This is a genomic window from Thalassotalea castellviae, assembly GCF_031846185.1.
Taxonomy (GTDB): domain Bacteria; phylum Pseudomonadota; class Gammaproteobacteria; order Enterobacterales; family Alteromonadaceae; genus Thalassotalea_H; species Thalassotalea_H castellviae.
On record NZ_JAVRIF010000003.1, the window covers coordinates 115,344 to 173,014 of the forward strand.

A 57,671-nucleotide genomic window follows, 5' to 3' on the forward strand; every position below is an offset into this window, starting at 1 on the left:
TAAGCCTGAGGCACTGCATGTCACTTCGTCAGATATTCAAATAACGTCAAATGAACTCAAATGGTCACCTTTAAGATTCGAGATTAAACGGGTCAATAATGAAACCCAAGGTTATATTTCAACACTTGATATAGCCGGTCTTGCTGATTTACTCCCTTTGATTATTGAAGAGCATACTTCTCGTCAGTTGATTGAAGAATTACATCCTATCGGTCAGCTTGATAACATTTTCTTAAAATTTGCGGATGATAAGATCTCGACCATCGCAGAATTTTCAAACTATACCAGTCAATATAGTGGCGGTATCCCTGGTATTGAAAATGTGAAGGGTGAACTCATTTATTCAGACCAGCTTTTACAAGTGGCTATCAATGCCAATGATGGGGCGTTAAATTTCGATAAGCATTTCAAAACTCCGATAATTTATGACCAATTATCATCAACATTAGCGATAAAATTTGCGGAAAATTCATGGCAACTGACGAGTGAAAATCTAACCTTCGAGTCGGATGAAATTAAACTAAATGCTGAACTAGGTGTGTTTGCAGAGCCAAATAAAGACATAGAATTATCGTTATTAGCCACCGCTTTTGACGGTAATGCAATATATGCACAATCATTTTATCCTCATTTATTAATGGGGGATGATTTAGTGAATTATTTAAATGGCGCTCTACAACAAGGTAAGCTTGAACAAGCGCTAGTTTTGATCCAAGGACCACTGAAAAACTTTCCTTACCCTGATAAAAAAGGCACTTTTGTTGTTGATGCTGAATTAGTTGGTGCGACTTTTAAATTTGCCTCAGAATGGCCGGCGATTAATCATTTCAATGCCAATTTAAATTTTACCAACAACAGTATGATGATCACTGGCCGTGAAGGTTTATTAAGTGGTATTGACGTAAAAGGGGTAAAAGCAGAAATAGCCGACTTAAATAATGATCGTTTATTAGCGGTTGAAGCCGAATTTGCAGAAACTTCGCCAGGACTTATCACCAATTTAATGATCACTAGCCCTCTCAATGATAGCGTTGGCGCAGTGCTTGAAAAAGTAGTGATCAGTGAAAATATTGCTGGCAAGTTTTCATTGTCTTTACCTTTAGATGAGCCAGAATCTACCGTCGCGAAAGGCGAAATTGCGTTTAATCAAAATAAAATAGCGTTACAAGCACCTGAAATGAATTTTACTCAAGTGAACGGTATTTTGACTTTTGAAAATGAAAAAATAGCGACTAATAAGCTCAATTTATTGTGGCGAGATATGCCTTTAACACTTGAAGTTGACGCTGATGATAAAGACGATTTCTATCAAACGGATATAAGTATTACCGCTTCATGGCTAGAAGAGCAATGGCAAGTTCAATTACCCGAATTATTGAAATCATACGGCAGTGGCTCTGTTGATTGGCAAGGTGCACTTGCCATTAAAAACTTCCACGATGGTCAGTTTTCTTATCAACTTAATCTGCAATCTGATTTAGCGGCAACTCAGTTAAACCTGCCATCTCCTTATAATAAAAATTTGAACGATGAAATGCTCGCTAGCGCTAAGGTGTATGGTAACCAAGATCAATCAAGAATTGATGTGAAACTAGGAGATGATCTAAATTTTTATGGTAATTTAAATCATCAAAGGGTTTCATTTACCCAATCTCACCTCATTTTAGGTGACGAAGAAATGTATTTACCTATGAGTGGCTTTCATATTACCACCCAACTAGCTGAAGCGAGTTTTGAACAATGGCAACCGTTCGTGACCTCCATCATTGACAGCCTACCTGCTACTAATGAAACCGATACATCGCCTCCTTTATTAGAAAAACCTCAGCGTATTCGAGGTAATGTTGGCAAATTAACGTTTTTAAATGAAAGTATACAAGGTGTGTCATTTAATTTGGAAGATGAATTAAGTTGGTGGTTATTAGAATTAACCAGTAAAGAAGCTCGAGCGAAAGTAAAGTTTTATCCTGATTGGCATACACAAGGGATTGATATACAAGCTGATTTTATCCATCTTGCTCCAGAAAAATTGCTCTTTGCTAAGTCTGAGCCGACGAATGTCAATAATGAATTCAGCGCTGAAATTATCAAGGAAAATCAGCAAGAAGCACCATTTGATCTTCATGCGAACGACGAGTTTTTTAAAAATGTTCCTCCGCTACAAGTGAGATGTGCAAGTTGCTCTTATGGTAATTTAAACCTTGGAAGTGTTAATTTTACCCTTGAGAGACAAAGTGAAGATTTACTTATTGTGAATAACTTTGTTTCGCAAAGAAAAGATAATAAATTATCCTTTGACGCTCAATGGCAGCACAATCAAGAGTCATCTAAAACAACCTTGGTAGGTGATTTAAACTCAAAAGATATTGAACGAGAACTCGAACGTTTGGGGATTTCTTCAACCGTAAAAGATAGTGGTTTAAAATCATCCTTTAAGTTGAATTGGCTTGGCGGCCCACATGATTTTTCATTAGCAAATGTTAATGGTGATATTCGTGGTGAGCTCGATGAAGGCTACTTAGCAGAGGTCCCTGATCAAGCCCGAGCGTTTTCAATTTTAAGCTTACAATCATTAGTTAGAAAGCTGAAATTTGATTTTAGAGATATTTTTAGTGACGGTATGTTTTACAGCAAAGTGACCGGTGATTTTCATCTTCAAGACGGTATTATTTACACTAAAAATACATTTTTAAAAGGCTCTGCAGGAGACTTAGCAGTAAGTGGCAATACCGATTTAATTAATGAAGCGTTAGATTATCGGATGTCGTATAAACCTAATGTCACTTCAAGTTTGCCTGCTATTGCGTGGATAGCCACCTTAAACCCGGTAACATTTTTAGCAGGTATTGCCATTGATGAAGTGATCACCTCTCAAGTGGTCTCAGAATATAACTTTGAAGTCACAGGTTTAATTAGTGAGCCAAGCTTTAAAGTGGTTGATAGGAAAACACAAAATATCAGTGTTGGCCGTGACTCTCCTCCACAAATAGTCGAAAATATTTCAACGCCTGAGCAAGAGAAACTGAATATGCCTTCTCAAGAACAAAAATTAATGGATGAGCAAAAGCCAAAGACCCAGGAAAATAAAAGTGGTTAAACTCTCAGCAATTCAACTTACCTCAATGCCAAATGTAGCCGCTAATTTAGCGGTTATAGAGCAACACTTATCCAATTTAGCTTTTAGCGACAACCACCTCGTAGTATTGCCTGAATGTTGTTTGTTTTTCGGGGGGAAAGACGCTGAACAGCTAGCATTAGCCAAAGCAACCTACAAAGAGAATGCGTTAATTCATCAGTTGTCTGCACTTGCGAAAAAGTATAGGGTGAATTTGGTTGCAGGGAGTATCCCACTATATCACCCAGATACTGATAAATTTACCAATAGTAGTTGTGTTTTTTTGTCATCAGGTGAACAAATAGCGCAATACGATAAAATTCATCTGTTTGATGTTAAGGTAGATGATAATGAAAAGAATTATCTTGAATCGCGCTATACTCAAGCAGGAAAGACCCTAGTTTCTGCCAATGTTAATCAAATGAAAGTTGGCTTAACCGTTTGTTATGACTTACGTTTCCCTGAATTATACCGCCAATTAACAACGCTTGGAGCTGAAATTATCACCGTACCTAGTGCTTTTACTAAAGTAACCGGCCAAGCGCACTGGGAAACTTTATTACGGGCAAGAGCGATTGAAAATCAAGTGTATATCGTTGCTGCAGGCCAACAAGGTGTCCATGAGAATGGACGCGAAACATGGGGACATAGTATGATCATTAGTCCTTGGGGTGAAATACTTGCCTGCAAAACTGAAGGACAAGGCTCCATAAGTGTAGATGTTTGTTTATCCGAACTCTCTAGAATTCGTTCAGCAATACCGGTGGCTGAACATAACCGATTTATTACCGCATTGAAGTAACAAGTAGAAATAATATGAATATAGTTGAGCGCGAGCTCTTGGCTGATAGCCAAATAGACAGAAGTTTTTTGAATGATACCTTAAATAGCATTTATCAAAGAAATGTTGATTTAGCGGATCTGTATTTTCAATCAAGCGCTCATGAATCTTGGCTACTCGAAGATGGTGTAGTGAAAGAAGGTTCATATAATATTGAACGTGGCGTAGGTGTTCGTGCTATTTCAGGCGAAAAAACAGGGTTTGCCTATTCTGATGATATATCTGCACATGCGTTAACTAAAGCGGCTGATGCTGCCAAAGGCATTGCCTTTGCGGGTAAAAATGGTGTGGTACATGCCTTTAAAGCGCAATCACAGCCTGAAATATTCCAAGGCATTGACCCTATTGGCAGTTTAACTCAAGAGCAAAAAATTACCTTACTTCATGAAGTGGAAGCTCATGCTCGCTCGATAGATAGTCGTGTCAAACAAGTAATCGTTAGTTTATCTGGTGTTTTTGAAAAAGTGTTAGTGGCGGCAAGTGATGGCACTTTTGCCACCGATATTCGTCCATTAGTTCGATTAAATTGTTCCGTTTTAGTTGAAGATAATGGCAAACGAGAACGGGCTAGTGCCGGCGGCGGTGCAAGAACGGATTACAGCTACTTTTTCGAGGTAGAAGGTAATAAAGCGCGATATTTAGCTTATGCTGAAGAAGCGGTTCGTCAAGCATTAGTCAACATAGTCGCGATAGAGTCGCCCGCAGGTAGCTTCCCCGTTGTCCTTGGTTCAGGTTGGCCAGGCGTGCTATTACATGAAGCGGTTGGACATGGCCTAGAAGGCGATTTTAACCGTAAAGGTTCTTCTGCTTTTTCAGGAAAAGTCGGTGAGAAAGTGACCTCAGAGCATTGTACTATTGTCGATGATGGCACCTTAGAAAATCGACGTGGCTCATTAAATATTGATGATGAAGGCACGCCTGCTCAATATAATGTGTTAATTGAAAAAGGCATCTTAAAAGGCTATATGCAAGACAAGCATAACGCGTCATTAATGGGGGTAAAACCTACCGGAAATGGTCGTCGAGAATCTTATGCCCATCTGCCTATGCCACGAATGACCAATACCTATATGCTTGCAGGTGAGCATGATCCGAAAGAGATTATTAAATCGGTGAAAAAAGGTATTTATGCTCCGCATTTTGCTGGCGGCCAAGTGGATATTACTTCCGGCAAGTTTGTTTTTACCAGCTCTGAAGCGTATCTAATTGAAAACGGTGAAATTACTACGCCGATCAAAGGTGCTACTTTAATTGGTAGCGGCCCTGAAGCAATGAAAAACGTGAGCATGGTGGGTAATGATCTAGCGCTTGATGCAGGCGTAGGCGTTTGTGGAAAAGACGGTCAAAGTGTTCCTGTAGGTGTTGGTCAACCGACATTGAAAGTGGATGAAATGACCATTGGTGGCACCCAATAATTACCTGAGATTACCGTTAATGGCTTGGTAATCGTTTAGTAAAAGTGTTGATGTGAAATACTTTTATTTAAAAAAGCCTATGAGCTGTTTTCTTTAAATATGAAAGACATCAATGGATGTCTTTTTTGTTGATGGTAAATAAAAACTCGTTTGAATATCAAACTGTCGGTTTTATATCTAGGTACTATTGAAATGGATGACGAAATGCTCGTCGCTAACAAGGCGGATTCCCCTTGGCAATAGCGTGTTACGTTAAGAATGGCCAACGGCTTTAGTAAATAGCAAACATCATTAAGTCATTCTGATTATCTTTCATGCAAGTATTCTTCATTTAGCGTTAAATCAACCATAAATATGGTTGAATGACATGTTCATCCATTGCAGAAAAAATCGCATTGTTATACTATCACATTATGAACAGAAGCTATCCGCACAATAATTCGATATTCAGGCTTATCACACTTTTTGTGTTGATGAGCTTTTCGTTGGCGAGCTTCTCGCATGCTGTGCATAGTAATGAGGTTGATAGCCAGCAAGTCGAGTCTCTCGACTGTAAATTGTGTCAGCATAATCTCGACGATAATAATAATAAACTGGCCGTGATTGAAGAATTTTCGGTGCAGTTTTTTGTTATCTCTTCCTCGAAAAAATCATATATTCCAGATTATAAATATTTTGTTACTCCTGCGTTAAGAGCGCCACCAATTAACTAAGTTCGTTAAATATAAAACTTAAACATTAAATATTTTTTAACTTTATCTTATTTTAATAAGTTAATTGGAAGTACCCCCATGCAATTAAATAAAATCACAGCGGCATGTCTTGTGTCGTTGGCAGTTTCACATGTCGTATATGCACAGAAAGTTTCAGGTGTTGTAGAAGATTTATCCGGTAAACCCGTTGCTAACGCTAAAGTTGTTGTCGTAAATAGCTCACAATCAATGACGACTGACAATTTAGGTAAATTTAGTTTTGAGAATATTGCTAAAGGTGATATTGAATTACATGTTACAGCAAAAGCTTTTAGTCATAATAATTATCATCTGCAAGTTAATGATAGCGATTTAACTGGTGTTTTAGTCAAAATGACACCCAGTGTTATGGAAGTTATCGATGTACATGCCACGCCTTTACATTCTTCAAATATAGAATCAGCATTACCGGTAAACGTTATTGCTGCCGATGAACTTCGCATGAAACACGCTTCGACTTTAGGTGAAACGTTAAAACATGAAGTAGGAGTACATTCCAGTTATTACGGACCAGTTTCAAGTAGTCCGATTATCAGAGGGTTAGATGGCCCACGTGTTTTAATCACTCAAAATGGTTTAGATGTAGGGGATGCTTCAAGAGTAGGTCCAGATCATGCCGTATCGTCAGAAACCGCGACGGCGCAACAAGTTGAAGTACTTAGAGGGCCAGCAACCTTATTTTATGGTAGTGGGGCAATTGGTGGTGTGGTAAATGTCGTTGATAATCGAGTCCCGAAGGAGCTTGATGATGGCCTAGATTATATGATCAAACATAATGATGTTGCTGATGAAAACGAGGGATCATTCTCATTGAATACTTCGTCGGGCAATCTTGCCTTTCATTTAGACGGTATTTGGCGAGAGTCTAATAATTATGAAATTCCTGGTTTTGCTGAATCTGAAAATGCGCATGAAGAACATGAGGAAGAGGAAGATCATGACGAGCATGAAGAAGAGCTCGGTACAGAAGGTGTTTTACTCAATAGTGATTCTAAATCTTCAGGATTTACGGTTGGCACTAGTTATATTTTAGATAATGGCTTTGTCGGTTTTTCATACGGAAGAACGGATAGAGAATATGGCATCATCGGTCATAGTCATGATCATGAAGAAGAGCATGATGAAGATGAACTTGAAGCCGATCATGACGCACACGAAGAAGAACGTGTATATGCTGAGTTAAAACAAGATCGCCTACAATTTTTAAGTGAATTGAGTTTTGATGAAGGTGTGATCAATAGAGTCGCGAGCAAGGTGGCGTATACCGATTATCAACATCAAGAAATTGAAGGTGGTGAAATTGGCACAGAGTTTAAAAACCAAGTATTTGAAGCGCGTTTTGATGCCTATCACCGCGAATACCAAGGTTGGAAAGGCGCATGGACATTACATTATAAAAATAGTGACTTTGAGGCGTTAGGTGAAGAAGCCTTCACGCCCCCTTCTGAAACAAGTTCTGTGGCATTAGCCTGGTTAGAAGAAAAACATTTTGATGATGTTTTAGTTCAATTAGGTGCTAGAGTTGAGCGTGTAGAACTGGATACTTCTGGTACATATGAAATCGAACATCATGACGAAGAAGAACACCATGAAGAAGAAGAACACCATGAAGAATTGCAATTTGATTCACAAGAATTTACGGCTGCAAGTGCTTCTTTAGGTTTGGTGTGGGATTATCAACCAGGTTATAACTTAGGGTTTTCAACGTCAATTTCTCAACGCGCACCATCGTCTGCTGAAGTATTTTCAAAAGGGCTACATATAGGTACTGGTACCTTCGAAGTGGGGGCTATTTATGATGTTGAATATGAAGATGGCGAAGTTCATTTTGAAATGAATGATCAGTCTTTGGAAATAGAAACAGCGTATAGTTTAGATATTACTTGGCGTAAATTTGAAGGTGATTTTGGTTTTGTAGTAAGTGCTTTTGTGAATCATATTGACGATTACTATTACCAACAAAATACCGGTTTATTTTTTGAAGATGAACATGATCATGAAGAGCATGAAGAGGAAAGTGATGGTTTACCTATTTATGTTTATCAACAAAATGATGTTGATATGTATGGTCTTGAAGCTGAAATGGTCTATCAAGTAACTCCTAGTTTAAAAACGACTATCTTCGCCGATTATATCAAAGCAAAATTAAGTGACGGCGGCAATTTACCTCGCATCCCACCTAAGCGTGTGGGTGGACAGTTAAATTATCAAAGCGATAATTATGCGGCTGAATTATCTTTAAGTCATTACTTTAAACAAGATGATGTTGCGCAATTAGAAACTAAAACTGATGGTTACACTATTGTTGATGCTAAAGTTAATTACTATTTAGACGGTATTGGTGATGACTTTGTGATGTTTGTTAAAGGGAATAATTTAACGAATGAAGAAGCTCGCGTACATGCTTCATTTTTAAAAGATGTTGCGCCGTTACCAGGTAGAGGGTTTGAATTGGGGATCAGAGGAAGTTTTTAATTTCTTGTCAATTTAGTTGCATAGAAAAAGGAGCTGTAAAGCTCCTTTTTTTCGACAATCGGCAAGTTTATTTTAAGCGAATACCATCTTTTTCAATGATGATTTTACCTTTTTTTAATAAGTTTCCAACGGTAGACTTAAAGGTTTTTTTGCTCACCCCTAAAGTACGTTTGATAAGTTCAGGTGAACTTTTATCATGTAGGGGACTAAAGCCACCTTGTTCAGCAATATGAGCCAGTAATTTGTCTGAAAAATCATTCACTTTACCTTCACCAGGGCGAGAAAGTGATAAATCAATTCGGCCATCTTCACGGATATTTTTGATATAGCCGGTTACTTTTTTACCAATACGCAAGGGTTGAAAAATTTCATTATCATATAATAATCCCCAATGACGATTATTAATAATGGCTTTAAAACCTAAATCTGTTTTACCGCCAATGATCAAATCTACTTTATCCCATTTTTGATATTCTGCTGGCCATATATCTAAGAATCGGTCAATTTTACTTGAAGCGACAAGGCGTTCGGTATTTTTATCTAAATAAATATGGACTAAATAATATTTACCGGTTTCCATTTTGGAATGCTGTTCGTTGTAGGGAGCAAGTAAATCCTTTGGTAAGCCCCAATCAAGAAAAGCGCCCATTTTATTGACTTGTGAAACTTTTAAGGAGGCAAATTCGCCCAGTTGAGCAAATGGTGTTTCAGTGGTGGCAATTAATCGATCTGCTGAATCGACATAAATGAATACCTTTATTTGATCATCTATTTGACAGTTTTCGGGTAAATATCGGTTAGGTAATAAAATTTCTCCCAGTTCACCGGCATCTAAATATGCTCCATTTGCCATAATGGCGATAACAGAAAGAGTATTATATTGACCAATAGTTGCCATAGTTTTCGCTCTAAATTTTTGATAAATGAAAAAGACTAAACATATTATATCGTATTGCTTTACTTGCGTGTTGACTATTCGAATAAATAGCGTCTTTTTGAATGTTTAACGCAAAATTTAATCATTATTTATGCTTTTTTACTGTCTCTTTCGCGCGTATATATTGGGCATGACTTAAATGTAAAAGATCAGAAATGCGCCTGATGATATGGTCTTCAATACTGGCTATTTCGCCATCAGCCATGGCTAGTTGCCATAGTAACGTAATGATATGTTCTTTTTCTTGCGGCGAATAATGGCTATTAATTTTTGAGGTAAATTGATGAAAATCTATCGCATGTTCGCTTAATTCAATTGCTTGCTGTATTAATTCTTTTACTTCACTGGGCGACAGAGAAAATTGCTTGGAAATAATCTTAGTGAGCAATGACTGCTCTGCATCATCTAAATGACCATCAGCTCTCATAACTTCGCATAATAAAACAGTACAGGCCATTTCTACACTTAAAGGCTTTGGATCTGAAGATTCTTCCTCATTTAATGACTGAAAAAATGCTGATATTTTCGCTAACATAATTTATTCCTCTTTTTTGCTTATTGTTGTGTTTTATCACAAAGAACTCAAGGCGCTAACCGCAATAATTTGTGTCAGAGCGAGCTAATTTTAATCTTTAGTGAGTTTAAGCCTAATAGTTGCTATTTCGTTGATTGCTACTTACAATAACTAAATGACAGCGCTGTCTATTGCGTGTTGTATATTAATTATCATAAAAACAAAGGGTAATGATGAGCCAAGTTCAAGAGCCAACAGTAGCAACTCCCGTGAAAAAGAAACGACTATTATCAATTGACGCGTTACGCGGGTTTGACATGTTTTGGATTTTGGGTGGTGAGAAGCTGTTCGCAGCTTTTTTTATTATTACTGGTTGGTCTTTATTTCATATCGGTGCTGAGCAAATGCAGCATTCTGCTTGGCATGGGTTTACCGCGTACGATCTGATCTTTCCTCTTTTTATTTTCCTATCAGGAGTTAGTTTAGGTATCGCCGCAAAGCCGTTATCTAGTTATCCGCCAAGACAAGCAAAAGCGATTCTATTACAAGGCGTAAAACGCTTAGTGTTATTAATTATTTTTGGTGTTTTATATAATCATGGTTGGGGAACGGGTATGCCTGCATCACCTGAAGATATTCGTTATGCCAGTGTTTTAGGGCGCATTGGAATATCGTGGTTTATTGCAGCATTATTGGTTTGGTATGTCAGTGAAAGAACACAGTGGATTGTTGCTGTTGCTATATTAGTGATTTATTGGTTGTTATTATCTTTTGTATCAATTGGCGAGCTAGGTGGAGGAAACTTTACTGCCGAAGGCGCGTTAAATGTTTGGTTTGACCAAACCTTTCTGCCTGGCACGACTTATCGAAACTTACCGTTAGATCCTGAAGGCATATTGTCAAACGTTAATTCAGTGGTTAATGCCTTAATCGGCGTCTTTATTGGCCGTTATATGATAAAGCATCAGGCAAATGCGCAATACTTACTTATTCGGTTAGTCATTTTGGCTGGTGTCTTACTTTTGCTTGGTTACGTGTGGGGGCAATTTTTTCCGATTAATAAAACGTTATGGACAAGTTCCTTTGTCTTAGTCACAACTGGTTATAGTGTGCTTTTACTGGCACTGTTTTATGCGTTGGTTGATGTGATTTGTTTAACCCGTTGGGCGAAATTTTTTGCTGTAATTGGCACAAACTCTATTATTGTTTACTTAGGTTCAAGTTTAATCAATTGGCAATATACCAGTAAAAGCCTGTTCGGTGGCTTGATAAAAATAGCTCCAGCTGGTTGGCAAGACATTATTTTATTCGGCGGTATGTTATTACTGCAATGGCTTGTTTTATATTGGTTATATTGTCGAAAAATATTCATAAAAGTTTAAAAGTTAGTTATTTTCACCAAAATATAATTAAAAGGATTTTATTATCGGCTTTTTAAAAGTGTATCTTCACAAAAAACGTTTAATTAAAATCCATATAAAACAATAAGATAGTTAGCTTAACTTGTTTTTCTCGTTCTTCATCGCATTTCGGCGCGATACTTGTAACAAGCGTTTACAACTTTTGTAAAATATCATGCTAGTAATTCGTTATCATTACTATAATTAATATTTTATAACTTGTTACACTTGTACACATTTACCCGAGGAATTAGTGGTGACTAGAAAAAAACAAATTATTGTCCCTATTGTCATATTAATCGCAGGAATATTACTTTTCATGGCATTTTCAAGTATGAAAAAGCCACCAGAAGAAAAAGCGAAAATTGATAATACCCCTATCGTTGCAGTGGAAGAAATTACTGTTGCGCCAATGACATTAACTGTCAATTCTTACGGCATTGTTACGCCAAAATATGAAACAGAAATTGTTGCTCAAGTGAGTGGTTTAGTGGTTGAGTTATCTGAAACCTTTGTTCGTGGTGGTTTTGTTAAGAAAGATCAACTGTTAGCGAGAATTGATCCAAGTGACTATGAAGCTGCTTTGATTGATGCAGAGGCTAATCTTGCTTCAGCACTAGCCGCATTAGAACAAGAACAAGCACAAGGTAAAGTCGCAGAACGTGAATGGAAACAAATTACCGACGCTTCTCCTACTGAATTAAGTTTACGTAAACCGCAACTAGAGCAAGAATTAGCACGCGTTAAAGCGGCGCAAGCATCAGTATTAAGAGCGAAAAGAAATCTTGAACGTACTGAGATTAAAGCTCCTTATGATGCCATGATTGAAGATCGTAATATTGGTTTAGGCGCGTTTGTTGGTACTGGCAGTCGTGTCGGCAAAGTTTTAGGCACAGGGACGGCTGAAGTCAGGTTACCTGTCGCTGATAATCAATTGAAATTTTTAATTAAACAAGGTGAAAACGCTGAAGTGGATTTAGTTGGTACCTACGCGGGTATTGATACAACGTGGCAAGCACATATTGCTCGTTCAGAAGGGGTTATTGATAATAAAAGTCGTATGAGTTATTTAGTGGCAGAAATTAAAGACCCATACTCACTTTCAACGTCTCAAGAAGAGAAAAAAACACCCCTTAGATTTGGTTCATATGTAAACGCTAATATTTTCGGATTATCGTTAGCACAAGCGACTAAATTACCCCGTTATTTAGTGGTTAATAACAAAGTAGCGATCTTAAATGAAGAATCAAAACTTCATTTTGTTGATATTGAAATTGTCCGTCAGGAAGGCGGAGACGTCATTGTCTCTAGCGGTTTAGCACATGGTGATCAATTAATTACTTCGGCACTTGATTATCCGGTTGATGGTATGAAGTTAGCCTTACCGGGAGATAAATCTGAAAATATTGACGCTGAAGAAAATAAAGAGACTGACACACAAATCGCGAGTGTTAAGGACTAAATGATGGATGATACGCATAAAGGCATAATTGCTTGGTTTGCACGCAATAGCGTTGCTGCCAATCTATTAATGATATTTATCTTAATTGGTGGTTTATTAACAATTCAAACCATTAATAAGCAAATGTTTCCGCAAGTGAAAATTAATTGGATTTCTTATTCAGCACCTTATCCTGGCGCTGCTCCTCAAGAGGTAGAAGAAGGGATCACGATAAAAATTGAAGAAGCATTGGAAACGGTTCAAGGTTTAAAACGAGTGATTACCTATTCAAACCGCAACTATTCAAATGGTTGGTTTGAAGTGGAATTGGATTATGATCCGCAGATTGTTTTAGAAGAAGTTAAATCAGCAATTGATTCTATTTCAAGTTTCCCTGATGGCATGGAACGCATTAAAGTTGAGCGTGAAAAATTCCGTCAAGAGGTGATGTACATAAGTTTGTATGGTGATTTAACAAACGGAGAGTTAAAAGAGCTTGGCCGTAAAATTCATAATGAAATTCAACAGTTACCATTAATTAATATTTCTGAGTTCTATAGTGGTTTAGGCTATGAAATCTCAGTTGAAGTCAGTAAAGATAAACTACGTGAATATGGTTTAAGTTTTAATGATGTTGCTAGATCTGTGCGAAATTATTCACGCAATATGTCAGCAGGGCAAATTCGCGCTGAAAACGGTTATATTAACTTGCGTGTTGAAAACCAAGCTTATCGTGGTCATGAATTTGAACAAATCCCTGTTATAACATTAGAAGATGGCACAAAAGTTTTATTAGGCGATATCGCTAATATTATTGATGGTTTTCAAGAAGGTCTTCAGTACTCTAAATTTAACGGTAAAAATTCTGTCACTTTCTTTATAGGTGCAGCTGATAATCAAAGTATTACCGATGTTGCCAAAGTGGTAAATCAATATGTTGAATCAAAATCGGATGCACTCCCTGCAGGCGTTGAACTAGAAACTTGGGTAGATATGACTTATTACCTAGAAGGCCGTTTAAATATGATGCTTGAAAACATGGAGAGTGGAGCGGTATTGGTCTTCATCATGTTGGCGTTATTTTTACGTGTGCGTTTAGCTTTTTGGGTAATGATGGGGTTACCGGTATGTTTCTTAGGTACTTTATTGCTGATGCCGATGGAATTTATCGACGTGACCATCAATGTCATTAGTTTATTCGCTTTTATCTTAGTACTCGGTATTGTTGTTGATGATGCAATAGTGATGGGCGAAAGTGCTCATGATGAAATAGAAGCAAGTGGTCATAGTACCGAAAGTGTTATTCGAGGGGTTAAGCGAGTCGCCATGCCAGCAACGTTTGGTGTGTTAACAACTATCGCGGTCTTTGTGCCTTTCCTCTTTGGTGAAGGACCTTCATCAGCTTTTGGTAAAGCGATTGGCGCTGTAGTTGTGTTGTGTTTAATTTTCTCATTAATCGAGTCAAAACTTATTTTGCCTGCACATTTAGTGAAAATGAAAATTAAAGAATTCAATCCTAAGAATCCGTTGGATCGTTTACGTGCGTGGATTGATACAAAACTAAAAGTGTTTATTGAGAAAAAATATCGTCCTGCTTTAGCGGTATGTATCGAGTATCGTTACGCGGTATTTATGTTCTTCATTAGCTTAATGTTGATCAGTGCTGGCTTATTTGCCGGTGGTTTTGTTCGTTTTATTGGCCAACCGAAAATTCCTCATGATTTTCCACGTATTAGTGTGGAAATGAATGTTGATGCTTCAGAAAAAGCAACCCTTAAAACGCTGTTAGATATTGAAAAAATTATTTACAAAATAGATCAAGATATTGAAGCAGAACATGGCACAAGTATGATCTCTGATATGCAAGTTGATCTTCGTAGTCGTACAAGTGGTCGGGTAATGGTAAAACTAGTGATCCCTAAACTTAGACCCATGAATACTTTTGAACTAGCTGAATTATGGCGTGCGGCTATTCCTAATTATCCAGGTATGAAGTCGTTATCAATTGATGACAACTTGTTTGGAGGCGGACGAGACGATGGAGATATCGCCTTTAGATTAGAAAGTCAAAGTGACGCTCAACTTTTAGCCGCTGCAAAAGTGTTAAAAGAAAAACTCAATACCCTTAAAGGGGTTGGTGATGTTAATGATAGCCGTCAAACCAGTGCAAAAGAAGTACAACTTGAACTTAAGCCGTTAGCATATAGTTTAGGACTTACATTGTCTGATGTAGCTTCTCAAGTGAGTTACAGTTTTTATGGCTTAGAAGCACAGCGAATATTACGTGATACCGAAGAAGTGAAAGTAATGGTTCGTTATCCATTAGAACAACGTAGCTCTGTCGGCCATGTTGATAATGTGATGATTCAAGCACCAAATGGAGCCGAGCTACCATTATCTGAACTTGCTGATATCAGCTTAACCGATGGCGTTACTCGTATTCGTCGTGAAAATGGAAATCGCACCATAAATGTTTGGGCAAGTGTTGACGCGGATCAAGTAGAACCTTTTGAAGTGGCTAAAGATATTCGTGATAACTTTATCCCACAATTATTGCGTCAGTTCCCACAAGTACAAAGTGAGGTTTCAGGACGTATTCAAGAAGAAATGGAAAGTGCAGATTCACAATTACGTGATTTTGTTATTTCGCTTCTGGTTATTTTCTCGTTATTAGCGATACCTTTAAAATCGTACTCACAAGCTATGATGATTATGGTGGTAATTCCGTTCGGTGTTATTGGTGCTGTTATGGGTCACTTGTTCTTAGGTATGGATTTAAGTGCCTTATCTGTGATGGGAATATTAGCGGCTTCAGGTGTGGTGGTGAATGACTCGTTAGTGATGGTTGATTATGTCAACAATTCTAGAAAGTCAGGTGTTCCTTTAAAAGATGCGGTTATGTTTGCGGGAACTAAGCGCTTTAGAGCGATTATGTTAACGTCGTTAACCACGTTTATGGGCTTAGCACCCATTATCTTCTTTGAAACAAGTGCACAAGCGCAAATTGTTATTCCGATGGCTATCTCTTTATCCTTCGGTGTCCTCTTTGCTACTGTGGTAACGTTAATATTAATTCCGACGTTATATGTCATTATTGAAGATTTAAAACGAGTATTTTCGCGGAAAAAGAAAAAGAAACTGATCGAACCAAGCGGTGAGGAAGTTACTTCGTAACGCTTAGATAGATCGTGAACATTTATCAAACCAGTTATTGAAAAATAACTGGTTTTTTTATGGAAAAATTTAATTTTTATGCTTGATAAAAATTCATTTAACTAATGTCGAAGACACTTGCAAGACAATAAAGAAACTGTCAAAGTGAAGGTGACTTCGCTCGCTGATTTGCTCAAGGAGGTTATTGCTACAAAAATGATTGTCGATCATTTTGTCAGCTACATCGTTATGCTTCTGGTGCATAGCCACAGGTATAGAAAGTGACATATTGGTTGACCCATTGTTTATCAATAATTATGGAACTTTTATATGACTGAAGAAAAAATTACTTATATTTTAGACACCAATATTTTACTGCACGAACCTTTCGCTTTCTTATCTTTCCAAGAACACGATGTTGTTGTACCAATGACCGTACTAGAGGAATTAGACTCGATTAAAGATCGTCATAAAGACGTAAGTAGAGATGCTAGAGTCGCTATTCGAGCTTTAGAAGATGCTTTAGCTGATGCTACCCCAGAAGAAGTGATGGCAGGTGTGTCATTGCCGAATCATAACGATGACAATGTTACAGGGCGATTAGCTATTTTTAATGATTACATGTTAGAACAAACCGCAGGAAAGCTATCGTTTAACGAAAATGATAATCGCATTATTAATACCGCGATCCATATTCAAAACATCAACAAAGATCGCAAAGTCGTATTAGTCACTAAAGATATCAATATGCGATTAAAAGCAAAAGGCGCAGGGCTGAACTTTGTCGAAGATTACCGAACCGATCAGCTCATAGATGATATTCAGTTTTTAACTAAAGGCTACCATCAATTTTCAGGAGATTTTTGGGCGCACGTGAATGATTGTGAAAGTGAAACTGAAGGGCGAAATACCACGCATTATATTAAAAAAGATCTCCTTCCTAGTGTTTATATGAATGAATATTTATTGGATGAAGGAGAGCATTTTGCCGGAAAAGTAACCGGTTGGGATGAAGAAAACTTAGCCATTACTGATATCAGTCGTGAACGTTTAATGTCAAAGCAGGCATGGGGCATTCATCCGAAAAATGTTTATCAAGGAATGGCAATGGACGCTTTACTTGATCCAAGTATCGATTTAGTCATATTAACGGGACCTGCCGGTTGTGGTAAAACTTTGCTGGCATTAGCTTCTGCGCTTGAATTGGTGGTTGAACGTGGTCTATACGATAAAGTTATCGTGACAAGGAGTACCCCCGAAATCGCAGAATCTATTGGCTTTTTGCCTGGCACGGAAGAAGAAAAAATGGCGCCATGGCTCGCTGCCATTACTGACTCATTAGAGGTGTTACATAAACAGGATGAAAACATGGATGGTAGCTTAAATTACATTATGGATAAGGCGAATATTCAATTTAAGTCAGTCAACTTTATGCGTGGTCGTAGTATTCAAAATGCCATCGTATTGCTGGATGAATGTCAAAATTTAACGGCGTCACAGTTAAAAACCATTATTACACGATGCGGCGAAGGAACTAAGCTAGTGTGCTCAGGAAATTTAGCGCAAATCGATAGTAATTACTTAACGGCATTAACGTCCGGGTTAACTTATATCGTAGAACGTTTTAAAGATTTCCCTGGAAGCACGACAGTAAATCTAAATGGGGTGGTTCGTAGTCGATTAGCCTCATTTGCAGAAGAAAATTTATAAGCTAACCCAGCAAAAAATAAAATGAATGATCATCTGTAAAGAGGTGATTGATTAAATCAGGAGCAATATTTAGCTCCTGATTTTTTTATGACGACTCGCCAGTTATTCGTTAGTTTTAGTGATGGAAAGTACATGGATGAGTCACGTTAAACACCGAGACTGTAATATTCGCCTAATCCTTCTAATATGTTTTTGATGGCAACCGAGGATAAAATTACCCCCATAATTCTACTGACAACACTTGCCCCGCTACTACCAATGACTTTATTTATCCAGCCAGCCAGTAACATTAAAATGTAAACGAGAACTAACACTGACAGCATAACTAACACCGTTTGAGTTTGCTACCAAAGCGTGAATACCGAGTTTTCTGTTAATAAAACTGCCGCTAACATTGCACCTGGGCTGGCAATAGAGGGTACAGCAAGTGGGAAAATCGCGGTGTCACGATGATCTTTTTGAAACTTTTTAATTTCTTCATCAGGTTTGCTTTCGCCAAAGATCATGGTTAAAGCAAAAATAAATAATACGATGCCACCAGATATCTGAAAAGCGGGTAAAGGGATTTTTAATGCATCTAAAATGAGCTCCCCGACTACCACGAAAAATATTAAGATTAATGCCGATAGAAGTGTTGCTAGTAAGGCGATCCGGCGCTTTGTTTTTTGTTTAAATTGATCGGTAACAGCGATAAAAACAGGAATAGTACCTATGGGGTCTATAACGGCAAAAAATATGATAAAAGTCGCTACAATATCAATCATTCATTAGTCCTTTTGTTGTTAATGAGAATGTTGGAAAAGTGGCGATTATAGCATATTAAACAACTTCACGTTTGCACAGAATATTTATGGTATGTAGCAAAGCGGAAAGATTAACATGTCAGTAATGGGGGATTGCCCTTCAATACCATTATCCTAGCAATGAAAGGTATTACGTTATAGCGTCGATCTTACTTGATGTTAATTCTCTTTCTTCATTATAATGAGCAAAACCTTCAAGCGACTTTTAATATGAATAATCAAACCCTATTAGCTTTTATCATCATTATTTCACTAATATTTACAAGCGCTTGCGGGCAAAAAGAACTTTCTATTGAGCCAAAAAAGCTAGATTGGAAACAACGAGTCATTAAGGTCAATGAAGATAGTTCGTTGCTTTCAGGGAGTTCTTATTTATCCGTATACTCAGCGGTCTATTTACATTCCGAAAGTGATTTTAAAGAACTTTCTTCCACGGTAAGTATCAGAAACATCAATAAACAAGATACGATTTATATCAATAAGATTGAATACTTTAATACTCAAGGTCAGTTGGTTAAGTCTTTTCTTGAAAATAGTATTTATATTGCACCGATGGAAACCGTTGAAATCGTGATTGAACTTTCGGATACGGAAGGTGGCACCGGCGCTAATTTTGTTTTTGATTGGAGTATCAAACCTGATTCGAATGAGCCATTATTTGAAGCGGTAATGATCTCTGCGGTTGGTAATAAAGGTTTCGGTTTTGTTACTCATGGCAAAAAAATTAATTAACCTTTATTGGCGGTACTGAGTACCAGCCATTTTTATACGCTAAGCTCCCCCATAGAACGTGAGCAAGCGCAATATCTGATAATTTTTGATTCGCTTGCTTCGGCGTTAATTGGTTGTTCTCAGTTTTATAGTTAAAATTTAAAGCTGCTTTTTGTGGTTGTAAAATAGTCACATCATGGTCAGTCATATATGCGAAGTTTTCTGCATATTGCATCATTGCTCTGCCAGAAAACTTGGGGTTGGTAAGATCGTGCCCAAGCATAGGGGAATAGTTTTCGATACCAATGAGTGATAAAAGCGTTGGCGCTAAATCAATTTGGCTTACAAGACGATTATCTAATTTAGCCGTTAAGCCTGAATTTAAAATAACACCGGGAATATGAAAGTTGTTGATTGGCACTAAATCACTGCCCATTGCTCTTGCATCATGATCCGCAACAACAAGAAAAATAGTGTTTTTCCAATATGGCTGTGTTTTAGCTTTAGCAATAAAGTTTCCTAACGCATAGTCAGCATATTGAATAGCCTTATGTCTCAGTAATTCTTTTTTATCATACTTTTGTAATTGTTTGTCGGTGTATTTTATTGGCGTGATAACTCCTTTTGGAATTTCAAAGGGATCATGATTACTAGACGTGAAGATAAAACTAAAAAATGGCTGATTGTGATTATAAAGCTCGGATAACTCCTTGTCGGCTTGATTAAATAAGTCTTCATCACTGGCCCCCCAAGATGCAATAAATTTTGGCGTGTCAATATCGTCAAAATCGACAATATCAGTGAAACCATTCCCTAAGAAAAAGCTTTTCATATTATCAAAGTGGCTTTCACCACCATAAATAAACTGGGTTTGATAACCTTTACTTTTAAGTAATGAAGCTATGGTGAAAAAGTGTTTTTGAGATTTATCAAGTTTAACCACGGCTCTTGAAGGTGTTGGCGTAAACCCTGTGATTACCGCTTCGATACCTCTTACAGAGCGAGTTCCTGTTGCGTATAGTCGTTGAAAAGCCCAGCCTTCATTATGGAGTTTATCCATTTCAGGCGTTAGCGAGATACCACCTAAAGATGAGACATATTGTGCGCCTAAACTTTCTTCTAAAATGATCACCAAATTTTTGGGTTTACCTTGATACGAGGGAGAACGTTTAGTTAATGTCGGTAAATTGTCATTTTTAAAAGTATTTAAGGGTAGTTGTGTTTCCTGCCTAACAACATGAATAACTTGATCATTACTCATTGTTCCATAGAGGCGAGCGGCATTTATTTCGTTGCCAAATTGTTTAAGTGCATAAGCAACACTATAAGTTGAATTTAATGTTAACGAGTTAATTAACGGGTCGGTGGAAAAATACACTAATGACGGATTTATGGGACGATGGCCTAAGTTACCTCTAGCAAATAAAAATAGAACAACCACTAATGTGACAAAAGAAATAACCGCGCTTTTAGCCGTTAACTGTACTTGTGTTGACACTCGTTTATTAATGTAATTCCAGATTATTTTACTCGGTAAAATTAATAGCGATAAAACTATAAATAGCGTTAATAAATGACCGTTAACTAACATTTTAGTTATTTCATCTGGATATGCTAAGTATTCAATAAATATGCGGTTTGGCCTAAAACCATACTCATTAATAAAGGCTGGTGTGGTTAACTCTAAAAAAATAACTAGCATTGTCATGATGTAAAACCATAGGGTTAAACAGCTTCGCCAAAGCGTTTTCAATCGGCTCGCTATAAGCCAAGGGTGGAATAGTGCGGGAATGGCAGATAAGTAGCCAATCGTGCTTAAATCAATGCGAAGCCCATTAATAAAAAAGTTACTAATGTCGTGAATAGAGTCAAATCTATCTAGTTGCCATAATGCCAAGCCTGAACGTGCAAATGACAGTAAGGCTATGATACCAATAGTAAATAGTAAAAAAGGTTTTGTTGTTTTATAAACAGAAGTAAACATCGTTTGACAATTTTTATGAAAATACGCGGTTTACTATATTGGTAAAAGCTTAAGATTAACTTAAAGTCAGTTGATCAATGATAGGCACTGTATCTCTTCCTTTAAAATATTACGGCTATCCAGACTAACACCGCAATCACGACACTCAAAAGCACAGCCGCCGAACCTAAATCTTTTGCCAAACCAGAAAGCGGATGAATTTCTAATCCAACTCTATCGACAATCGCTTCAATTGCGGTATTAATTATTTCCGTAAAGATGATAAACAGCAGCGCTACAATTAATATAATCTGTTCTTTAACGGTGATGTCTAGAAGAAATGTAACTGGCGTTGCAATGATCAAAAGGAGTAGTTCTTGCCTAAAGGCAGCTTCATGGTTTATTAACCAACTAAATGCTCTTAAAGAATTTAAACTAGCTAAGTAAATTCGACTTAACCCCCTTGGTTTATTGGTATTATCAAACATTATTTAATTGTCTTTTCTTTCATTACATTAGCTTGATGCTAAAGCGACAATCTTAAGATTTCCTTAATCAACTGAGATAACGAAAAGGAAAATGACCAGGATAATGAAAAATGCACCTTGCCTAATTTGATGAGCAAAGATGTTCAAAACGACATGCAAGGGGGAGAGTGGAGCAAAAAATTAAGATGGTGCTGCGTTGAGTGGTTTTAACATCTAGCATATTGAACTATTTTATGGAAAATACGATAGCGATTAACAGAAAGTGATCGCAAATAGAAACGAACAGGCAATCGTATTCTCAGCAATAATATTAAAAATATTTCGCAGATTTGTCTGTATCTACTCGACCTTTTTGATCGATTCCCTGATTATCAATTCAGGCGTGAATTTATTATTGACGAAAACATCCGAGTGTTTATAGACATTTTTTAATATCCATTGAGCTGACATTTTAGCCATTTCATTAATTGGATAATTCATCGTGGTTAATTCAGGGTGTAAATAATTAGCAAAGTAGACGTTATCAAATCCGATAACTGAACAATCTTTGGGAATTAACATGTTGTGATCTCTTAACCCTTTCATTGCACCAGAGGCCATTTCATCATTTGCACAAATAGCGGCAGTAAACGGTTTATTTTTTTTAAGGAGGTGATCAATCCCGACTCGGCCACTCGTTGTTAAAAAGTCACCTTCGTAAAATAACTCATCATCAAACTTTAAGTTTGCTTCATTTAAGGCTCTTTTGTGACCATCTAAACGTTCGTTAGCATCTTGTTTAAATAATGGACCTGAGATGTAAGCTAAATTTTTATGCCCTTGTTCAATGATATATTTAGTTGCTAAATAGCCACCGAGTTCATTATCAATATAAAAGCATTTATCTTTAATTTCAGGGATTAAACGGTTTAATATCACCACAGGCGTTGAGCCTTTTGATAACTCAATAACAAACTCATCCGATAGAGAATCAATTAAAATGATGATTGCATCACAATTACGGTCGATTAAAAAGTTAATGCCGTCTTTTTCACTTTGTTCAACACTGTGACCTGCGGTAACCACTGCATGCTTGCCTGCTTTTCTTAATTCTATTTCAATACTACTGAGCATTTCACCGTAGAAAGGACCATGTAATTCAGAGACTAAAACCCCAATGCTATTTGAACGGTTCGAAGCTAATGAGCGGGCCACACTATTGGGGCGGTAGCCTAATTCGTCCATCGCAGCCATGACTTTTTGTTTAGTTTTTTCACTCACATGCTCATGATTGTTAAGCACCCTAGAAACGGAAGATAGTGAAACACCTGCTAATGCTGAAACTTCGTAAATGGTCGCCATTATTACCCTTTAGCGTATTATAATTTTTTGCTAGTAGACTTTAACATGAAAGTTAAATGCTTAACTAGTAAGAGTTAGTGTTGTGATGAATTCTGCATACGCATTTAATATGGCATAATAATCCAACAATTGGAAGCGCTTCCAAAAAATTGTAAAAATCATTGCATTTTTTATTATTAGCAGACAGAATGGAAGCGCTTCCAGTTTTATTTGAATAAATTGAAAGTGACTTAATTAAATATAAAAGCAAGCTGAGTCTGCATCAGTGATAACAAAAATTATGTGAGAAGGGCGGGGAAATGTTAGGAGAAAACAATGGCTAGTGTATCCATACAACCAGGTGAGCTTGAGCCTGTTAAACAAAGTGGTAATGACAATTATGTTTTTGCGTTAACGTCTTTAACGTCATTATTTTTTATGTGGGGTTTTATAACCTGTTTAAATGATATTTTAATTCCACATTTAAAAGGGGTGTTTGACTTAACCTATAGTCAGGCAATGTTAATCCAATTTTGCTTTTTTGGTGCCTATTTCTTAGTATCCATTCCAGCGGGCAACATAGTAAAAAAAATAGGCTTTCAAAGAGGTATTGTATTAGGGTTGATTATCGCGGCGGTTGGCTGTTTAGCTTTTTATCCTGCCGCTTCAATGCACAGCTATCCAGTTTTTCTATTCGCGTTGTTTGTACTTGCGAGCGGTATTACCATTTTGCAAGTGTCGGCAAACCCTTATGTCAGTATTTTAGGAAAAGCTGAAACTGCTTCATCAAGATTAACTCTTACCCAAGCATTTAATTCTCTAGGGACCACCATTGCACCATTTTTTGGCGCATATCTTATATTAGAACAAGTTGCAGAAAGCATGTCGGCGAGTCAACAAGCAGAATCTGTACAATTGCCTTATTTAATTTTAGCGGGAATGTTGTTTATGCTTGCGGCGGTCTTTGCTTATATAAAATTGCCTACCGTTGAATATGCACAAGATACTCATGAAAACCAATCTCTTTCTGGAAGTGCCTGGCAATATCGTCACCTTGTGTTAGGTGCGATTGGAATTTTTGTCTATGTTGGCGCAGAGGTAGCAATTGGCAGCTTTTTAGTGTCATTTTTACATGATCCTAATATTGCTGGATTAGAAGAAGCCCATGCTGCTAAATATATAGCGTATTTTTGGGGGGGCGCTATGGTTGGCCGGTTTATCGGGGCGGCGGTTATGCAAAAATTACCGGCAGGGAAAGTATTAGCGTTTAGCGCGATTGTCGCTGTGATCTTTATTGCTAGTGCCATGATAACTTCAGGACAACTTGCTATGTGGTCGATGTTATTGGTTGGTTTGTGTAATTCAATCATGTTTCCAACCATTTTTAGTTTAGCGATTAGCGGATTAGGAAAACATACCAGTCAAGGCTCAGGCATATTATGTTTGGCAATTGTCGGTGGTGCTATTATCCCGTTAATTCAGGGGATGTTAGCGGATAATATTGGTCTGCAAAATTCATTTTTCTTACCGATCATTTGTTATCTGTTTATCGCTTTTTATGGTCTGTCAGGCAGTAAGCCTGTATTAAATAAGGCTTGAGGTTATTATGTCAATTAAAATTAATATGAAACATCGTTGTATCCGTTCACTCTTGTTGGTCGCTATTACTTCTTCACTCGCGGCGTGTAATAGTGAGCAAACGCCAACGTCGGTTGAGCAAAATGAAAATCAACAACCAGAGAAAAACAGCGCACAACCATTGCACGAAAATTTAGCTATTTGGCCAAAATTAGATATTGCGGTTAAACCAGATCCAAGCGTTGAAGCGAAAGTGTCAGAAATTTTATCAACGATGACATTAGAGCAAAAAGTTGCACAAATGATCCAGCCAGAGATACGGGATATTTCGGTTGAAGATATGCGTAAATATGGCTTTGGTTCATATTTGAATGGTGGTGGTGCATTTCCTGAAAATAACAAACATGCAAGCCCTGCAGATTGGATCAAACTTGCTGAAGCTATGTATCAAGCCTCAATCGATGATTCACTCGATGGTTCTACTATTCCTACTATGTGGGGAACTGACGCGGTACATGGCCATAACAATGTTATTGGCGCGACGCTCTTTCCTCATAACATTGGTTTAGGAGCGGCGAATAATCCTGATTTAATCGAAAAAATTGCTGCGATCACCGCTAAAGAAGTGATGGTAACAGGCATTGATTGGGTGTTTGCCCCTACCGTGGCTGTTGTTCGCGATGATCGCTGGGGTAGAACTTATGAAGGCTATTCTGAAGATCCTGAAATTGTCAGAAATTACTCGGCGGCAATTGTAAAAGGTCTTCAAGGTGCTGCAGACCAAGACTTTTTAGGTGATGAACGGGTAATAAGCACCGTGAAACATTTTCTAGGGGATGGTGGCACTGAAGCAGGCGATGACCAAGGGGATAATATTGCTAGCGAACAAACGTTATTTGATATCCATGCCCAAGGTTATGTTGGCGGTTTATCAGCTGGTTCACAATCGGTTATGGCGTCTTTTAACAGCTGGCATGGTAAGAAAAATCACGGCAATAAGTACTTACTAACCGATGTGTTAAAAAACCGTATGGGTTTCGATGGCTTTGTTGTTGGTGATTGGAATGGTCACGGGCAAATTAAAGGGTGTACGAATGAGAGCTGTCCACAATCTATTAACGCTGGCTTAGATATATTCATGGTGCCAACTAACGCATGGAAACCATTATATGAGAACACCATTGCACAAGTAAAAAGTGGTGAAATTAAACAAAGCAGAATTGACGATGCGGTGAGCCGAATTTTGCGCGTGAAAGTCAGAGCTGGCCTCTTTGAAAAGCCTAGTCCAGCAAAACGTAAATTGTCGGGAAAAACCGCACTGATTGGTGCTGACGAACATAGAGCCATTGCACAGCAAGCGGTGAGAGAGTCTTTAATTTTATTGAAAAATAACGAGAATCTTTTGCCGTTGTCTCCACATCAACATATCTTAGTGACCGGTGATGGTGCGGATAATATTGGTAAACAATCAGGTGGTTGGACAATTACGTGGCAAGGTACGGGTAATAACAATGCCGACTTCCCTGGCGGTACTTCCATTTATGATGGGATCAAAGCAAAAGTCGCCATGGGTGAGGGAAGCATTGAACTAAGTAGTGATGGTTCATTTATGCAGAAACCTGATGTTGCGATTGTTGTTTTTGGTGAAGAGCCTTACGCCGAAGGAAATGGTGATTTGGATAACCTTGAATATCAACGAGGCAATAAACAAGATCTAGCTTTATTAAAACGCATACAAGCGCAAGGCATAAAAGTGGTCTCGGTCTTTATTAGCGGTCGTCCAATGTGGGTAAATGCTGAATTAAATGCTTCTGATGCGTTTGTTGCTGCTTGGTTACCGGGTTCAGAGGGCAAAAGCGTAGCTGATGTGTTATTTACCAAAGCTAATGGCGATATCAATCATGACTTTAAAGGTAAGTTATCATTTTCATGGCCGAACGCAGCAGATCAAACCACGGTTAATCGTTTTGATAAAAACTATCAACCTTTGTTGCCGTATGGTTATGGGTTAACTTACCTTGGAAATGATCAGCTTGAAAATGGCGATCAAGGTTTCATTTTAGCAAATGATCTCAATGAAACTTCTGTGGCTACTTCTGATTCATTAACTGAATTAAAAATCTTTGAATTAGCGGTGAAAAAGCCATGGCATGTTGCTCTGCAATCAGGTGATAAATCAGCAACGGTGACCTCTAATATTCAATCGTTAGGTGCTATCTCGTTAAGAACGTTAGACAAGGTAGTTCAAGAAGATGCAAGAACGGTATCTTTCAATGGTAATGAATCGGCAAGCTTACGTATTTTTAGTAGTTTCCCCGAAGATTTTAGAGCTTATCATGAAGCAAAATCGGTACTATCGTTTGAGGTTCGTCTTGAGCGAGTGCCAACTGATGCGGTCAACTTAGCAATGAATTGTAATGGTGAATGCCAAGACTCAATCGACATAGCGCCGCTATTGAAAGCCGCTAACTTAAACGAATGGCACACCATTAACATCGATTTCGCTTGCTTAAAAAGCTCAGGAGCTGAATTTGCTCAAATAATGTCACCGTTTACGTTATCAACGAAAGGTAAAGTGACATTAAGTTATTCTGGCATTAGTGTTGTTCCTAACACTGCTGAGCAAGCCACAATGAGCTGTCAGTAAGTGAATTAGTATCTACTGCCGCGTGATTACTTTTTAATAGGAAGTAGTTGTGCGGCAGTTGTTTTGAAAAATCATTCAAAACTGGATAAGCCTGATTGTTTCAGGAAGAAAATCATGAATGACTTATGTGCCACGATTGCGGACACAACATAATATCTATCCTAAAGATAAATAGAGCTAATTTATCTTGCAAAAAAGGATAGTATATTAGTTCAATTCGGTTTATATCACTACTTTGCTTTATAGTGTTTGATGATTTTCTGAATAGTTAATCACATCACGATAAATCAACCATTGCCCATCAGGTTGCATTTGCCAAACGACTAAGTAATTACCTAATATTTTTTCATTAGATTTTTCACCTTTTATGGTGACTTCCCAAACACCGACCTCTGTTGCCGTTCTATTGTCACGCTTTAGTTCAACAGTTTTTAAAGTTATTGTTGCTGGACCTGCTGACATTTCAAGTTTGAGTTGTTTGGCTATGTCTTTACGGCCCTGAATTAATGCAAAACCATCATTTAGATATAATGCATCTTCTGTAAACATTTGGGATAACTGCTCAGCCTTACCTTCATTGAACAACGCTATGTATTTATTATTATTTGCTTCGATTGTTGCACTTAAATCATCGGCCCAAGCAAATGATGACATACTCATTAGTGCAACCAGACTGTAATAAGAAAACTTTTTCATAATAAAACTTTATATTGTTAATGTATTGCAAACATTATTGCAAGCTTACAAGTTATGCAATGTAATTATTCACGTTCAAGCAATCTTCCAACGGAACGATTGAGTTTATTACAGACAACCGACTATGTAATAAGGTAAAACACGCTTAACAACAAAAAAGCCACTAATTGCTTAGTGGCTTTTTAATATTCAGTTTATCTTGCGATAAATGTTGTGCTTACATTGCGCTATTTAAAGCTATAACGCATGCCTAAGGTATATCGAGAGCCATATTGGCGAGCAAACAAGAACTGCTCTTCATAACGACCATAACCTTGTTCTGTTTCGTTATTAAGGTTTAACCCTTCAAAAAATACCGTGAAGTTTTCATCGATATCATAATTGATACTCATATCGACTTGACCAAACTCTTTAGCAAACTGAGGAGGGTTGTCAGACGACCCTTGCGCTTGTCCAACACCTATTAAGTATTCATCACGCCATGCGTATGTCACCTTGACCGACAATGCTTCTTTTTCATAAAACAATTGGAAGTTAGCGGAATCACTTAAGCCCGTTAATGGCGTTTGTGGTTCTAATTCAGACACTGAATCAACTTTCGTTATATCATCCACATCAAATTCGACATCACCATCAACAAAAGTAGCATTGGCGCCAAAACCAAAGCCGGTATCACCAAAAAAGTGTTGTATTGCCAATTCAAAACCATCGACAACTTTGTTATCTGGGGTATTGAATGGACGAGTAATATCCCATTGCATTAATGGATCATCACTTGCTGGTGTTAAATAACCTTGCTCATTTAATGTCGCGCCATTAAGCTGCATTTGAGCAAATATTTCATCGTTGGTTGGGTTACCGCCTAAATCAGCAACAGCTTGATTCCATCGAGCCCCTTGATAAATTTCACGCATATCTTCAATTGAAGTAGTGACAGTTTGGCTACTGATAAAATTCTCTACATCTTTTCTAAAATATCCAACAGCAGCATAACTACCTTCTGCGTAGTAATATTCTAATGAAAGATCGAAGTTGGTTGCTTCATATGGCAATAAGTTTGTATTACCTTCACCACCAATACGAGAATTAGGTCGAGTACTTGCCCCTAAAGATCTGCCACCGGCTAAAGCACCTAAAGGCGCACGAGTGATTGTTTTCCCCCAAGAAACACGGGCTACAATGTCCTCGGTAATATCGACTTTAGCATCGAGCATAGGTAGAAAGACATCATGCTTACCTTCGAGAGATAAAATGGTGTTGTCACCTGACTGATATTGAGTATGCCATTCACTTCCCCCTTTCCACCACACTTCTGTAGGAATAGGTTGTAATACATTACTCGTGACATCAGTTTCTTCATATCTAAACCCAATATTGACTTGTACGGGAAAATCAGCAACTTCAAATTCCCAGAATGACGAAGCATAAATACTGGTGGTGTCTTCATCAACTGAGCCTTGAGAGAGTACACTGCCATCTCGATAAGGGTCAGTACTAAAATAATCATCCCCCAGTAAGTCACTATTTAAAAAAGCTTCTGAACGGGCAACGGCTTCATCAAAGTCAAAACTATAGTAATAACCCGCACCTATTGAATTATCACCATTGGAAAATTGATCCAAAAAGTCCTCGGTCGTGTTGTATTCAAACATACCGTCAGGGAAAGCCGCAGAATAATTCGGGTTAAATAAGAAACCACCAATTAAACCACTCCAGGCGCTAGAGCCGCCAATAGATTGCTCGGTACGAGCAAGGCCAACTTTAACCGAAATTAATGATGAGTCATTTGGGTTTTCCCAAGTGCCGTCTAGTTGTAATTGCTCTATTTCAGACTTGCCTGGGCTATGAATAAATTGACTAAAATGAGAATCCATTTCACCTGGCGATAAAGTTGTGGTGCCATTTTTCCAAAAAATTGTCCCTTGTGGAATATCTCCGGTTCTAAAATCATAATGTTTACTGACTAATTGATCTGAGCCAAACACTAACGAGCCTGTGCCATCCATGCCAGAATCTTTGCCGTTATCTGCTTTGTTTTCTGAATTGTGATAATCAAGTGATACCGATATATCGTCAGTTGCAGCCCACTCAATATTAAAACCAATGGATTCTTCATTTGTTTCTGTTGTGTCGCGATTAGCTGTGTATGAACCATCATTACCGGCTAGATCAGCGAAGAGAACGGTACCATTTTCGTCTAGCTCATATGCTTTAATATTGCCACCGTAATCGTGCCATTGTCCCCAACTAATTCCGTTATTTCCCGTGATTGATTGGCCCATAGTGTAATCAAAAGTTAAAATAACACTGTCTATTGGCGCGTACTGAAACGTGACATTGGCATTGGTTCTTTCTCGTTCAACATCCGTTATGCCATAGCCCATATCTCTTGGAAAGAAAGCACCTGCGGCAGCATTGGCATCACGATTATCAATCACTTTGTCAGCATCTAACGTAGGTAACTGCGCGTTTGACTGATATTGCCAGCCTTGTATGCCCGCCCATTGTTGTTGAAAGTCTCGTTCTTGATGAGAAAAGGCGATGGAAAAACCTAATGTATCATCAGCATAGGTATTGCTATACATACCTGAAAATTCTGGTGTTAAATCATCGCCTTCAACATTTGATGAGTCGTAAATGCCTTTACCTGAAAGTACAAATTTCTCACCCGGACTTTGAAAAGGTTTCATGGTGACAATATTGACCGTTGCGCCTAAGCCGCCACTGGGATTTTCAGCTCGCGCTGTTTTATGTACTTCAAGTGAGCTGACACCATCTGAAGATAAGTTCTCTAAACTGTATGACCGCGAATTACCCGTACCTGGCATTTGACGGCCATTTAAGGTAATTAAGTTAAAGTCAGGGCCAAAACCACGAACCGTAATTTGACTACCTTCACCGTTAGAACGACTAACCGACACGCCCGTAATACGCTGTAATGATTCAGCAAGGTTAGTGTCAGGAAACTTACCCATATCTTCAGCTGAAATCACATCCATGACGCCAGAAGCACTTCTTTTTAATGCCATCGAGCGCGTTAAACTGCTCATGATGCCGGTAACTTCAATAATTTCTATTTCTGAGTTTGTTTCTTTATTGGTTAATTGTTCAGCTTCTGCCGCAGATAACTGGTGGGTTAATCCCGTTGCTAAAATGGCTGATATGCAAGTAGCTAAACGCTTTTTAGAGTATTTTGAATGTTTCATTTTAACCTACTTTCTTAAAATTAGTTTAATTAACGTCGGCTATACTCGCCGAACAGTTATTTTTAATTACGTGTTTACGGAGCTGTTATCGAAACATTATCTATACGATAGACAGCGCCATCACCCGTTCCCCAAGCAGGGAAAACCATCAATACATCTATCGCGCTAATATCTAAGCCGGCGTCAAACAGTGCTTGTAAAGAAAAGGTATAAGTTTGCCATTCACCAACCACAGGCGTTTGACCTTCTTGACTGGCAGATAATGCTAATTCAACAGCTGATGAGGCATCTCCGGCTTCAATTTTAAATAACCAGGTTGAACTTGAGTCGAGCGGAGCTGTAACGACTTTCATATCAAAGGTTACGGTGCCATTTTGTAACAATGAACTAGCGTCATAATAAACGTCGTCATTCGCTAAGAAACCCATAACGGTTGGCGCTGAGCCAATGACAAATTCGGCCACCATGCCATGGCTTGCATCGTCTTCTTCTTCGGTTGGCGTAGAGCCACCACAACAGTCCCAAATAGGCCATTGTTCATGTTGGGCATTATCGTAAATTGTTAATCCTTTTGGAGCTGGAACACTTGTTGGATCATAAATCATGACATTATCAAGACGGTAGGTTGCGCCATCGCCGGCTCCCCAAGCAGGGAATACCATCAGCACATCTATTTGACTAATATCTAAACCAGCATCAAAGAGTGACTGTAATGAATAAGTATAAGTTTGCCACTGACCAACAACCGGATCTGCGCCTTCTTGACTTGCCGATAGTGCTAGTTCAACGGCTGATGAGGCATCACCTGATTCAATTTTAAATAACCAAGCTGCGCTTGCATCAAATGGTGCGTTAACAACTTTCATTTCAAATTGCACAACACCGTTGGCTAATAATGCTGAAGCATCAATATAAACATCATCGTCTGCTAATAATCCCATTACCGTTGGTGATGCACCAATAACAAATTCTGCAGTTAAGCCATGTTCTGTATCATCGTTTTCAACTGTTGGAGTACTGCCACCACAACAATCCCAAATGCTCCATTGCTCTTTTGCTTGGTCATCAAATAATACAAATCCTTGGAAACCACTTGAAGCATTTGGATCATAGATTTTTACATTATCAACACGATAAACAGCGCCATCACCTGCGCCCCATGCTGGAAAAATCATCAAGACATCTAAGGCACTAACATCAAGCCCTGCATTTGCTAAGTCTGCTAAATTAAAAGTATAAGTTTGCCATTGGTCGGCTACTGGGCTTACCCCTTCAACACTATCCGATAAGGGTAATTCTACTGCCGATGCAGCATTATCTGCTTCTATTTTGAATATCCAAGCTGCACTTGCGTCAGTTGGCATAGCGGTGACTTTCATTTCAAATTGCACAACGCCATTTGCTAGAATGCTAGTCGCATCAAAAGGGGCAGGCGTGCTGGTATTCTCTTCACGTGAAATAAAGCCCATTACCGTTGGATTTGCACCAATTGAAAATTCTGCGACGTTGCCGTGCTCATCATCATCCATTTCTACCGTTGGTGTAGAGCCGCCACAACAATCCCACATAGGCCAACTTGTGTTTTCATTATCACTAAAGATAGTTAGTTCAGGAGCGGCACCCACATCACCTTCAATCGATAAATTACTAATTTGGAAGACGGCTCCTTCACCGGCGCCCCAATCAGGGAATACCATTACTACATCAATAGCACTTAAATCTAATCCTTTGTCTGCGAACGCTGATAATGGAAAGGTATAAGTTTGCCATTGACCAACAACAGGGTTAACACCTTCAAGGCTTTCATTTAATTTAAAATCAGCTGCGGTGCTTGCTTCATTACTTTCTACCTTAATATTCCACTGTGCATTTGCTGCCGGTGCGGTAATTAATTTCATGTCAAAAGTAATAACACCATTTAAATCTACTAGTGGTGAAGCGTCAAAAGGTGTTCCTTGACCATTAGCATCAGTGATAAATTCTTTTCTTGAAATAAAACCGACTACTGTTGGAGTTGCGCTAATGACAAATTCAACGACCTCTCCTTTTTCAGCGTCAGTAATCATGCTTGGCGTTGAACCTCCACAACAATCCCATGCTGGCCAGTTAGGGTTTAAAGCCCCTGAAAAAATAGTTAGGTTTTTTGCTTCACCAGTTGAAGGTGGAGTAGGGACAGGTGCTTTACCTTCAACTAGGGCATCTTCTAGATCATCGTAACCAGCTCTAACTGTTTCACAACCTTTGCCTGTATCTGGGTTTTGTTGACATTGATAAACACGGATATAATCAATTTCAAAAGTTTGTCCATCAGCAAATGCACTTGCATCAATCCCTAGGTTATTGGTATTTTCAGCCCAATCACCGCCAACAGCGTTGTTTAAAATCATATAATATTGTTGATCGTATGGTGCATTATCCCAATGAGTCGTTAACTCACCGGTTGTTTGATCAAAGTATTCTGCAAACCAACCTTTGTGCGCTAAACCAACAGCTTCATCTTTACTGTTGTAACGAACTTCAGATTTACGTTGTGTTGCATATAAATAATCATCTACATACCAACGAATTTCACCTTCTTGCCATTCAATGGCATAAACATGGAAATCGTCAGCAGGGTTAATGCCATCAGGTAAACTATAAGATTTACCTGAGTGAGAATTATTTGGCCATTCTTTACCGTAATGTAACGTACCGTGAACGTTATTTTCTTCAACGCCTTCGTCGTTCACTGTTTTTAAGTTCACTGTTTCGAGGATGTCAATTTCGCCTGACTTTGGCCAGCCGCCATAAACTTCATCTGTTGGCATCATCCAAAACGCAGGAAAACTTCCTTGGCCATAAGGCATTTTCGCTTTTATTTCAAAACGACCATATTTAAAATCTGCTTTATTTTTGCTGATCATTCGAGCCGAGGTATAAGGTAATTCAGCACCTTCTGCCGCAGGTAACGCAACTAATTTCAGCGTACCATCACTAACATAAGAATTTTCAGCGTTTTCGGTATAACATTGTTTTTCATTATTACCGCCACCCCAACAATTGACTTCATGGGTCCAGTTTTGAGTATCTATGGCTTCACCATCAAATTCGTCACTCCAAACCATTTGCCAATCACTGACAGGTTGTTGTGGATCTATTTTACTTGAATCAGTTTCAGTTTGAGCACCACCACATCCTAGTAACGACATTGTCGATACTAAGATAAACAATGGTGTAAAACTTTTTGAAATTTTTATCATTATGTCTCCCCCAGTTAATCTAAGCACTTTTTGTTATTTTTGGAAGCGCTTCCAGTTTTACCTAAAAAAATAGTCGCTATTTTCTGGAAGCGCTTTCGTAAATTATGTTAGTTTTATATTTAGGTCAAGTATAAACTGCCAAAAACCGCAATTATATTAGAGCTTATACTCTTAATTGAACGTGTAAAATTTTAGAATCTACTTAATTATTATTGCTTTACTTGTCTGTTTTTACTCCTCTTCGAATAGAGCAAATCAAAAGCGAAAAGAAAAGCAATGACTCTGGTAATTTTTAGGATCACAAAGTCGCTAATTTTAGCTACTTTATGAGGTTAATACTCAAGAAAATACTGCTATGATGTGCTTTGCTGTAGCGCATGATGGATCTTGTCAACTTTATCATTGTCGAGCGTATACCAGCGCATTACAAACGCAACTAATACAGAGCCTAAAGCGGCGAATAAAGTGAATGAGATTAAGATGCCATGCTTTGTCGTCTCACTTTGTTCCATGTCCGCTTGATAGCCATAAAAGGCTAATAACCAGCCTGCTAATGCCCCTCCTATAGCTACGCCAAGTTTGATAAAGAACACAACCGCAGAATATACCATTCCGGTTATTCGTACTCCGGTTTTCCAATGGCCATAATCAATGGTATCTGCCATTTTAGCCCAAAGTAGTGGTGTTGCCATTTGCAAAAAGAAACTCCACAGAAAAAATAGGCTTAATGCGAGGGTGATTTGATGGGAACTTACAAAATAACTGATCACACATATGAAAGCTGCAATGGATTGTAAAGCGATATAGGCTTTAATTTTACAAAATTTCTTTGCGACCATTTGTGATAATGCACAACCTAAAATACTGCCGATCATGCCTAACGTCATAAATGGGGTGATTAAATCAACTCGAACTAAATAGTATTTTACGTAATAGACAGCTAAAGTACCTCGAAGTACTTGACCACTAAGTAGTAGGAGTCCGGCTAAACACAGAATGCGCCATTGATCATTTTGCCACAAGCAGATCAAATCCTGCTTAAAGGTTGAGTTTTGTTGCGGCGGAGGGCTAATGCGTTCTTTGGTTCCTGCAAAACACAGTAAAAATAAAACGACCCCTAAAGCACTCATCGCTATCATAGTATATTGATAACCTAACGCTTTATCGCCTTCACCAAAATATTCAACTAACGGCATGGTACCAGCTGCCACTATTAAGCCGCCAAGCATGCCAAAAACAAAACGATAAGATTGAACTGAAACTCGTTCTTTCGGATCCGCCGTTAATACGCCTCCAAGCGCAGAATAGGGGATGTTTATAGCGGTATAAACAATCATTAGTAAAGAGTAAGTTGCAAACGCGTAGATGATTTTACCATTATCTGAAAGATCAAAAATGGTAAAAGCTAATATGCTGATCAATCCGAAAGGCAAGGCTAACCAGAGCAGGTAAGGCCTAAATTGTCCCCACTTGGTTTTTGTCCTATCAGCCATTGCCCCCATTAAAGGGTCAGTTATCGCATCAAATATTCGAACAATTAAAAAAAGCGTTCCGACTAATGCCGGCGAAAGACCAACCACATCTGTATAGTAAATCAGTAAAAACATCATCACAGTTTGAAAAATGATATTACTAGCGGTATCACCTAAGCCGTACGCTATTTTTTCTTTCATTCTAAGCATGTTACTTTCTCTTATTTTGATGCTTTTAAAGTGATAATGGTATTATTGGCGTTGTTGAATAAAATCTCGATACGCATAGCCACTGGCTTTTATGGTTCTTTTTTGACTGTGATAATCCACATAGACAATCCCAAATCGTTTTAAGTAACCTTCAGCCCATTCAAAATTATCCATCAAACTCCAAGCAAAATACCCTTTTATATCAACGCCTTGCTCGATTGCTTGATGGACTGCATTTAAATGACTGTGATAATAGCTAATTCTAGTCTGATCGTTTACTTCGTTATCAATCAATTCATCAGGCATTGCTGCACCATTTTCGGTGATATATATCTCTGGTAAGTCATATCGGTTATTAAGATCGACTAATAAATCGGTAAAGCCTTGCGGATAAACTTCCCATCCCATATCAGTTAAAGGTACATCATCTAAATTGATTTGCGAAAATATTTCTTGATTATCAGCTTGGTATACTGCTCTGGTATAATAATTTACCCCTAAAAAGTCAATGGGATGAGCGATTATCTGCAGATCACCTGCTTGAATTTCTGGTTGTGCAATTGCAGGTAAACTTGCCAGAATATCGGGATATTGAGCGTCAATAATCGGCTTTATATACCATTGATTAAAGTAATCATCGGCGTACTTTGCAGCTGCAATATCATCGGTATGGTTAGTATTGGGGTAACAAGGCGTGAAATTTAACACAATACCATTTTGTGTGTTTGGACTAAGTTTGGTTAATGATTGCATGGCTAAGCCATGAGCAAGTAATAGGTGATGTGCCGCTTTTTTCCCGTATTCTTTGCCTTTAATCCCTGGTGCATGAATACCAATTTCGTAACCTAGATAAGCGCTACAAAAGGGTTCGTTTAACGTTGCGTAAGAATAAACACGATCACCAAAAGCTTTAATAACCAGTTCGGCGTATTTTTTGAATTTATAAGCGGTTGCTCTGTTGAGCCAGCCGCCTTCGTCTTCTAAATACTGAGGTAAGTCCCAATGGTAAAGCGTTACAAATGCTTTGATATTTTTCGTTTGTAACGCATCAAGCAATTTTATATAGAAGTTGAGGCCGTCTTGATTTGGGCTACCATCTTGATTCATCACTCTGCCCCAAGAAACAGATAAACGATAAGCATCAACGCCTAAAGCACTTATCATCTCAATATCTTGTTGCCAAAGATGGTAATGATCACAAGCAACTTCACCATGCGATTTATCTGCAATAGCATTTTCCGTGCGACAAAAAGTATCCCAGATACAAGGTAAACGGTGATCAGCACCGCCTTCTATTTGGAAAGAAGCAGTGGCAACGCCTAACGTGAATTGTTTCGACAGTAAACGCGAATTTTTAGGTAGAGTAATTTTCATAGTAGGCTTTATTATTAATATAATCGATTGTTGGTAGCGCTTCCAAAATAACGCACTTGCTTTCTGGAAGCGCTTTCAATTTAGCTTGGTTAAGTTAAAAGGTCAACACCTTTCAAAAGAATAAGAACGTTTCTTAATGGGACAATGCATGATTTTTTAATTTTTTCGTTATATCATCAAATGAATATGTACTGATCATTAACAGCTAAAGATACTCTTTCCATGGCATTAGCGGGCAAAAATCAAGTAGTTACACGTTATAAGCTTTCAATAATAGGCGTGTTTATCGCAATAATGCTCGTAGCATTAATATTGGCAAGTTTTCGATATTATGGTGAATTACGCTCTATGGAGCAAAATGAGCTAACTGACTTAATTAGTCAAACCAATGATATAAATCGTCAATTTAATCAGGCAGCAAGTTCAGTGCAGGCGATCCAAGATTATGCCAATCATACTATTAACTTTCCCGAAGAAGTGCCGTTGAAATTGCCTTTGTTTGTGCAAGAAAATGAGCGATTTTATTTACAAAAATCTCGTCACGATATTCTTAAATATCGACAAGAACTGAGTGTAAATATAACGGGAATTGGCGATATCAGTGAGATAAAAGACACGTTTGAGAATGAATTAGCGATGGCTCATTCTTTAACTCCTGCGTTTATGGCGGCGCAAAATGCGATCGAAACAGCTAATTGGTTTTATTATGTTTCTGAGAACCAATTTGTCAGCATTTACCCTTGGGTAAATAGAAATAATTGGCAATATTCTAATAACTTGATTGAAAATGAGCATGTACAAAGATTAAGAAACACCACTAGCAATTTTGACGGATTGCTTTGGTCAGCACCTTACATTGGTACCTCAAGCAAAAGTTTATATACCGCGGTAGGGGGGCCGGTATTTTTTCAGGATAAATATATCGGTGCAGTGATTATCAATATCGATTTATCAAGACTTCATCAAAAAGTCCTGTTAGACATTAAAGAAAATGAAACCTATGTTCTTATTAATAATAAAGGACAAGTTTTATTGAATCGCTCGAAACATGGAGAGCCGCTTAAAAAGCAAGTTTCTTGGAAAAATACCCTACCTGAGTCATTAGCTAATTTGACGCTTGAAAATATTCACAACTTACCTGCATCTTCTCAGTTTAACGCTTTACTTGTTCAAAAAGCCGAGTTAGCGATTGATGGTTGGTTATTATTAAAATATAAACCTTTTCAAGCGTTTACTAATCCAATCTTTGAAAGATTTATGGGTTTGTTTTTCTTATTGTTTTTTGGCCAAATAGTGTTGTTAGCTGTGGTCTATACCGTGACGAGTAAAACCTTTATTAAACCTACTCAGCAATTTATTAGTCATATTGCTTATAGTGCAAAAGGTGATCATGGCAAAATTAAACCACCTAGTGGTTGGCTACATTGGTTTAATTTAGTAGGAGATATTTTCAGTCAAAACAGAAGCTTAATGCAGCAGCTCAAAGAGCAAAATAATATTTTAGACAGTAAAGTCAATGATAAGACACAAGCGCTGCTAGAAAAAAGTAAACAACATCAGCATGATTATGCCATTTTGCATTCGGTGATGGATGCGATCCCAGATTATTTAATTTTCAATGATCCCCATGGATTATTAATTGGTTGTAATTTAGCGTTTGAAACTTTTATAGGAAAAAAAGAACACGCTATTTTAGGTCGTCAAGCAGGGGGATTAATTCCTAATGAGCTAGGTACTGCCTTATTAGAAGCCGCAAATAAAAGCAAAACGCAGACTAAGCATGCTCAAGGTATTTTTCAGGTAATTGAAACGGTTGATAATACGTATGAATTATTTACTTCTGAGTTTTTTGATCAAGAACAACAAGTGCTTGGCACCATCATTATTATTCGAGACGTAACGGAACAATATGCTATTAATGCTGCGTTAGCGGCGGCTAAAGAACAAGCAGAATTAGCTAACCAAACGAAGAGTCAGTTTTTGGCGAATATGAGTCATGAAATTAGAACTCCGATCAATGCGATTCAAGGCATGCATTCGTTACTAGAAAAAACGCCTATTTCTAATCAACAACGCAAACACTTAGCTAGTGCTCAAAATGCTTCCGGAGCATTATTGCATTTAATTGATGAGTTACTCGATTTAGCTAAGATTGAATCGGGCAATATGTCGATTATGAAAGCAGAATGCCGCTTAGACCGCATTGTTAGTCAAGCGATTAACTTAAATATTGGCAATGCGAATAATAAAGGCATCGAGCTTATCGTTACAATTGAGTCAAATGTACCTGTGATAGCCATCACCGATGAAATGCGTTTAGTACAAGTACTTAGTAACTTATTGAATAACGCAATAAAATTCACTCATGAGGGAAGCGTTACAATTCACTTAGCCGTGATCGCTATTAGTGATATTGATACTTTAGTGAGGTTTCGCATAATCGATACGGGCATAGGAATAGCTAAAGAAAAACAAAGTCATTTATTTGAAGCATTTATGCAGGCAGATGAATCGATGACACGCGAATATGGTGGCTCAGGACTTGGTTTATCCATTTGTCAGCGTATTATTAATTTGCTAGGCGGAGAAATTAAGATTATTAGTGAAGAAGGCGTAGGAACTGAATTTAACTTTGTCTTACCCCTGAAAATTAATAATGATAACCCTTATGCGAAATATAATAAAAATGTACAAATATTTTGTTTAGATTATCAATTGCCGGCATCGTTTAATGCGCTTATTGAAGATTATGAATTTCAATATCATCTATTATCATCCCCTGATGATATTAATCATTACTCAGCATTAAAACTGAATATATTGTTTATTGATGCGAATGAAGTAGATGAACACTTATGTAATGTACTTGTTGAGCAGCTTTGTCATGCTGAAACACTTAACTCACAGGAAAAAAAGACACAAGATCAAGACAAAGAAAAACAATGCATGTTGGCAGTTTGTCTACCCGATCAGAGCCAAGATTACAGTGTTTCGTTTGAATACTTAGATAAATACCAATTACCTTATATAGTTTGTGAAGCGCCGCTATCACGTAATGATTTATTTAATGTTATTGATTCGAGCTCAGGCGCCAATCGGCAAAAAGTTGAGCCTATTCAACATGGCAGCTCCTCAGAAATCATCACTGAGGTAGCGCCGCAAAATTTAGCGAATGTAAGTATTTTATTAGTAGAAGATAACTTAGTAAATCAGTTGGTTGCTAAAGAATTATTAAAGAGCATGCAAGCTGAAATCACTGTGGTTGAAAACGGTCAATTGGCGATAGAAAGCCTTGAAAAATCATCCTTTGATGTTGTGCTAATGGATATACAAATGCCGGTAATGGATGGTTTAACGGCAACTAAAATCGTGCGTAAAAACGAAAAATTTAAAGACTTACCCATTATTGCAATGACGGCACATGCGCGCCAAGAAGATATCGAAAATAGTTTAGCCGCAGGCATGAACTTACATATTGCCAAACCTGTGAACGCTGAATTACTGTTAAGTAGTATATTAAAAGTGTTAAAGAAAGCCTAATGACTTACTCTTTCTCTTAACGTTTATGCTCATTAAACTATCGGGAACATAGTGCCAGCCCACAATTGATTGGTTGTATCGAAGACAGGCTAATAAGCTAGGGTGAGTGACCTATTACCATGATTATTTGGGTTGTGTTGAAATTTGCTCGGTAATTTTTTCAAGTTTCCTAAAAGTCTCGTTTAATGTTGCACGTTCTTGAGAGTTTAATACTGACAGTATCTCTTGCTCTCGTGCTTTTACCAGAGGGGCCAGTTGATTAAAGAGTGTTTGACCTTTTTCGGTGAGTGTCAATAAAGTTGAACGTTTATCTTTAGTATTACTCACTTTTTCTAAGAGTTTGCTCTGGACTAATTTTTTAATTGCTCGACTGGTTGGCATTTTTTCAAGATTGGTTTTATTTCCTATTTCTTTTGCATTGAGTGAACTTTCATTCGCTAGAATAGCTAAGACACGCCACTCTTGTTTCGATAAATTAAATTCTCCTAGGTATATTTCAGCAATTGAATCACTGATCATCGCTTGTAATTTTGCTAATTGATAAGGAAAAAATTGCGTCAAATTAAGTAGGTTATTCATAGCTGAACATCAGTTATAGGCGTGAATCGATTTTGATAATGGTTATGATTATATCGGTTGTGATTGGGCAAGCAACTTGTATGGATAAATAGTTATTGGCACTTTGGCTGTCTAGGCTAAAAAAAGGCAAAAAAAACAGGCCTGGGAGAGCATGGCCTGTTTTTAAATTCGAGTTATCTAGTTAACGTGTTTAAGTTAAATTGTTCACTTAAATCGGTTAAATGAATAATGTAAGCTCATTATAACTCGTGTTATTAAGCTTTGTGGTCAAACAAAGCTGTAATAAGTTTAGCAGAGATTTCACATAACATTATTGGCTAAAGCTGATTTTAGGATAGCCAACTTGATCCGCATCTAAAATAAAGGTTACTGTCACCGTTGATGGTACCGGCAACTGAACATTCCCTCCCGTGGTAGATAAGGTTAACGCTTGTGCTTCGAGTAAAGTTTCATTTACGCCATAGGCGATAGAAAAATCTTCATTCGCTATTTTAAATTCATGATCGGCAGCTTCTACATCAACCATTGCATGATACAAACCGTTGCCTTGGTAAACGAAAGGTGTATTTATACCCCAATTGTTCATGCTGCCACGTAAATAAAATGTTGTCCCCGCGAACGGCTCTATTGCTCTAATGGTTAACCGTGGCGAATTTACATTGTTCGCATCTAAAACAAACACTAACTCTTGCTCAGCGGTTAAAGATAACGATAAGTTGTCGTTGGATCCTGGTGTTAACTCAAACGTAGTGCCAACAGTTGCATTGATACTGCCACCTAAATTTGGTCCACCGGTTCCTCCCCAATCGGCATCTGCAACTTTCAATGAATGATCCCCTGCTGCAATTACATAACTACCTCGATAAATACCATTTCCGGCATACGTTAACGGTCGGTTAGTTCCCCAGTCGGCCATTAAACCTCTTAAATATACGGTTGACTCTCCATAAGGCGCTGGAATGGCATTAGGATCATCTGGTGTGATCATCAAGGTTGGGTTATCAGCATTACTGGCATCTAATTCAAATATATAAGTGCCGTCAGCAATTAAATTTAAGTAAAGGTTATTACCACCATTGGTTAAGTTTGCTGATTGACCAATAGGCATAGAAAAACCACCACCAATATTAGCGTGTGAAAAGTTCTCACCAGCAATTTTAAACTCGTAGTTACCGGCTAATAAGCTCACTTCAAGTTGGTATTTATCATCGCCAACGTATGTGAAGGCATCGGAAGTATCCCAAGCATTCATGCCTCCACGTAAGTAAAGGGTATTTTCACTGTACGGTGGACGCGCCGATAAACCATAGCCTTGTGTTGCCCCTTGCGGTTTAACAAAAACAGCGGTGGTGTAGGCAGGCACGGTAAAAGTCCCTTGATTAAATGAGGCTGTTTGCACCGTATTGTCTATCGAGTTTAATTGCTTGGCATGCAAACTAAAGTCACTTGCTTTGGCAATATAAAATGATTGTTCCTGGTTACTACCATTAAATAGTACTACGATGGCATCGTGATTTTCATCAATGTCTGTTAAGCCAATACCATCATCTAAGCTCATCACTACTAAGCCTTGGGTTTGTTCACTGCCGGTATTATGGAACTTGATCCGCGCAGAAATATCTTCAGCACTGTTTAACCTAAATAGCTTGCTTGTTGCCCTGATATTAATAAACTCTTTAAACACTTCACTACTAAATTGAATGTCTTGTGAGGCAATTGCACTGTTTGGATTAGCACTAATTCCACTAATAACAGCCCATTTGTTTTCATTGTCTTGTGCTAAAGGTAAACCGATATTCCAGTTACTTTCCAATTGAGTAAAATCTACTCGGTTAAACCAGTCGCCAGCGTCGTAAGTGTTTCTATCCATAGATTTCGAACGAATTAAGTCTGAACCCATATGTAAAAAAGGGATCCCCTGACTTAACAGTGGTAAAGACAAAGAGATATTATGAATGCGAACTCTATCTGATAAGCTTAAATCGCTAGGCAAGTTGTATTGCAGTTGATCCCAAAGCGTTTCGTTATCATGTTTAGAAACGTAATTAACGGTATCAGCTGGGTCGCTACTGTAACCAGCCGGTTGACCATTCCATTGGTAATCATACGTAGAGAGATAGGCGCCACTGGCTGCCGTAAAGTGATAACTGCCAACATTGCCGACTAAACCAACACGAATGGTATCTTGCTCGTTTAAACTGCCGCCACTATTAAATAATGCAGCACTGCGAACGGCGTCACGTTGTCTATCTGAAAATGTGCCAATTTCACTGCCGGCCATATTCAGTTGTGATGCTTGTTCAAATCTACGGTTATTTACCACTTCACCGAAATTCCAGCCTTCGCCATAAAAATAGGTATCGGCATCGACAGCTCTAACCGCTTCTCGTGCATCAATAACCGCTTGCTTAGGAAGGTGGCCCATTAAGTCAAAACGAAATCCATCATAGCCAAAATGTTGAGCAAAACTAACTAATGAATCACTCATTAATTTTGCCATCATTTTATGCTCTGTCGCGGTATTTTCGCAACAAGTCGAATTTTCTATCATGCCACTAAATTCATTTAATCGCTGATAATAACCGGGTACAACTTTATCAAGTACTGATTTGTCATATAAGCCAGAAGAAGCGGTATGGTTATAGACAACATCTAACACTACTCGCAAACCAATTTCATGCAATGCTTGGTTCATTGCGCGCATTTCTATGATACGAGCGACGCCATCGGCATTTGATGCATAACTACCTTCTGGTGCAGCAAAATGTTGAGGGTCATAACCCCAGTTAAAACCGTCAAAAGCTCGCATCGACTCAACTAAAGCTTGTGCTTGTGTACTACTTGGATCGTAACTATTTAACACGTCGAGGAGCACTGCATTGTTATCTTCAACACCACAAACAGGGGCATTGCTATTACGTTGACATAATTGTGCGACAGTATCGGTAACATCTACACGTTGACTTGGCGCTTCTTCAATTGAGGCAATATCATTGGCAGGTAAAACATGAAAATGAGTCAAACCGGCATTTTGCAATGATTGAAGGTGCTGCATTGGCGCAGAACTTAATTCAGTAAAGGCTAAATATTTACCGCGGTTTGCTTCACTGGTACTTTGATCAAGAATACTAAAATCACGAATATGACTTTCATAAATAATGCTATCTTCTGCATCGGTTACCGTAGGTACAATGTGAGTATCCCAACCGATAGGTTTTAAGTCACTATCATCTAAATTAACAAACTGGGTATAAGCACCATTGGTCGAAAGTCCAACCGAATAAGGATCGGTGCTATTCAGGGTTTCTATTTGCCCGGTTAATGGGTGGTAAACTGTTAATTCATAACGATAAAATAAACGGTCAACGTCGTTTTTATTGCCGGTATATGACCAAATACCAGTGGCTGAGTCTGGGCTCATCACATGTGAAGCAACGAGTTGTTTAGCGGCATTGTAAATATTTATCTTAACTTGTGATGCGGTAGGCGCCCAAACTGATGCGGTAACTTGTTCACCTTGATACTGCAAACCTAATACGGCTTCGTCGGCGTCGTTCGTATTTCGAGTATATAAATAATCCAATAGTCGTGGCGTTTGAACGCGAGTAGCATCGAGCAAATTACCTTCAGCATCTAAGGCGACCACTAAAAGTTGCTCTTTGATAAATTGTTTGGCTTCTTGTTCTAAAAGATCAATTGAAAACCCTTGAAAGCCTGTAAGGTGTGGATTTTCGCTAAAATAATGTTCATTTATTGTTGTTGGGTTTATTGTAACAAACGGCAGTGCTGAAAGTGTATGTTGATTTAATTCGGTAACGTTTGCTTCTGCGGCATGATATAAACGATAACTATCGGCATTATTCGCTTCTGTTGACCATAGTAAAGCACTGGTATCTAACCAATGCGCTCTGGCACCATCAAGGAAAATAGGGCGTGAAGTAACGGGTGTATACCAAATGTCTGGATAACCGTTAAAAGTAAAACCTTGTTGTCCATTTTCTGGTTCAAAACGGCTGTTATTATTGCCTAGCGCTTTTTCATTCCCTTTATGAATTATAAAGTTATAGCATTGTGCTTCTGGCTCAACCGTTAAAATGTAATAACCACCAAAATCAGGGTGTACACCATCTACAGGGTAAGGATCTCCCCAATTAGCAAAATTAGGGCTGTCGGTAGTTGGGGCTGCATAGTTACCACAACCTTCGCCATTCCACAGATGTAATCCCCAGCCATCATAATTCCCGTCGGTACGATTATAGAAAACAGCAATTTGGTCACTGGCTAAATCAAGACCAGTGCTAAGGGTTTTAATGTCTACTTCAGCACTTAGATCGAGAGCAACTAAATCGCGTTTTAACTCAAGTTTTAAGGTGAAATTATGGCTCTCGCCAGCGGCAAGTTCATCAATTGCTAAGTTAATATAAGGGATGCCTGAGGTTTCACCGTCGGTATTAAACACTTGATGACTGCTTGCTCGTATAAGTACGCGCATTGCGCCTGAAATGCTAGCATCACTGAGGTTCGTGATAGTTACCACTGAGGTATATTGTCGATTAACACGGTCATATACTGGACGGGAAGAATAATTAAATTCAGTGTCGACGGTTTCTTGCCAATCGGCCTGTACTAGCGTTGATGTTAAGAGCATCAACCCTAGTAGTAAATGGGATATTAGCTTCATTATTATGCTCCTTTATTCGCGACACGAGAGCGTTGAAGACTAAGTGCGATTAAGGCAAGCAATAAAATAGCGAAACTTTTTGGCTCTGGTACTTCTGTCGAATTAGCTGTCAACGAGACATTATCAATCGTTAACATAGAGCTATAAGATTCTTGATTAAAACCTGCTTGAACCGTGAAATCTAGAAACCAATTAGTTTGATTATTAAAGCTTGAATTTAAAGCGGTTGTAAATGTACCTGCGCCTGAAATACCACTTGGCGAGATTAAAAATCCGGCATTGCCATCTGCGCCAAATAAATTACCATTGCCATCATTTAAGCTGACAAAAAAGAAATCTGAGAAATCATTATTGATATCGAAGCTGGTAAAACTCCAATCAAAGCTTAAACGTAACTCGTCACCGCTGGTGGTAAAATCGAGTGCAGTGAATAATGTATTGGCATCAAAAGCTGTCGCGCCATTGAAATAATCTATACTGATTTTTGCCTGACACTCTCCGGCATTGTTCATGATTGAAAAATCCCCTGTTGAGCCGGGATCACCCGAACCATCAGTATCTTTTTGCCAATGATCAAAATTACAGTTTTGAAAGTCCCCATTGGTGATAACGCTTGCTTGAACTTGCCAGTTCAGCAAACAGGTCACACAGAAAGTTAGTAATGCTATTTTTATTCTCATTATCGCAATCCTTTATATATTTTTATAATTATGGAAGTTATGAATACCAAGGATTGATTTATTCAAGCGAGTAAATCACTCAGTATTCAAGCCTGACTTTCATTAAACGAAAATTGAGCAATTTATGGTGATGAATACGTATTCATGAATACGTATGCATGATTTGATGGCAGTTAAAAGCGAGGTTTTTAATGGTTGAGTAACAGGCTTATATTTTTATATAAGCCTGTTCTTGCAAGCGGTGTGATAATTCAATAACAGGCTATGTAGAGTTAGGTAGGGTTATTTATGAAGTTTTAAAATGCTTCATTAAAGTTTCAAGCTCATCGGTTAAAGTAGTTAATACTTGTGTGGCATTTTTACCTGCATGGGCTAATTCAACCGCTTCATGCGAACTTTCGGCAATCATATTTATGCGACGTGAAATATCATCACCGACTTTATTTTGCTCATCGGCGGCGGTTGCGATATGGCTATTCATATCAGTGATTGCACTTAATGATTGAGCGATTTGATTTAACGCTTCCGCCGCTTCTTGAGTTTGACTCACGGTATTGATGCTCGAAGTTTTACTCATACTCATAGTTTCAACACCACGATGAGAGCCTGACTCAAGACGTTCAATCATATTTTGAATTTCTGTGGTACTGTCTTGAGTTCTTTTTGCCAAGTTTCTAACTTCATCTGCGACCACAGCAAAACCTCGCCCTTGTTCGCCAGCGCGAGCAGCTTCAATGGCGGCATTCAGGGCTAATAAGTTGGTTTGATCAGCAATGCCACGAATTACATCTAATACCGAAACGATATTTGAAACATCATTACCTAATTCAGTGATAACCGTACTCGCTTCGTCAATTTGAGTCGCTAAATTTTCGATTGACTCTACCGCTGAATCAACAATTTCATGTGCTCTTATACCTTGTTGATCGGCTTCGCTTGTAGATTGTGCCGCTGCGCTAGCATTGTCAGATACAGTTTGCGAAGAAGCCGACATTTGCGTCATTGCAGTGGCAACCATATCAATTTCACATCGTTGTTCTTCAAACGTGCGATCTATTTCAATGGTGCGATTATTGGCATCATGGGTTTCATTTCTTAATTTGTGTACTGAACTATCTATACTGCCTAAAATGCTTGCCATCGATTCTCTTAATTGGATCATAGAACCAAAAATTGAATCAGGTCTAGCAGTGCAGTTTTCTGAGGTGGTTGAGCCGGTTAAGTCACCCGCAGCTACTCTTTGTACTAGGCGTAATACTTGTTTTGGCTCACCACCTAAATCATCTAATAACTTGCGAGTTGACCAAAAAAGTAATACCCCCAAAACACCGGTTAATATTAAACAAATCAAAACTTGCCATTTTGCGCTAGCCCAAAAACGTGCCTCTACCTCTGTAAAGCCGATGCCAGTGCCAACGTACCAACCCCAAACAGGCGTCTTTTGAGCTATGGACAGTTTTTCTTCAATAGAGCCATCTGCTTGTTTTTGGCTCCACTCATATTGTGCAATACCCGTTGGATTATTACGTACGGCATTTTGCAAAATTTTACCCACGCTGTTGCCTTTACTGTCTTTAAAATCATTAAAACTGGTGCCGTGGAGTTGAGGATCTAAAGGTGTGGCAATAAAGTTCATGTTCTCATCTGCGACATAAACGTATTCTGTTTTATGGTATTTATTTTCGCGAAGTACTTGGGTAGCAAGCTCTTTTGCTTGCGCTTCAGTCATTTTACCACTAGCGACATATTTTTCGATTTCAGAAATAACATTAAAAGTGGATTTGAAAAGCTGTTCAACTCTTGCTTGATTATCATCACTACTCGCTATTCTTAATGTGGTTAAACCAACAATCATGACCATAAGAAATGACGCCAGAATAAGCCCAATTAATGCCCCAACTTTTAAACTTAACTTCATATTACATCCTCAATAAAGGTTGATTGATCTTGAATGAATAGCTATTTCAGCAGAAATGCTTAGTGGTATTTTGTGCAAAGAATTTAACTGATTAACCCGCATAAATTTTTGTAAGCTATGTTTTTAATATTACCTTACAAGATTAGCACTAAATGGAATATTTTTTGTAGTAAATTGATAAGAAACAATACTTAAGCACAAGTATAATTTCTAAATGGGAAATCGGCGTTTCTCATTCTCTTAGATCTTTACCTTGGTTAATTGGCAATATTTACTTTTTGCTAAAGCGCAAGGAATAATATTAACGCGTAACTATGCGCGTTAATTTATCTTCAGCAGCATGAAGTAAATGGAAAAAGTGTAATTGATTTTTGGCTCTGTCAAGATTATGACTGGTATGCTTAGTGTGAAAATAATTGTCGCCATCTATATAGTCCGTGAGGAAACGAATACCAATCATAAAAGGTAATAATTGTGCCCCGATAATTAAGCTTTCTCGTTCTGTTTGTGTGATATTGCCAGCGAAACTATTAATGTAAGACTCTGCTAAGGCTTCGAAAATATCCATTCTTATTTGCATATCTTCTAGTGCCACACCGTCTTCGGGTAAAGTTGAACAACAGGTTCGAACCATATCGCCAAAATCATGCATGATAAAGCCAGGCATACAAGTATCTAAATCAATAACGGCTATCGGTTTTTTAGTGTCACTATTAAATAATAAGTTATTAATTTTAGTATCGTTATGAGTTACTTGCACAGGAAGCACAGCAACTAACTCGGCAACTTTTTTGATAAAACTGACTTGTTCAAAGCAAAAATCAACCAAGTGTTGGCAATCACTTAATCGTTTTTTCGGATCTTTTTCTACAACCGCTTTTAATTGCGCTAAGCGGGAATCAAGGTGATGAAAATTTGGAATTATTTCCGCCAATTGATTTGCCGGAAAGTCACTTAACGCTGAGGTAAATTGACCGAATGCAGCAGCCACTTGATGCGCTTGCTCTGTGGTTTCAACCGCTTCAACTGTGTAACAATTTGGGATAAATTGAATTGCTCGCCAATAATTGTCGTTTACTATTACCGTAGGAGAATGATGTTTAGCCGTTAATTGCCACATTGGCTCTAACGAATATTGCTGACGTTCTTTTTTTTCTTGTAGATGCTTGTTAATCAGCTCAGCGTTGTTTATTACCTGAGTAGGATTTTTAAAAACATGATGATTAATTTTTTGTAGAACAAAGTTTTGTTTAACGCTTTTCACTAAATAGGTTTGATTTATTAAACCATTGCCCAGTGCTGAAACTTTGCTATTTTCTATCGAGCAATGATAAAAAGGCAAAACTTCATGCAAAGCGTTATTTTCTACAAGGTTATTCATGAAAGGCAAATGTCCAATGATTAGCTTTTATTCTTGATAATTTGGTTTTCAGATAAAGAGGCGAACCAACCTTTATCAGCCAACTCAGAAAGTTTGCTATTCACATTCTCTGAATCGGCCGCATATGTTACGCCAAACCACTCATCGTGTGAAGTTAAAACCTTGGTTGGCTTTGCGCTTTGAGTATTTAACAAGGCAATAGCGTCTGGTAAGTAGCATTCTTTTTCATTGCTTTGTGTGGGGTTCAACTCTTTAGCATCAAAAGTGTTGAGCAATAATTGACGTAATATTGGAAATATCTGTTGGTCAAAATACCAAAAATTCATCGAGACTAAGGTGTTTTCAGCTAACGTTTGTTTAGGGAGATGAATCGTTTCACCGTATATATTTTTACCTTCTTGGCGAATATTCTCGTACTCAGTTAAGGTTAATAATTCATGGGTATTTGCAAGCTGGCATATGCCTCTATTGACGCCACCATAATCAGATAGCGTTTTTTTTAGTTGATAGGCAACCATAGCTGGTGAGTCACTTTGAGATAAAGTCGACACTAAATTAAACGCTTGCTTTCCATAATAATCATCAGCATTTATGACGCAAAAGTTACCAGAAAGAACTTCTCTTGCACACCATAATGCATGAGCGGTGCCGAGCGGTTTTTTTCTTGTCGGTGCTATTTCACATTCACTGGGTAGATCGGCGTTTTCTTGAAAAACAATGTTGTATTTAATGTTGTCAGGTAAGTAATTAATCACTTTTTCAATCAGTTGTGCTTGATGATTGGCTTGCGTAATAAATACAACATGTTGACAACCATTGTCTATGGCATGACAAATATTATAGAGCATTAAGGTTTTATTTAAGCGCCCAAACGAATGGAACTGTTTAGCACCGCCAAAGCGAGAACCTCTTCCCGCTGCCAATATCACTAAGCTAGTTGTTGAAAAGTTTTGCGTCATATCGTTAACTAATAATGCCAAGAGGTTGTGCACTTTGCCATACACCACGCGTGAAATCAGGGATATCTTTACTGTTACTTCTATCTGTAACTGAGTCTGCGCTTAAAGGTGCGATCACCGACCATGCGGCGGCATCATAAACATCTTGGTCGAGTGCTTCACCATGGCGTAAGCAATAAATCATTCGCCATAACATTAAAAAGTCCATGCCGCCATGACCGCCATTTTGCTTGGCCGCTTCGCCCATTTTTAACCATAACGGGTGGTCATACTCGGCTTGCCATTTTGCTAATTGATGATCCCAGCGATGAAAACTTGGCGATGAAGGTTTACGCCCTTTTTGGCCAAAGTCTTGCCATTGTTTAAGTGCTATTTGGTAATCACGTTCATATTGCTCTGCTATTTTCGTCGGCGGTGTTTCTATCGCAATTCTACTTGGAAAGCCAGCAAAGGCGCCATTCGTTCCTTGAATATAGTTATGACGAGAATAAGGCCTTGGCGTTGTTGTATCGTGTTGCACCATAATACTGCGACCGAGTTTGGTTTTAATCACAGTGGTGTTCATATCACCGTTAATATAATTTAACTGGTTGCGTTCATGATCAGCAGGAAATTCCCGTTGAGCGTAGGCTTTTCTTCCTAATGCAGGAGAACTAGTAGAGGTTAAATAATCAAAACGATCGCCACGATTAATATTCATATATTGTGAAACGGGGCCTAAACCATGAGTTGGATATAAGTTGCCTTGCATTTTTGTATGCCAGTAGGTACGCCAAGATCCTGTTTTTCTATCTGTTTCTTTCATTTGCCAGCGTAACTCGTGAATATAAGCAGCTTCCCCGTGTAACAGTTCGCCAAATAAACCATGGCGTGCCATATTTAACACCATTAATTCATCACGCCCGTAACAAACATTCTCCATCATCATGCAATTTTTTTGCGTACGCTCGGCGGTGTCTACGAGTTGCCAACATTCTTCAACCGTCGTTGCTGCTGGAACTTCAACAAAAGCATGTTTGCCACTTTCCATGGTGTCGACAGACATGGGAGTATGCCAACGCCAAGGGGTTGAAATAATCACAATATCAATATCTTGTCTGTTGAGCATATCTTTATATGATAAGTCCGAGCCAGTATATTGGTCAGGGGCTGATAATCCTTGTGCTACGACATATTGATTGGATTTATCTAAAACATCTTGATGAATATCACAAATTGCTTTTATTTCAACGCCTTCTATATGACAACAATGTTTGACATGCCCATAACCACGTTCACCAACGCCAATAAAGCCAACTCTTACTACAGGCATTTTTGCGGAGGTTAACCCCATTACTGTTTTATGTTTTGAAATTGGCGATTTTTTAGGAACCTGAGTAAAGGTATCTGCAGTTGCTTGGCTAGCGGAGATAGTCGCGGCGGTGACGGCAGCGACAGATTTTATAAAGTTGCGACGATTAAATTTACTCATGTTTAAATGCTTTTTTAAAATTGCTAAGGTGGTGAATAAGTTACTTGTCGATTACGGCTATTGCAAGATGTGGACGTTGAATTGTTGTCGATTAAAAGTATACATACCTTTAACACTGACACACTTGAAACTAGCTTCGTGAAGTGCTGATAAAAGCGCTTTTAGTCATTTATGCCCTTTCATTTTGAATAAACGCGTGTTTAACGTCTTGTTTTAAAGTAAAATTCATCCTCTTTGATTTTTTCAACTTTTATAGTCGCCACTTGTGATGTCAAATCCCGCCCCTAAATGACAAAAAACCGTTAAAAAATTAATTTTTTCATCATTTTTGGGGATAGAGATCCACAAAACCCCACAAATTCATCACCTTCGCTAAATCCCTTAATTTTATTAGTGATCGTCGCGATCGAAATAACAATTCTTTGCTTGACATAACTTTGCATTTCTCACTAAACTGTATAAATGTGGAGAAAAGTGGGAAATTGTGGATCTTAAGATTCCATGACTCATTCTAAAAAATAAAAATAGGGTTATGTTTAGAGGCACCAGTTCAATTACGCTTGATAGCAAAAATAGAATCACGATACCAACTAGGTATCGCGAAGAGCTATTTGCTGATTGCCAAGGAAAAATGGTGTGCACTGTTGATATTCAACACCCTTGTTTATTGCTTTATCCACTTCCTGAATGGGAAGAAATTGAATTAAAACTTTGTGGGTTATCCAGTATGAATCCACAAGAAAGATTGTTGCAACAAGTTTTACTTGGCAATGCGTCAGATTGTGAAATTGATAAAAGTGGTCGTTTATTAATTAATGGTCCGTTGCGTCAACATGCCGGCTTAGATAAAAACATTATGCTAGTAGGGCAGTTGAAAAAGTTTGAAATTTGGAGCGAGCAAGCTTGGCAAGGTCAAATGCAGCAAGGCATTGCTAAAATACAATCAGGTGAAATTGAACTTACAGAACGATTACTTGATCTGTCTTTATAAATAGAATTATTAGCTAACGGCGTTTACAAAAATGCATACAGATAAGTCTCATATTTCTGTGTTGCTTGACGAAGCAATTACAGGACTCGCGATTAAACCAGACGGTATCTATATCGACTGTACGTTTGGTCGCGGCGGCCACTCGGGACTTATTCTTTCTAAGCTCTCTGACCAAGGGCGACTAATAGCCATCGACCGAGATCCTACTGCAATCTCAGCAGCGAAGAAATTTGCTGATGACTCCCGTTTTAGTATCGAACATCATGGCTTTGCTGATCTTCAGCAAATAGCGGAAAAACACCAGCTGTTAAGTCAAGTAGACGGCATTCTGCTCGACTTAGGTGTTTCTTCTCCGCAACTCGATGAAGCTGAACGTGGCTTTAGTTTTATGAAAGATGGCCCTCTTGATATGCGTATGGATACGTCACGTGGCCAAACCGCTGCTGAATGGCTAGCAACTGCCGATGTGGAAGATATTACTTGGGTGTTGCGTACCTTTGGGGAAGAAAAACATGCTTGGCGTATTGCTAACGGCATCGTTGATTCGCGCGAAGAAAACCCGTTAACCCGTACCGGCGAACTTGCGGCATTAATCAAAAAAATTGCGCCGCAACGTGAAATTAAAAAGCATCCCGCAACAAGAAGTTTTCAAGCGATTCGCATGTATATCAATAGCGAACTTGAGCAAATAGAAAAGGCATTAAATGCCTCATTAAATGTCTTAAAAGAAGGCGGTCGCTTAGTTGTGATTAGCTTTCATTCTCTTGAAGATCGTCTTGTTAAACAATTTATGAAAAAGCATTCACAAGGAAAAAAAGTACCTCGGGGTATGCCGATCAGTGAAGCTGAGTTAAATAAAGGCAAAAAATTAATGTTAGTCGGTAGAAAACATAAACCGAGTAAAACGGAAGTAGAAGAAAATGTCCGCTCGCGCAGTTCCGTGATGCGAGTGGCGCAGAGATTGGCTGAGTAATGAAAACCAGTACAAAAGTCGTGTTGGCTTTTGAATTGTGGCGCGATATTAAACAACACATGGTTGTTTATATTTTATTAGCAATGGTCGTGATGTCGGCTTTTTCAGTGATTTATTTCACGCATTTAAATCGACAAAGTACCAGTGAGTTAGAAACATTATTAGCACAACGAGATGAGCTTGATATTGAATGGCGAAACTTATTGTTAGAACAAAATAGTTTAGCTGAACATAGTGCCATAGAGAGTAAAGCAGAAAAATTACTGAATATGGTGAAACCGAATGCAAAGTCTGAAGTGATTGTGACATTAAAATGAAGGGCAGTGTGAAGAAGCAAGCAGATAAATACAAACCAACAACGGTGGCATGGCGTTTTTACGTCGTGCTAGGCGTGATTGTGCTTGTATATTTTGGTTTAGCGGCTCGCACAGCATACATTCAGGTGGTTGAACCTGAAATGTTAAAAAAACAAGGTGACATGCGTTCTTTAAGAACTGCGTCAAGCAAAGTACACCGTGGTTCAATCGTTGATCGCAATGGTCGAGAGCTTGCGGTTAGTGTTCCGGTAGAAACCGTCTGGGCGGATCCAAAAATCGTCATGCAAAATAATGCGTTAGCAATGGTTGAGCATTGGCAAGCCTTGGCTGATGTGCTTGATAAAGACGTCAATATCATTAAAGAAAGAGTGACACGCAATCCCGCCAAACGTTTTGTGTATGTAGAACGTCAGGTTTCGCCTGCTATGGCTGCCTATATAAAACAGTTAAAAATCCCTGGCATATATTTACGAAAAGAATCTAAACGCTTTTATCCTACGGGCGAAATAAGTGCACATATTGTAGGCTTTACCAATGTTGATGATAAAGGAATTGAAGGCGTAGAACGCGTTTATGACCAATTATTAACCGGCGAAAACGGTAAAAAACAATACCGAAAAGATGCGAAAGGAAACCGTATCGAGGTGTTAAAAGATGTTGAGTCGACACCACCAGAAGATTTAACGTTAAGTATTGATCAACGCATTCAAGCACTTGCCTATACCGAGTTAAAAGGTGCCGTGAAAGCGTTTAAAGCAAGTTCTGGCTCAGTGGTGGTGACCAATGTTCATACCGGTGAGATTTTAGCGTTAGTCAATAGTCCTTCATATAACCCGAACAATCGTCGCAATGTGGCGATTCATCGTTTTAGAAACCGAGCTATTACCGATTTTTATGAGCCTGGTTCTACGATGAAACCGCTAACCGTATTGTCTGCGTTAGAGTTTGGCTCGGCAACAACAAAGACAGTAGTTGATACCAACCCTGGCAGAATGCGCATTGGTGGTCGACGAGTCAGTGATCCTCGTAATCATGGCGAGCAAACCTTAACTGACATTTTAGTAAACTCATCAAATATGGGCACGACTAAATTGGCGCTTGATATGCCAAAAGAGTTTTTCTTGGATAAGTTTTTTGAAGCAGGCTTTGGAGAATCAACGGGTACAGGTTTAATAGGTGAAAGTTCTGGCATTATGCATGACCGCCAACGTTGGTCACAAATTGAATTAGCCACCTTATCTTATGGAATGGGCGTTGCGGCGACACCACTTCAACTGGCGAGATTTTATGCCACGATTGCCAACGGCGGTATTAAACGGCCCTTAACTATCCTTAAAAAGTCAAATACGAAAACCGCACCGCCAAGTTTATTTGAAGCACAACGTGTTTTTTCAAAAGAGTACAGTCGTGAAGTGGTCAGTATGTTAGAGCATGTTGTAAATGACCATCCTGTTGAACAAGCTAAAGTAGATGGTTATCGAGTAGGCGGTAAAACGGGGACGGCGTTTAAAGCGATGGCAGGTGGATATGGGAATGACTATGTCGGACTTTTTGCTGGAATCGCACCCATTTCAAATCCAGAATTAGCCATTGTTGTTGTAATTAATGAACCTGGCGGTGATTTATACCATGGTGGAGAGGTGGCCGCACCAGTCTTTTCAAGAGTAATGAAAGGTGCATTACGTTTATTGAATGTTGCGCCAGATGCCAACACCACTACCGTAAATCAAACAACAGAACAAAAGGAGCCAAACCATGTTTAGTTCCACTGCTCAGTTTGTTGAAAAAGTATTAGCTGAATTTGAAATGTCGGTAAAACTAACATTTAGTCAGCAAGTTCGTCATTTAGTGAATGATACTCGTGAGATTAATGCGGGCGATATTTTTTGTGCAGTAAATGGCACGGTGCAAAAAGGTCGTGATTTTATTGACGATGCATTAGCCAAAAACTGTGATTTAATTCTAGTGGAATGTGAGTCTGCTAATGAGCATGGCCAAAATACTACGCAATTAAATGCTCGAGGAAAGGCTGTTGCCATTCTTGAGTTTTATCAATTGAACCAACATTTATTTGAGTTGGCAAAAGCCTTTTATCAAGCGCCTCAAAATGCTTTAACTATGATAGGTATTACCGGAACAAATGGTAAAACGAGCACAAGTCAAATGATTGCTCAATTGTTAGATGCTTCGCACAAAAGTTGTTCGGTCATTGGGACTAATGGTGCAGGAAAAGTTTCGCAATTATCACCAATTAATAACACCACACCCGGTGCGTCACAACTTCATCAACTTTTACAGCAGTTTACAGAAGCAAAACAAACCCATGTTGCCATGGAAGTATCTTCACATGCTTTAGAGCAAGGCAGAGTAACCGCCCCGTTGTTTGATACCGCTATTTTTACTAATTTGTCGCGTGATCATCTCGATTATCATCAAACCATGGAGAATTATGCGAAAGCTAAATATCAAATTTTTACCCAATCGGCAGCACAAGTTGCCGTTGTAAACGGCGATGATGAGCAAGCAAAACGTTGGTTAAATGTTTGGCCAATTAACCAAACTGTAGTGGTTTATGGCCGTGGCGATTCTGTTAGTCATCATGACTTATTTGTTCAAGCCAAAGCGATAAAACATCTGCCACAAGGAGTTGAATTTCAGTTACATACGCACCTTGGCGATATTAGGGTAACCAGTAAAATAATTGGCGATTTTAATATAGAT

Annotated in this window: 35 protein-coding genes and 1 pseudogene (2 of these 36 cut by a window edge); 18 read left to right on the forward strand and 18 right to left on the reverse strand. The window is 38.4% G+C overall.

All coding sequences use genetic code 11. The features are described 5' to 3' along the window. The 5 genes from RM573_RS06890 to RM573_RS06910 all read left to right on the forward strand — a co-directional run. Positions 1–3,097, forward strand: partial view of a YhdP family protein gene (locus tag RM573_RS06890; RefSeq protein WP_311579274.1) — the 3' portion only. It extends 893 nt beyond the left edge of the window; 3,097 of the gene's 3,990 nt are visible here — the last part of the coding sequence; its start codon lies off the left edge, out of view; its stop codon occupies positions 3,095–3,097. Then, positions 3,090–3,917: a carbon-nitrogen hydrolase family protein gene (locus RM573_RS06895; protein WP_311579276.1), complete on the forward strand. Its 828-nt coding sequence runs from the start codon at positions 3,090–3,092 to the stop codon at positions 3,915–3,917. Before RM573_RS06890 ends, RM573_RS06895 begins: the two co-directional genes overlap by 8 nt. A 14-nt stretch (positions 3,918–3,931) precedes the next feature. After that, positions 3,932–5,371 (forward strand): metalloprotease TldD, encoded by a 1,440-nt coding sequence (gene tldD / locus RM573_RS06900; RefSeq protein WP_311579279.1) that lies wholly within the window; start codon positions 3,932–3,934, stop codon positions 5,369–5,371. Positions 5,372–5,856: 485 nt separating this feature from the next. Continuing rightward, positions 5,857–6,084 (forward strand): hypothetical protein, encoded by a 228-nt coding sequence (locus tag RM573_RS06905; RefSeq protein WP_311579282.1) that lies wholly within the window; start codon positions 5,857–5,859, stop codon positions 6,082–6,084. Between the two features lie 78 nt (positions 6,085–6,162). Continuing rightward, positions 6,163–8,598, forward strand: coding sequence for a TonB-dependent receptor (locus RM573_RS06910; protein WP_311579285.1), 2,436 nt, complete (start codon positions 6,163–6,165; stop codon positions 8,596–8,598). A gap of 67 nt (positions 8,599–8,665) precedes the next feature. Here RM573_RS06910 and RM573_RS06915 read toward each other — a convergent pair whose 3' ends face one another. Beyond that, positions 8,666–9,496, reverse strand: a complete 831-nt coding sequence (locus tag RM573_RS06915; protein ID WP_311579288.1) for a CvfB family protein — start codon at positions 9,494–9,496, stop codon at positions 8,666–8,668. Between the two features lie 124 nt (positions 9,497–9,620). Then, a complete protein-coding gene (locus RM573_RS06920) occupies positions 9,621–10,070 on the reverse strand; it encodes a tellurite resistance TerB family protein (protein ID WP_311579291.1) in 450 nt (149 codons plus the stop codon). Positions 10,071–10,279: 209 nt separating this feature from the next. On the opposite strand from RM573_RS06920, the gene nagX reads away from it, so the two are divergent. From nagX to RM573_RS06940, 4 genes are all read left to right on the forward strand, one after another. Next, entirely contained in the window at positions 10,280–11,431 is a 1,152-nt protein-coding gene (gene nagX, locus RM573_RS06925; RefSeq protein ID WP_311579294.1) for a transmembrane glucosamine N-acetyltransferase NagX, read from the forward strand. 274 nt (positions 11,432–11,705) lie between these two features. After that, positions 11,706–12,911, forward strand: a complete 1,206-nt coding sequence (locus tag RM573_RS06930) for an efflux RND transporter periplasmic adaptor subunit (RefSeq protein WP_311579297.1) — start codon at positions 11,706–11,708, stop codon at positions 12,909–12,911. A 3-nt stretch (positions 12,912–12,914) separates the two neighbouring features. Further along, the gene (locus tag RM573_RS06935; RefSeq protein WP_311579300.1) at positions 12,915–16,064 is read left to right on the forward strand and encodes an efflux RND transporter permease subunit; all 3,150 of its coding nucleotides are present in this window, start codon (positions 12,915–12,917) and stop codon (positions 16,062–16,064) included. Positions 16,065–16,373: 309 nt separating this feature from the next. Then, entirely contained in the window at positions 16,374–17,753 is a 1,380-nt protein-coding gene (locus RM573_RS06940) for a PhoH family protein (protein WP_311579303.1), read from the forward strand. A gap of 146 nt (positions 17,754–17,899) precedes the next feature. Here RM573_RS06940 and RM573_RS06945 read toward each other — a convergent pair. Next, positions 17,900–18,517: pseudogene (locus RM573_RS06945) on the reverse strand (MarC family protein). 249 nt (positions 18,518–18,766) lie between these two features. Here RM573_RS06945 and RM573_RS06950 point away from each other — a divergent pair. Further along, entirely contained in the window at positions 18,767–19,288 is a 522-nt protein-coding gene (locus tag RM573_RS06950) for a DUF3124 domain-containing protein (RefSeq protein ID WP_311579306.1), read from the forward strand. Here the strand turns inward: RM573_RS06950 and RM573_RS06955 are convergent. The 3 genes from RM573_RS06955 to RM573_RS06965 all read right to left on the reverse strand — a co-directional run bounded on the left by RM573_RS06955 (position 19,281) and on the right by RM573_RS06965 (position 23,059). Beyond that, positions 19,281–21,251: an LTA synthase family protein gene (locus tag RM573_RS06955; RefSeq protein ID WP_311579309.1), complete on the reverse strand. Its 1,971-nt coding sequence runs from the start codon at positions 21,249–21,251 to the stop codon at positions 19,281–19,283. The genes RM573_RS06950 and RM573_RS06955 overlap by 8 nt on opposite strands. Positions 21,252–21,352: 101 nt before the next feature. Further along, positions 21,353–21,718 (reverse strand): diacylglycerol kinase, encoded by a 366-nt coding sequence (locus RM573_RS06960; RefSeq protein ID WP_311579313.1) that lies wholly within the window; start codon positions 21,716–21,718, stop codon positions 21,353–21,355. A gap of 339 nt (positions 21,719–22,057) precedes the next feature. Continuing rightward, complete coding sequence (locus tag RM573_RS06965; protein ID WP_311579316.1) at positions 22,058–23,059, reverse strand: LacI family DNA-binding transcriptional regulator; 1,002 nt, start codon at positions 23,057–23,059, stop codon at positions 22,058–22,060. A gap of 315 nt (positions 23,060–23,374) precedes the next feature. On the opposite strand from RM573_RS06965, the gene RM573_RS06970 reads away from it, so the two are divergent. Both RM573_RS06970 and RM573_RS06975 read left to right on the forward strand, forming a co-directional pair. Further along, positions 23,375–24,637, forward strand: coding sequence for a sugar MFS transporter (locus RM573_RS06970; RefSeq protein WP_311579319.1), 1,263 nt, complete (start codon positions 23,375–23,377; stop codon positions 24,635–24,637). A 7-nt stretch (positions 24,638–24,644) separates the two neighbouring features. Continuing rightward, positions 24,645–27,263 carry a glycoside hydrolase family 3 protein gene (locus RM573_RS06975; protein ID WP_311579322.1) on the forward strand — a complete coding sequence of 873 codons (2,619 nt, stop codon included), beginning with the start codon at positions 24,645–24,647 and terminating at the stop codon, positions 27,261–27,263. Between the two features lie 240 nt (positions 27,264–27,503). On the opposite strand, the gene RM573_RS06980 is transcribed toward RM573_RS06975, so the two are convergent. From RM573_RS06980 to RM573_RS07000, 5 genes are all read right to left on the reverse strand, one after another. Then, on the reverse strand, positions 27,504–27,959 hold the full coding sequence (locus RM573_RS06980; protein WP_311579325.1) for a YybH family protein: 456 nt from the start codon (positions 27,957–27,959) through the stop codon (positions 27,504–27,506). 227 nt (positions 27,960–28,186) lie between these two features. After that, positions 28,187–31,165 (reverse strand): TonB-dependent receptor, encoded by a 2,979-nt coding sequence (locus RM573_RS06985; RefSeq protein WP_311579327.1) that lies wholly within the window; start codon positions 31,163–31,165, stop codon positions 28,187–28,189. A gap of 74 nt (positions 31,166–31,239) precedes the next feature. Beyond that, positions 31,240–34,404: a family 16 glycosylhydrolase gene (locus RM573_RS06990; protein WP_432280223.1), complete on the reverse strand. Its 3,165-nt coding sequence runs from the start codon at positions 34,402–34,404 to the stop codon at positions 31,240–31,242. 353 nt (positions 34,405–34,757) lie between these two features. Next, positions 34,758–36,086: a glycoside-pentoside-hexuronide (GPH):cation symporter gene (locus RM573_RS06995; RefSeq protein ID WP_311579329.1), complete on the reverse strand. Its 1,329-nt coding sequence runs from the start codon at positions 36,084–36,086 to the stop codon at positions 34,758–34,760. Positions 36,087–36,128: 42 nt separating this feature from the next. Continuing rightward, a complete protein-coding gene (locus RM573_RS07000; RefSeq protein WP_311579332.1) occupies positions 36,129–37,460 on the reverse strand; it encodes a GH1 family beta-glucosidase in 1,332 nt (443 codons plus the stop codon). A gap of 222 nt (positions 37,461–37,682) precedes the next feature. Between RM573_RS07000 and RM573_RS07005 the strand changes: the two genes are divergently transcribed. After that, a complete protein-coding gene (locus RM573_RS07005; protein WP_311579335.1) occupies positions 37,683–41,000 on the forward strand; it encodes an ATP-binding protein in 3,318 nt (1,105 codons plus the stop codon). 123 nt (positions 41,001–41,123) lie between these two features. Here RM573_RS07005 and RM573_RS07010 read toward each other — a convergent pair whose 3' ends face one another. From RM573_RS07010 to RM573_RS07040, 7 genes are all read right to left on the reverse strand, one after another. Further along, entirely contained in the window at positions 41,124–41,579 is a 456-nt protein-coding gene (locus tag RM573_RS07010; protein ID WP_311579337.1) for a MarR family winged helix-turn-helix transcriptional regulator, read from the reverse strand. A gap of 310 nt (positions 41,580–41,889) precedes the next feature. Further along, positions 41,890–46,260: a pullulanase-type alpha-1,6-glucosidase gene (gene pulA, locus RM573_RS07015; RefSeq protein WP_311579340.1), complete on the reverse strand. Its 4,371-nt coding sequence runs from the start codon at positions 46,258–46,260 to the stop codon at positions 41,890–41,892. A 2-nt stretch (positions 46,261–46,262) separates the two neighbouring features. Continuing rightward, positions 46,263–46,940, reverse strand: a complete 678-nt coding sequence (locus RM573_RS07020; RefSeq protein ID WP_311579343.1) for a hypothetical protein — start codon at positions 46,938–46,940, stop codon at positions 46,263–46,265. 286 nt (positions 46,941–47,226) lie between these two features. After that, a complete protein-coding gene (locus RM573_RS07025) occupies positions 47,227–48,858 on the reverse strand; it encodes a methyl-accepting chemotaxis protein (RefSeq protein WP_311579346.1) in 1,632 nt (543 codons plus the stop codon). 301 nt (positions 48,859–49,159) lie between these two features. Then, positions 49,160–50,239, reverse strand: a complete 1,080-nt coding sequence (locus RM573_RS07030; protein ID WP_311579351.1) for a phosphotransferase enzyme family protein — start codon at positions 50,237–50,239, stop codon at positions 49,160–49,162. 20 nt (positions 50,240–50,259) lie between these two features. Next, positions 50,260–51,219, reverse strand: coding sequence for a sugar phosphate nucleotidyltransferase (locus RM573_RS07035; RefSeq protein WP_311579354.1), 960 nt, complete (start codon positions 51,217–51,219; stop codon positions 50,260–50,262). After that, positions 51,203–52,669, reverse strand: a complete 1,467-nt coding sequence (locus tag RM573_RS07040) for a Gfo/Idh/MocA family protein (RefSeq protein WP_311579357.1) — start codon at positions 52,667–52,669, stop codon at positions 51,203–51,205. Before RM573_RS07040 ends, RM573_RS07035 begins: the two co-directional genes overlap by 17 nt. A gap of 532 nt (positions 52,670–53,201) precedes the next feature. Between RM573_RS07040 and mraZ the strand changes: the two genes are divergently transcribed. The 5 genes in view from mraZ to RM573_RS07065 are tightly spaced (at most 31 nt apart) and all read left to right on the forward strand, a layout consistent with a single transcriptional unit that may run on beyond the window. Beyond that, complete coding sequence (mraZ, locus tag RM573_RS07045; RefSeq protein ID WP_311579359.1) at positions 53,202–53,660, forward strand: division/cell wall cluster transcriptional repressor MraZ; 459 nt, start codon at positions 53,202–53,204, stop codon at positions 53,658–53,660. A gap of 31 nt (positions 53,661–53,691) precedes the next feature. Further along, positions 53,692–54,633: a 16S rRNA (cytosine(1402)-N(4))-methyltransferase RsmH gene (gene rsmH, locus RM573_RS07050; protein ID WP_311579362.1), complete on the forward strand. Its 942-nt coding sequence runs from the start codon at positions 53,692–53,694 to the stop codon at positions 54,631–54,633. Then, complete coding sequence (ftsL, locus tag RM573_RS07055) at positions 54,633–54,950, forward strand: cell division protein FtsL (RefSeq protein WP_311579365.1); 318 nt, start codon at positions 54,633–54,635, stop codon at positions 54,948–54,950. The genes rsmH and ftsL overlap by 1 nt, the downstream gene beginning before the upstream one ends. Beyond that, positions 54,947–56,713: a peptidoglycan D,D-transpeptidase FtsI family protein gene (locus tag RM573_RS07060; protein ID WP_311579369.1), complete on the forward strand. Its 1,767-nt coding sequence runs from the start codon at positions 54,947–54,949 to the stop codon at positions 56,711–56,713. The genes ftsL and RM573_RS07060 overlap by 4 nt, the downstream gene beginning before the upstream one ends. Further along, a protein-coding gene (locus tag RM573_RS07065) for a UDP-N-acetylmuramoyl-L-alanyl-D-glutamate--2,6-diaminopimelate ligase (RefSeq protein ID WP_311579373.1) crosses the window boundary here: on the forward strand, positions 56,706–57,671 show its 5' portion. It continues 564 nt past the right edge of the window; 966 of the gene's 1,530 nt are visible here — the first part of the coding sequence; it begins with the start codon at positions 56,706–56,708; the stop codon falls past the right edge of the window. The genes RM573_RS07060 and RM573_RS07065 overlap by 8 nt, the downstream gene beginning before the upstream one ends.

Bases quoted from the DNA above. Each gene is read 5' to 3' on its own strand.
- RM573_RS07005 (WP_311579335.1), top strand. From the start codon at position 37,683: ATGGCATTAGCGGGCAAAAATCAAGTAGTTACACGTTATAAGCTTTCA.
- RM573_RS07040 (WP_311579357.1), bottom strand. From the start codon at position 52,669: ATGAGTAAATTTAATCGTCGCAACTTTATAAAATCTGTCGCTGCCGTC.
- mraZ (WP_311579359.1), top strand. From the start codon at position 53,202: ATGTTTAGAGGCACCAGTTCAATTACGCTTGATAGCAAAAATAGAATC.
- RM573_RS06915 (WP_311579288.1), bottom strand. From the start codon at position 9,496: ATGGCAACTATTGGTCAATATAATACTCTTTCTGTTATCGCCATTATG.
- tldD (WP_311579279.1), top strand. From the start codon at position 3,932: ATGAATATAGTTGAGCGCGAGCTCTTGGCTGATAGCCAAATAGACAGA.
- RM573_RS06995 (WP_311579329.1), bottom strand. From the start codon at position 36,086: ATGCTTAGAATGAAAGAAAAAATAGCGTACGGCTTAGGTGATACCGCT.
- RM573_RS06955 (WP_311579309.1), bottom strand. From the start codon at position 21,251: ATGTTTACTTCTGTTTATAAAACAACAAAACCTTTTTTACTATTTACT.
- RM573_RS06960 (WP_311579313.1), bottom strand. From the start codon at position 21,718: ATGTTTGATAATACCAATAAACCAAGGGGGTTAAGTCGAATTTACTTA.
- RM573_RS06920 (WP_311579291.1), bottom strand. From the start codon at position 10,070: ATGTTAGCGAAAATATCAGCATTTTTTCAGTCATTAAATGAGGAAGAA.
- RM573_RS06910 (WP_311579285.1), top strand. From the start codon at position 6,163: ATGCAATTAAATAAAATCACAGCGGCATGTCTTGTGTCGTTGGCAGTT.
- RM573_RS06990 (WP_432280223.1), bottom strand. From the start codon at position 34,404: ATGATAAAAATTTCAAAAAGTTTTACACCATTGTTTATCTTAGTATCG.
- RM573_RS07020 (WP_311579343.1), bottom strand. From the start codon at position 46,940: ATGAGAATAAAAATAGCATTACTAACTTTCTGTGTGACCTGTTTGCTG.
- RM573_RS07025 (WP_311579346.1), bottom strand. From the start codon at position 48,858: ATGAAGTTAAGTTTAAAAGTTGGGGCATTAATTGGGCTTATTCTGGCG.
- ftsL (WP_311579365.1), top strand. From the start codon at position 54,633: ATGAAAACCAGTACAAAAGTCGTGTTGGCTTTTGAATTGTGGCGCGAT.
- RM573_RS06940 (WP_311579303.1), top strand. From the start codon at position 16,374: ATGACTGAAGAAAAAATTACTTATATTTTAGACACCAATATTTTACTG.
- RM573_RS06975 (WP_311579322.1), top strand. From the start codon at position 24,645: ATGTCAATTAAAATTAATATGAAACATCGTTGTATCCGTTCACTCTTG.
- RM573_RS07060 (WP_311579369.1), top strand. From the start codon at position 54,947: ATGAAGGGCAGTGTGAAGAAGCAAGCAGATAAATACAAACCAACAACG.
- RM573_RS06950 (WP_311579306.1), top strand. From the start codon at position 18,767: ATGAATAATCAAACCCTATTAGCTTTTATCATCATTATTTCACTAATA.
- rsmH (WP_311579362.1), top strand. From the start codon at position 53,692: ATGCATACAGATAAGTCTCATATTTCTGTGTTGCTTGACGAAGCAATT.
- RM573_RS07030 (WP_311579351.1), bottom strand. From the start codon at position 50,239: ATGAATAACCTTGTAGAAAATAACGCTTTGCATGAAGTTTTGCCTTTT.
- nagX (WP_311579294.1), top strand. From the start codon at position 10,280: ATGATGAGCCAAGTTCAAGAGCCAACAGTAGCAACTCCCGTGAAAAAG.
- RM573_RS06985 (WP_311579327.1), bottom strand. From the start codon at position 31,165: ATGAAACATTCAAAATACTCTAAAAAGCGTTTAGCTACTTGCATATCA.
- RM573_RS06965 (WP_311579316.1), bottom strand. From the start codon at position 23,059: ATGGCGACCATTTACGAAGTTTCAGCATTAGCAGGTGTTTCACTATCT.
- RM573_RS07000 (WP_311579332.1), bottom strand. From the start codon at position 37,460: ATGAAAATTACTCTACCTAAAAATTCGCGTTTACTGTCGAAACAATTC.
- RM573_RS06970 (WP_311579319.1), top strand. From the start codon at position 23,375: ATGGCTAGTGTATCCATACAACCAGGTGAGCTTGAGCCTGTTAAACAA.
- RM573_RS07010 (WP_311579337.1), bottom strand. From the start codon at position 41,579: ATGAATAACCTACTTAATTTGACGCAATTTTTTCCTTATCAATTAGCA.
- RM573_RS06980 (WP_311579325.1), bottom strand. From the start codon at position 27,959: ATGAAAAAGTTTTCTTATTACAGTCTGGTTGCACTAATGAGTATGTCA.
- pulA (WP_311579340.1), bottom strand. From the start codon at position 46,260: ATGAAGCTAATATCCCATTTACTACTAGGGTTGATGCTCTTAACATCA.
- RM573_RS06935 (WP_311579300.1), top strand. From the start codon at position 12,915: ATGGATGATACGCATAAAGGCATAATTGCTTGGTTTGCACGCAATAGC.